This window comes from Pantoea sp. BAV 3049 (genome assembly GCF_009765445.1).
GTDB lineage: Bacteria > Pseudomonadota > Gammaproteobacteria > Enterobacterales > Enterobacteriaceae > Erwinia.
In genome coordinates this window covers 4895672-4953342 of record NZ_WHOY01000031.1, presented here as the reverse complement: position 1 = coordinate 4953342, position 57671 = coordinate 4895672, and the positions used below count along the sequence as shown (strand labels likewise).

The 57671-nt window shown below is 53.2% G+C and carries 52 protein-coding genes, 1 tRNA gene, 2 pseudogenes and 1 other annotated feature (2 of these 56 running past the window's edge); of the genes and pseudogenes, 23 read left to right on the top strand and 32 right to left on the bottom strand.

Going from position 1 to position 57671, the window contains the following annotated elements:
- The 3 genes from lapB to pgpB all read right to left on the bottom strand — a co-directional run.
- A protein-coding gene (gene lapB / locus GSQ70_RS24565; protein WP_158784963.1) for a lipopolysaccharide assembly protein LapB crosses the window boundary here: on the bottom strand, window positions 1–102 show its 5' portion. Its footprint begins 1068 nt before the window's first position; 102 of the gene's 1170 nt are visible here — the first part of the coding sequence; the start codon lies at window positions 100–102; its stop codon lies off the left edge, out of view.
- Between the two features lie 6 nt (window positions 103–108).
- On the bottom strand, window positions 109–417 hold the full coding sequence (locus GSQ70_RS24560) for a LapA family protein (RefSeq protein WP_158784962.1): 309 nt from the start codon (window positions 415–417) through the stop codon (window positions 109–111).
- Window positions 418–560: 143 nt separating this feature from the next.
- Complete coding sequence (pgpB, locus tag GSQ70_RS24555) at window positions 561–1322, bottom strand: phosphatidylglycerophosphatase B (protein WP_158784961.1); 762 nt, start codon at window positions 1320–1322, stop codon at window positions 561–563.
- 236 nt (window positions 1323–1558) lie between these two features.
- Between pgpB and ribA the strand changes: the two genes are divergently transcribed.
- On the top strand, window positions 1559–2152 hold the full coding sequence (ribA, locus tag GSQ70_RS24550; protein ID WP_158784960.1) for a GTP cyclohydrolase II: 594 nt from the start codon (window positions 1559–1561) through the stop codon (window positions 2150–2152).
- A gap of 120 nt (window positions 2153–2272) precedes the next feature.
- Here the strand turns inward: ribA and acnA are convergent, their stop codons facing one another.
- The 5 genes from acnA to topA form a co-directional block, all read right to left on the bottom strand.
- A complete protein-coding gene (gene acnA, locus GSQ70_RS24545; protein WP_158784959.1) occupies window positions 2273–4954 on the bottom strand; it encodes an aconitate hydratase AcnA in 2682 nt (893 codons plus the stop codon).
- Between the two features lie 487 nt (window positions 4955–5441).
- Window positions 5442–5684, bottom strand: a complete 243-nt coding sequence (locus tag GSQ70_RS25850; RefSeq protein ID WP_199257359.1) for a hypothetical protein — start codon at window positions 5682–5684, stop codon at window positions 5442–5444.
- Entirely contained in the window at window positions 5609–5767 is a 159-nt protein-coding gene (locus GSQ70_RS24535; RefSeq protein WP_158784957.1) for a YmiA family putative membrane protein, read from the bottom strand. The genes GSQ70_RS25850 and GSQ70_RS24535 overlap by 76 nt, the downstream gene beginning before the upstream one ends.
- A 504-nt stretch (window positions 5768–6271) precedes the next feature.
- The gene (gene cysB / locus GSQ70_RS24530; protein WP_158784956.1) at window positions 6272–7246 is read right to left on the bottom strand and encodes an HTH-type transcriptional regulator CysB; all 975 of its coding nucleotides are present in this window, start codon (window positions 7244–7246) and stop codon (window positions 6272–6274) included.
- 206 nt (window positions 7247–7452) lie between these two features.
- Complete coding sequence (topA, locus tag GSQ70_RS24525) at window positions 7453–10065, bottom strand: type I DNA topoisomerase (RefSeq protein ID WP_158784955.1); 2613 nt, start codon at window positions 10063–10065, stop codon at window positions 7453–7455.
- A 407-nt stretch (window positions 10066–10472) separates the two neighbouring features.
- Between topA and GSQ70_RS24520 the strand changes: the two genes are divergently transcribed.
- On the top strand, window positions 10473–10721 hold the full coding sequence (locus GSQ70_RS24520; RefSeq protein WP_158784954.1) for a DUF2498 family protein: 249 nt from the start codon (window positions 10473–10475) through the stop codon (window positions 10719–10721).
- A 42-nt stretch (window positions 10722–10763) separates the two neighbouring features.
- Here the strand turns inward: GSQ70_RS24520 and sohB are convergent, their stop codons facing one another.
- On the bottom strand, window positions 10764–11813 hold the full coding sequence (gene sohB, locus GSQ70_RS24515) for a protease SohB (RefSeq protein ID WP_158784953.1): 1050 nt from the start codon (window positions 11811–11813) through the stop codon (window positions 10764–10766).
- Between the two features lie 221 nt (window positions 11814–12034).
- On the opposite strand from sohB, the gene GSQ70_RS24510 reads away from it, so the two are divergent.
- Both GSQ70_RS24510 and cobO read left to right on the top strand, forming a co-directional pair.
- Window positions 12035–12796 carry a YciK family oxidoreductase gene (locus tag GSQ70_RS24510; protein ID WP_158784952.1) on the top strand — a complete coding sequence of 254 codons (762 nt, stop codon included), beginning with the start codon at window positions 12035–12037 and terminating at the stop codon, window positions 12794–12796.
- Window positions 12796–13386 (top strand): cob(I)yrinic acid a,c-diamide adenosyltransferase, encoded by a 591-nt coding sequence (cobO, locus tag GSQ70_RS24505; protein WP_158784951.1) that lies wholly within the window; start codon window positions 12796–12798, stop codon window positions 13384–13386. The genes GSQ70_RS24510 and cobO overlap by 1 nt, the downstream gene beginning before the upstream one ends.
- Window positions 13387–13448: 62 nt before the next feature.
- Here cobO and rluB read toward each other — a convergent pair whose 3' ends face one another.
- The 3 genes from rluB to GSQ70_RS24490 form a co-directional block, all read right to left on the bottom strand.
- Window positions 13449–14315, bottom strand: coding sequence for a 23S rRNA pseudouridine(2605) synthase RluB (rluB, locus tag GSQ70_RS24500; RefSeq protein WP_158784950.1), 867 nt, complete (start codon window positions 14313–14315; stop codon window positions 13449–13451).
- A gap of 435 nt (window positions 14316–14750) precedes the next feature.
- Window positions 14751–15371 (bottom strand): L-threonylcarbamoyladenylate synthase, encoded by a 621-nt coding sequence (locus GSQ70_RS24495; RefSeq protein ID WP_158784949.1) that lies wholly within the window; start codon window positions 15369–15371, stop codon window positions 14751–14753.
- 33 nt (window positions 15372–15404) lie between these two features.
- Window positions 15405–16316, bottom strand: coding sequence for a PHP domain-containing protein (locus GSQ70_RS24490; RefSeq protein ID WP_158784948.1), 912 nt, complete (start codon window positions 16314–16316; stop codon window positions 15405–15407).
- Between the two features lie 121 nt (window positions 16317–16437).
- Window positions 16438–16537, top strand: a sequence feature (Trp leader region).
- A 25-nt stretch (window positions 16538–16562) separates the two neighbouring features.
- Between GSQ70_RS24490 and GSQ70_RS24485 the strand changes: the two genes are divergently transcribed.
- The 6 genes and pseudogenes from GSQ70_RS24485 to GSQ70_RS24455 all read left to right on the top strand — a co-directional run bounded on the left by GSQ70_RS24485 (window position 16563) and on the right by GSQ70_RS24455 (window position 23596).
- A complete protein-coding gene (locus GSQ70_RS24485; protein WP_158784947.1) occupies window positions 16563–18125 on the top strand; it encodes an anthranilate synthase component 1 in 1563 nt (520 codons plus the stop codon).
- Window positions 18125–19715 (top strand): annotated as a pseudogene (gene trpD / locus GSQ70_RS26205) (bifunctional anthranilate synthase glutamate amidotransferase component TrpG/anthranilate phosphoribosyltransferase TrpD). The gene GSQ70_RS24485 and the pseudogene trpD overlap by 1 nt, the downstream one beginning before the upstream one ends.
- A 2-nt stretch (window positions 19716–19717) precedes the next feature.
- Window positions 19718–21079, top strand: coding sequence for a bifunctional indole-3-glycerol-phosphate synthase TrpC/phosphoribosylanthranilate isomerase TrpF (gene trpCF / locus GSQ70_RS24470; RefSeq protein ID WP_158784944.1), 1362 nt, complete (start codon window positions 19718–19720; stop codon window positions 21077–21079).
- Between the two features lie 46 nt (window positions 21080–21125).
- Window positions 21126–22316 carry a tryptophan synthase subunit beta gene (trpB, locus tag GSQ70_RS24465; protein WP_158784943.1) on the top strand — a complete coding sequence of 397 codons (1191 nt, stop codon included), beginning with the start codon at window positions 21126–21128 and terminating at the stop codon, window positions 22314–22316.
- Complete coding sequence (trpA, locus tag GSQ70_RS24460) at window positions 22316–23122, top strand: tryptophan synthase subunit alpha (RefSeq protein WP_158784942.1); 807 nt, start codon at window positions 22316–22318, stop codon at window positions 23120–23122. Before trpB ends, trpA begins: the two co-directional genes overlap by 1 nt.
- Before the next feature lie 159 nt (window positions 23123–23281).
- Window positions 23282–23596, top strand: a complete 315-nt coding sequence (locus tag GSQ70_RS24455) for a BON domain-containing protein (protein ID WP_158784941.1) — start codon at window positions 23282–23284, stop codon at window positions 23594–23596.
- Window positions 23597–23656: 60 nt separating this feature from the next.
- Here the strand turns inward: GSQ70_RS24455 and ompW are convergent, their stop codons facing one another.
- The gene (gene ompW / locus GSQ70_RS24450; RefSeq protein ID WP_158784940.1) at window positions 23657–24289 is read right to left on the bottom strand and encodes an outer membrane protein OmpW; all 633 of its coding nucleotides are present in this window, start codon (window positions 24287–24289) and stop codon (window positions 23657–23659) included.
- Window positions 24290–24624: 335 nt separating this feature from the next.
- Between ompW and GSQ70_RS24445 the strand changes: the two genes are divergently transcribed.
- From GSQ70_RS24445 to yciA, 3 genes are all read left to right on the top strand, one after another.
- Window positions 24625–25362 (top strand): YciC family protein, encoded by a 738-nt coding sequence (locus GSQ70_RS24445; RefSeq protein WP_158784939.1) that lies wholly within the window; start codon window positions 24625–24627, stop codon window positions 25360–25362.
- A 74-nt stretch (window positions 25363–25436) separates the two neighbouring features.
- On the top strand, window positions 25437–25973 hold the full coding sequence (locus GSQ70_RS24440; protein ID WP_158784938.1) for a septation protein A: 537 nt from the start codon (window positions 25437–25439) through the stop codon (window positions 25971–25973).
- Between the two features lie 53 nt (window positions 25974–26026).
- Window positions 26027–26458, top strand: a complete 432-nt coding sequence (gene yciA, locus GSQ70_RS24435) for an acyl-CoA thioester hydrolase YciA (RefSeq protein WP_158784937.1) — start codon at window positions 26027–26029, stop codon at window positions 26456–26458.
- 29 nt (window positions 26459–26487) lie between these two features.
- On the opposite strand, the gene tonB is transcribed toward yciA, so the two are convergent.
- Entirely contained in the window at window positions 26488–27222 is a 735-nt protein-coding gene (gene tonB / locus GSQ70_RS24430) for a TonB system transport protein TonB (protein WP_158784936.1), read from the bottom strand.
- Between the two features lie 206 nt (window positions 27223–27428).
- On the opposite strand from tonB, the gene GSQ70_RS24425 reads away from it, so the two are divergent.
- Window positions 27429–27725 (top strand): YciI family protein, encoded by a 297-nt coding sequence (locus tag GSQ70_RS24425; RefSeq protein WP_158784935.1) that lies wholly within the window; start codon window positions 27429–27431, stop codon window positions 27723–27725.
- Between the two features lie 59 nt (window positions 27726–27784).
- Here GSQ70_RS24425 and GSQ70_RS24420 read toward each other — a convergent pair whose 3' ends face one another.
- Complete coding sequence (locus GSQ70_RS24420) at window positions 27785–27958, bottom strand: YciY family protein (RefSeq protein ID WP_158784934.1); 174 nt, start codon at window positions 27956–27958, stop codon at window positions 27785–27787.
- 150 nt (window positions 27959–28108) lie between these two features.
- On the opposite strand from GSQ70_RS24420, the gene cls reads away from it, so the two are divergent.
- Entirely contained in the window at window positions 28109–29569 is a 1461-nt protein-coding gene (gene cls, locus GSQ70_RS24415) for a cardiolipin synthase (protein ID WP_158784933.1), read from the top strand.
- 46 nt (window positions 29570–29615) lie between these two features.
- The gene (locus GSQ70_RS24410; RefSeq protein ID WP_158784932.1) at window positions 29616–29939 is read left to right on the top strand and encodes an HI1450 family dsDNA-mimic protein; all 324 of its coding nucleotides are present in this window, start codon (window positions 29616–29618) and stop codon (window positions 29937–29939) included.
- A 152-nt stretch (window positions 29940–30091) separates the two neighbouring features.
- Here the strand turns inward: GSQ70_RS24410 and oppF are convergent, their stop codons facing one another.
- The 7 genes from oppF to GSQ70_RS24375 form a co-directional block, all read right to left on the bottom strand.
- Entirely contained in the window at window positions 30092–31093 is a 1002-nt protein-coding gene (oppF, locus tag GSQ70_RS24405; protein ID WP_158784931.1) for a murein tripeptide/oligopeptide ABC transporter ATP binding protein OppF, read from the bottom strand.
- Window positions 31090–32103, bottom strand: a complete 1014-nt coding sequence (locus GSQ70_RS24400) for an ABC transporter ATP-binding protein (RefSeq protein WP_158784930.1) — start codon at window positions 32101–32103, stop codon at window positions 31090–31092. The genes oppF and GSQ70_RS24400 overlap by 4 nt, the downstream gene beginning before the upstream one ends.
- An 11-nt stretch (window positions 32104–32114) precedes the next feature.
- On the bottom strand, window positions 32115–33023 hold the full coding sequence (oppC, locus tag GSQ70_RS24395) for an oligopeptide ABC transporter permease OppC (RefSeq protein ID WP_158784929.1): 909 nt from the start codon (window positions 33021–33023) through the stop codon (window positions 32115–32117).
- A 13-nt stretch (window positions 33024–33036) separates the two neighbouring features.
- Complete coding sequence (gene oppB / locus GSQ70_RS24390; RefSeq protein WP_158784928.1) at window positions 33037–33957, bottom strand: oligopeptide ABC transporter permease OppB; 921 nt, start codon at window positions 33955–33957, stop codon at window positions 33037–33039.
- 82 nt (window positions 33958–34039) lie between these two features.
- The gene (gene oppA / locus GSQ70_RS24385) at window positions 34040–35671 is read right to left on the bottom strand and encodes an oligopeptide ABC transporter substrate-binding protein OppA (RefSeq protein ID WP_158784927.1); all 1632 of its coding nucleotides are present in this window, start codon (window positions 35669–35671) and stop codon (window positions 34040–34042) included.
- A 164-nt stretch (window positions 35672–35835) separates the two neighbouring features.
- Complete coding sequence (locus tag GSQ70_RS24380) at window positions 35836–37473, bottom strand: ABC transporter substrate-binding protein (protein ID WP_158784926.1); 1638 nt, start codon at window positions 37471–37473, stop codon at window positions 35836–35838.
- 613 nt (window positions 37474–38086) lie between these two features.
- The gene (locus GSQ70_RS24375; protein WP_158784925.1) at window positions 38087–38734 is read right to left on the bottom strand and encodes a YchE family NAAT transporter; all 648 of its coding nucleotides are present in this window, start codon (window positions 38732–38734) and stop codon (window positions 38087–38089) included.
- A 489-nt stretch (window positions 38735–39223) separates the two neighbouring features.
- Between GSQ70_RS24375 and adhE the strand changes: the two genes are divergently transcribed.
- Window positions 39224–41899, top strand: a complete 2676-nt coding sequence (gene adhE, locus GSQ70_RS24370; protein ID WP_158784924.1) for a bifunctional acetaldehyde-CoA/alcohol dehydrogenase — start codon at window positions 39224–39226, stop codon at window positions 41897–41899.
- 136 nt (window positions 41900–42035) lie between these two features.
- Here adhE and tdk read toward each other — a convergent pair whose 3' ends face one another.
- Window positions 42036–42653, bottom strand: coding sequence for a thymidine kinase (gene tdk / locus GSQ70_RS24365; RefSeq protein WP_158784923.1), 618 nt, complete (start codon window positions 42651–42653; stop codon window positions 42036–42038).
- 439 nt (window positions 42654–43092) lie between these two features.
- Here tdk and hns point away from each other — a divergent pair, with 439 nt between their 5' ends.
- On the top strand, window positions 43093–43500 hold the full coding sequence (gene hns / locus GSQ70_RS24360; protein ID WP_158784922.1) for a histone-like nucleoid-structuring protein H-NS: 408 nt from the start codon (window positions 43093–43095) through the stop codon (window positions 43498–43500).
- A 139-nt stretch (window positions 43501–43639) separates the two neighbouring features.
- Here hns and GSQ70_RS24355 read toward each other — a convergent pair whose 3' ends face one another.
- The 5 genes and pseudogenes from GSQ70_RS24355 to rssA form a co-directional block, all read right to left on the bottom strand.
- Window positions 43640–44647 (bottom strand): NAD-dependent epimerase, encoded by a 1008-nt coding sequence (locus tag GSQ70_RS24355; RefSeq protein WP_158784921.1) that lies wholly within the window; start codon window positions 44645–44647, stop codon window positions 43640–43642.
- Between the two features lie 14 nt (window positions 44648–44661).
- Window positions 44662–46002, bottom strand: a complete 1341-nt coding sequence (locus GSQ70_RS24350; protein WP_158784920.1) for a UDP-glucose/GDP-mannose dehydrogenase family protein — start codon at window positions 46000–46002, stop codon at window positions 44662–44664.
- A gap of 26 nt (window positions 46003–46028) precedes the next feature.
- Window positions 46029–46937: a UTP--glucose-1-phosphate uridylyltransferase GalU gene (gene galU / locus GSQ70_RS24345; RefSeq protein WP_158784919.1), complete on the bottom strand. Its 909-nt coding sequence runs from the start codon at window positions 46935–46937 to the stop codon at window positions 46029–46031.
- A 196-nt stretch (window positions 46938–47133) separates the two neighbouring features.
- Entirely contained in the window at window positions 47134–48147 is a 1014-nt protein-coding gene (rssB, locus tag GSQ70_RS24340) for a two-component system response regulator RssB (RefSeq protein ID WP_158784918.1), read from the bottom strand.
- A 79-nt stretch (window positions 48148–48226) separates the two neighbouring features.
- A pseudogene (gene rssA / locus GSQ70_RS24335) lies at window positions 48227–49150 on the bottom strand (patatin-like phospholipase RssA).
- Window positions 49151–49248: 98 nt separating this feature from the next.
- Here rssA and GSQ70_RS24330 point away from each other — a divergent pair.
- The 4 genes from GSQ70_RS24330 to xthA all read left to right on the top strand — a co-directional run bounded on the left by GSQ70_RS24330 (window position 49249) and on the right by xthA (window position 51985).
- Window positions 49249–49704, top strand: coding sequence for a YchJ family protein (locus tag GSQ70_RS24330; RefSeq protein WP_158784917.1), 456 nt, complete (start codon window positions 49249–49251; stop codon window positions 49702–49704).
- A 51-nt stretch (window positions 49705–49755) separates the two neighbouring features.
- A complete protein-coding gene (purU, locus tag GSQ70_RS24325) occupies window positions 49756–50604 on the top strand; it encodes a formyltetrahydrofolate deformylase (RefSeq protein ID WP_158784916.1) in 849 nt (282 codons plus the stop codon).
- Window positions 50605–50780: 176 nt separating this feature from the next.
- Window positions 50781–50865: transfer RNA gene (locus GSQ70_RS24320), tRNA-Tyr, on the top strand.
- 313 nt (window positions 50866–51178) lie between these two features.
- Window positions 51179–51985 (top strand): exodeoxyribonuclease III, encoded by an 807-nt coding sequence (gene xthA, locus GSQ70_RS24315; protein WP_158784915.1) that lies wholly within the window; start codon window positions 51179–51181, stop codon window positions 51983–51985.
- Window positions 51986–52026: 41 nt separating this feature from the next.
- Here the strand turns inward: xthA and GSQ70_RS24310 are convergent, their stop codons facing one another.
- From GSQ70_RS24310 to GSQ70_RS24295, 4 genes are all read right to left on the bottom strand, one after another.
- Window positions 52027–52383 carry a DUF1496 domain-containing protein gene (locus GSQ70_RS24310; protein WP_158785457.1) on the bottom strand — a complete coding sequence of 119 codons (357 nt, stop codon included), beginning with the start codon at window positions 52381–52383 and terminating at the stop codon, window positions 52027–52029.
- Window positions 52383–54302: a DNA topoisomerase III gene (locus tag GSQ70_RS24305; RefSeq protein ID WP_158784914.1), complete on the bottom strand. Its 1920-nt coding sequence runs from the start codon at window positions 54300–54302 to the stop codon at window positions 52383–52385. Before GSQ70_RS24305 ends, GSQ70_RS24310 begins: the two co-directional genes overlap by 1 nt.
- A gap of 16 nt (window positions 54303–54318) precedes the next feature.
- Window positions 54319–55365, bottom strand: coding sequence for a selenide, water dikinase SelD (gene selD, locus GSQ70_RS24300; RefSeq protein ID WP_158784913.1), 1047 nt, complete (start codon window positions 55363–55365; stop codon window positions 54319–54321).
- 140 nt (window positions 55366–55505) lie between these two features.
- Window positions 55506–56057: an NAD(P)H nitroreductase gene (locus GSQ70_RS24295; protein WP_158784912.1), complete on the bottom strand. Its 552-nt coding sequence runs from the start codon at window positions 56055–56057 to the stop codon at window positions 55506–55508.
- A gap of 193 nt (window positions 56058–56250) precedes the next feature.
- Here GSQ70_RS24295 and sppA point away from each other — a divergent pair, with 193 nt between their 5' ends.
- Window positions 56251–57671, top strand: partial view of a signal peptide peptidase SppA gene (sppA, locus tag GSQ70_RS24290; RefSeq protein ID WP_158784911.1) — the 5' portion only. 436 nt of this gene lie beyond the right edge of the window; only the first 1421 of its 1857 coding nucleotides appear in the window; its start codon is at window positions 56251–56253; the stop codon falls past the right edge of the window.

Genomic DNA, 57671 nt, shown 5'->3' with positions numbered 1-57671 from the left:
CCGGCTGGCTTCCTGTTGCTTATCCTGTTGCGCACTTCTGCGCCCCATATACCAGCCATAGGCTGCGGCAACGGGTAATAACAGAAACAGCAGTTCCAACATATAAAATTATTCCTTAACGACCGGAACGGGTGACGTTGTCACTGGTTCTTCAACCTGCCCCATCTGTTGCTGCAGGCGTTTAAGTTTGCGTTGCGAGTTAGCCAGGGAAACACGAAGGCGCAGCCAGAAAAGGCCGCAAATTGCCCAACCAAGTACAAACCCAGCGGCAAACAGTGTTGCCACCAGCGTGGAAACCCGATACTGCCCCTGTGCAAGCAGGTAGTTAAAACTGACAACCTGATCGTTATGTGCCCCAAGGGTAATGGAGATAATGAAGATCACTAAAACCAGTAAAAAAATCAGCAAATATTTCACAGTCCGTCCCATAGTCTGGTGATAACCAGATGAATTATGCCAAAAAAATCGCTCTGTTGCTTGTCTGATGCGTCAACAAAAGCCGGGACCGTAAAATTTCCTTGTCCACGATTAAATTATGGGGGCAAAAGCCAGAATAACAATCACTGCTCTTCTCGTTGATGAATCTCCTGCTGCTCAGCAGGCGGCACGGTCAGCGGCCCGCAGTAGCGCTGCACCAGCCAGGTGGCGAGCGTCACCAGCACCCAACTGATTAGCGTGGATGTGACCAGATCGCGCGGCCAGTGCATACCCAGTAACAGGCGGCTACCCATCACCCCGACCGCCCAGGCAAATATCACGATTAACGTGACGATCCTGCGCCGGGGCCACAGCAATCCTATCGCCAGCAGCGCCCAACTGGCAGCAAACATGGTATGGCCTGACGGGAAGGCATAACCGGTTTCAAACTCCCAATGAGATTTCAGCCAGTCTGGCATCCGGCTGTCGCTGGCTATCGCTTCGCGGACCAGTGCGCTGCGGTGTTTGCGTTTTTGTTCATAAAATGTCTTCTCATTCAGACCGTGATTTTGTTCCAGCCAGAGCACGTAAGGCCGGGGTTCCTGCACCTGGTCTTTAATAAAGGTTTTGGTTTGTTGCCCGATGAGGATCGCCATGATCATAATCACCAGCAACAATACCGCAGGCTTCAGGCGATAGCGCAGGCACCACAGAAACCAGGCGCATAAAATGGCGCTGCTCAGCGTTCCCCACGGACTGGTCACCGTTTCAGTCAGCCAGAACAGCATCTGGTGACCCAACCCCATCGCCACTGGATGCCACTGCCAGCCAGATACCCAGACGCTGAGCGGCATAATCAGCAGCAGCAAGGCTCCCAGCGTGGTGCGTTTAACGATGTCGAGCATAATTCTCCCTGTCCTGTTCGGGCCTTAAGGCCATATTTAGCTGACAATATGAGAAAAAATAATAACATACTGGCTGAGATGGTGATAATTGTGCGTTATCACAACAATCGCTCTAAGACGTTAACCGCCCTGATGCTGATTGTGGCAAAATAAGCGCAACTGAGTGTCAGCTAGCTGACCACGCACTGCCATGAGGGCAGAGCAATCTTGAGTATCTTGAGTATCTGGAGAGTCACATGCAGCTTAAACGGGTAGCAGAAGCCAAACTGCCCACACCATGGGGAGATTTCCTGATGGTTGGTTTTGAAGAACTGGCAACCGGTCACGACCATGTGGCCCTGGTTTATGGCGATATCAGCAACAGCGAGCCGGTTCTGGCCCGTGTGCATTCTGAATGTCTGACGGGCGATGCCCTGTTCAGCCTGCGCTGTGACTGTGGTTTTCAGCTGGAAGCAGCGCTGAATCATATCGCTGAAGAGGGTCGCGGTGTGCTGCTTTATCATCGTCAGGAAGGTCGTAACATCGGCCTGCTGAATAAAATTCGCGCTTATGCTCTGCAGGACAAAGGCTATGACACGGTAGAAGCGAACCATCAGTTGGGCTTCGCCGCCGACGAGCGGGATTTCACCCTGTGTGCCGATATGTTTAAACTGCTGGGAGTGAATGAAGTTCGCCTGCTGACAAATAACCCGCGTAAAGTCGAAATCCTCAGCGAAGCGGGAATTAACATTGTTGAGCGCGTTCCGCTGATAGTTGGGCGCAATCCTGAAAACGCTCATTATCTGGATACCAAGGCGGCCAAAATGGGCCACCTGCTGTCGAAAGAGTGAGTCACTGTTGATCAAAACCACACAGGTCAAATTCAGACTGCCAATACCGCCTTCCCTGGCGTGAGGCACAACATTTACGGCCTGTGTTCCTCTCCTGTCAGTGTCTTAGCCTGAGCAGAACTAATTCAGCATATTGCGAATTACGTAGTGCAGAATGCCATCGTTCTGATAATAGGTCAGTTCATTGCCGGTATCGATGCGGCAGCGGGTTTCCAGCGTCTCTTTATCGCCATTCACTCTGGTCAGCGTCACCGTCACCGTCCCACCGGGTTTAAGTTGTGACAGTTTTTCCACATCAATCTGTTCATCACCGGTCAGCTTCAGTGTTTTCCTGGTAACGCCCTGTGGGAACTCCAGCGGCAGAATCCCCATGCCAATCAGATTTGAACGGTGAATACGCTCAAAGGATTCAGCGATAACTACCCTGACGCCTAACAGACGCGGCCCTTTCGCTGCCCAGTCACGACTTGAACCCGAGCCATACTCCTTACCGGCGATCACCGCCAGTGGCGTCGACTGCTGCTGATACTTCATGGCGGCATCGTAAATAGCCAGCTGTTCATTGCCGGGAATAAATCGGGTGATGCCCCCCTCTACACCGGGAACCATTTCATTTTTGATACGGATATTGGCGAATGTGCCGCGCATCATCACTTCATGGTTCCCCCTGCGCGAACCGTAAGAGTTAAAATCAACCCGTTCAACGCCATGATCCAGCAGATAACGCCCTGCCGGACTGTCGGCTTTGATGCTACCGGCTGGCGAGATATGGTCGGTGGTGACGGAATCACCCAGCATTGCAAGGATCCTGGCCCCCTGGATATCTTCCACCGGCTCGGGCTCTTTGCCCATCTCATCAAAGAACGGCGACAAACGAATGTAGGTTGAGCCTTCATCCCAGTCGTAAGTTGCCGCCTCGCTGACTTTTATCTGCTGCCACTCAGGCGTGCCTTCAAAGACTTCGGCATACTCCTTATGGAACATATCGGTGGAGACCATCTGCACGGCTTCAGCAATCTCTTCCGGCGAAGGCCAGATATCTTTCAGGTAAACCGGCTTGCCCGTTTTATCCTCACCGAGCGGATCTTTCTGCAGGTTAATATTCATATTCCCGGCCAGCGCGTAAGCCACCACCAGCGGTGGCGATGCCAGCCAGTTCGTTTTGACATAAGGATGGATACGGCCTTCGAAGTTACGGTTACCCGAAAGCACCGCGCCAACAGTCAGATCGCCCGCTTTGATAGCGGACTCAATCTCAGCCGGCAACGGCCCGGAATTGCCGATACAGGTTGTGCAGCCATACCCAACCAGATTAAAGCCCAGCTTATCCAGATAAGGCGTCAGTCTGGCCGTAGCCAGATAGTCGGAAACCACTTTCGACCCGGGAGCCAGAGAAGCCTTCACCCATGGCTGACGTTTCAGACCCAGCGTCACGGCTTTTTTCGCCAGCAGTCCGGCAGCCATCAGTACGCTCGGGTTGGAAGTATTGGTACAGGAAGTAATCGCAGAAATGACCACCGCACCGTCTTGCAGTGTATGCTGCAGCCCGGTGGTGCTATCGGTATAGCTGACAGCCTTATGCTGTTTCTCAGCCTGGTTGACCTCAAGCTCGTTGCTGGCCTGGAAAGCCTTCGGCACATCGCCAAGAGAAACCCGGTCCTGAGGACGTTTCGGACCTGCAAGACTGGCTTCGACCTCTTTCATATCCAGCGCCAGTGAGCTGGTGAAGATCGGTTCGTCACCCGGATTACGCCACATGCCCTGCTCTTTAGCATAAGCTTCTACCAGCGCAACCTGTCCGGCAGGTCTGCCAGTCAGCGTCATGTAACCCAATGTGACATCATCAACCGGGAAAAAGCCGCAGGTGGCACCGTACTCAGGTGACATGTTCGCAATGGTTGCACGGTCGGCCAGCGGCAGATCGTCCAGCCCGTCGCCGTAGAACTCAACGAATTTCCCGACCACGCCATGCTTACGCAGCATCTGGGTAACGGTCAGAACCAGGTCGGTTGCGGTGATCCCCGGCTTTAATTTTCCGGTGAGCTTGAATCCCACCACGTCAGGTATCAACATGGAAACGGGTTGGCCCAGCATGGCAGCTTCCGCCTCAATTCCGCCCACGCCCCAACCCAGCACGCCAAGCGCATTGATCATAGTTGTGTGGGAGTCGGTACCGACCAGCGTGTCCGGATAGGCAAACGCCTCTCCGTCCTGCTTTTCATGCCAGACCGCCTTTCCCAGATACTCAAGGTTAACCTGGTGACAGATACCGGTTCCCGGCGGCACCACGCTGAATTTGTTAAAGGCCTTTTGCCCCCAACGCAGAAATACGTAGCGCTCGTGGTTACGCTCCATTTCCAGCCGGACGTTCTCTTCGAAAGCATCATCATCGCCGAAGTGGTCAACGGTAACAGAGTGGTCGATAACCAAATCGACTGGCGAGAGCGGATTAACTTTTGCCACGTCGCCACCGAGTCGCTTAACGGCTTCTCGCATTGCGGCGAGATCGACCACGGCAGGTACGCCGGTAAAGTCCTGCATCAGTACACGGGCAGGTCGATAAGCAATCTCACGGTCGGCATGAGCCTGCTTCAGCCAGCCGGCCAGTGCATAAATATCTTTTTCTGTTACGGAATCTTCATCCTGCCAGCGCAGGAGATTTTCAAGCAAAACTTTCAGGGATTTGGGCAGGCGGGAAAGGTCACCAAGGTGTGCTTCAGCTTTAGGCAGACTGTAATAATTATAGTGCTGGCCTTGCACATTCAGTCTGGCCCTGACCGTTTGATGTAGGGTGGATGACATTGCTCCTCCTTTATTTGTCTTATCATAACCTGAGTAATTGCATGGTCTGATGTAAAGATAGTACAAACAGGAGGTAACGTTTTGATAACAACACGAAATGATACCTGGAGCAACATCCGGAAAAACAAAAACGCCCCGCTGTATCAGACAGCGAGGCGTTATTATGAGAATTCTTTTTAATTTATATATGCATTATTAATGCATCGTCATTCCCAGCCAAAGCAGGCTTGTCCAGAATAAGGCAGAAAAAGTCCAGGTGCTGAACCAGGTCATTTGAGTTAAATTCATTTAATGCCCTCACTCAGGTCGAAATGACCATAAATGTACTGCTTCGAAACCGTTGCTATTGCAAACCAGCTTCACCGTTTATTGATGGTTTTTCCATCAGCAGACAACAACGTGCCTTGACCAATAACAGGGTCAATAAGTTAATTCTACGTTTTTGAATTTTTAATGTCCGACCAGAAGCCGGTAAGGCACTGCTTAATTACTTACTTTTTTTATCGATCATCGAATCGATAAAGCTGCGCTGCAGTTCACTCAGGCCCCAGGAGTCAGGAACAATCACTTCGTCCGTTTTTTTGCCTTTGCAATAACGCTCTTTAATTTTGCTTTGCTGCTGTGGCTTAGGATTCAAAGTCTCCAGGTGCATCATTATCCCCAAATGCGCCAAATCATTAAGGCGGCAGCGATCCAGAATACAGCTGAACCAGCGAAAACGGCCATCCACGCTTTGCGTTTCAGGTTTGCATTACGCTGAACCGGTACGATCTTGTGCCCGAAGTCGGGTTGTACAGATAATCTTGTAGTCATAGTTTTTGATAATCACTCTCATTAGGAACGATTGTTTGAACCAATCAGAAATTAGGATGAATCCTAAACATTTTACGGAGCGAGATCCAGTCATTTTTATTGAACTAAACGATTAACGGTATTCATCAAAGCAGAAAACCTAAATTGATTGTCCTTAAGCAAACTTAAGTCAATTAATGACTTCTTAAGTCAAATAACTCCGCAGACATCCCCTGTCAGATCCATTAATTACTCAAGTCACCTTTACTTACCCTTACGAAGCGCCTGTTCGAGCGACTCTTTAACTGGAGTATGGGAATGTTCTTAGAGGAGTGCAAAGCCGCACGGTAAAAAGTGTGTACCATTTCTCATTTAATGAATAACAAAGAAAAAACATGTGATACATGTTTCATTTACGTAAAAAGAATAAAAAGCTTTCATTGATGGGAGTAATAGAAAGGGACAATCAAACGATTCAGGGCCAAAGATTGGCCCTGATAATAACACTAATATTCACGAGGGAAATTATCTGGCAGGCAACTTGATATCTTTAAACATGGCTTCAATATCTTCATTCGAACGCAAACCTACAGCAGTATCAACAACATCGCGGGTCAGATGAGGAGCAAAACGCTGTATAAAGTCGTACATATAGCTTCTGAGGAAGGTGCTGCGGCGGAAGCCAATCTTGGTTGTACTGTAGGTAAAGACATCCGTGGCTTCAATTCTCACCAGGTCGGGATCGGAGACAGGATCAACTGCCATGCTGGCAATGACGCCAACACCCAGTCCAAGACGTACATACGTTTTGATAACATCTGCATCTGTCGCAGTGAAGACAATCCTTGGTGTCAGCCCCGCGCGATTAAAGGCCGTGTCCAGTTCTGATCGACCCGTGAAACCGAAGGTGTAGGTGACTAGCGGGTAGTCCGCAAGTTCCTCGATCGACACTTTTTCTTTACCCGCCAGTGGATGGTCAGGGGTAACGACGATGGCGCGGTTCCAGTGATAGCAAGGCAGCATGATTAAGTCGTCATACAGATGCAGGGCTTCGGTGGCGATGGCAAAGTCGGCATTACCCTTAGAAACGGCTTCGGCGATTTGCGTTGGTGATCCCTGATGCATATGCAGAGAAACCCGTGGATAGCGTTCGATAAAGCCTTTAATCACATTTGGCAGCGCATAGCGAGCCTGCGTATGCGTGGTAGCAACGTAGAGCGAGCCTTTATCCGGCCAGGTGTGCTCCCCCGCCACGGATTTGATCGCATCCACTTTGGAGAGAACTTCACGGGCAATGCGGATAATTTCCTGACCGGCTGGCGTAACCTGAGTCAGGTGCTTGCCGCTGCGGGCGAATATCTGGATACCCAGCTCATCCTCCAGCATGCGCACCTGCTTACTGATACCAGGTTGGGAGGTATAAAGCCCTTCAGCCGTTGAAGAGACATTCAGGTTATGGTTAACCACTTCAACGATATAACGCAGCTGCTGCAATTTCATGTTCATTCCATCCAGGGTTGAAGCCACGCGCCGGTTACCCGCGCTAACAGTTGCGGATGATCCACTGCACTGGGGAAATCCGGTCTAATGCGATTTGATAATAAGGAAAGGTATATCTATAACAACTATACCAAAAAAGCCTGGAATGTATAGCACAGTAAAGAGAGGGAGAAAAGGAAGGGCCGACAACTGCCGGCCCCTGAGGACTATTTTTTACCTGCTGCCTTGCTGGCCGCTTCCCACTTACCGTCGACGTAAAATGCCGACCAGCCAGTTGCCTTCCCGTCTTTCTCAGTGCTGACATACTGCTGTTTGGTTTTGCGGCTGAAGCGCACTACCGATTTGTTGCCAACATCGTCCGCTGCCGGAGCATCCGCCAGGTAGCGGAGCTTCTCAGGCAAACGGTCGCGGAAGCGCTGCAGCTCTTCCACCAGCGGGGCACGTGTTTCCCTGGATTTAGGGAAAGTGTTAGCCGCCAGGAAGACACCTGCTGCTCCGTCGCGCAGGACGAAGTAAGCATCCGATTTCTCGCAGGTAAGTTCTGGCAGCGGAACCGGATCTTCTTTTGGTGGCGCAACGTCACCATTACGCAGGATCTTACGGGTGTTTTTGCACTCGTCGTTGGTACAGGCCATATACTTACCGAAACGACCCATCTTCAGGTGCATTTCAGAGCCGCACTTCTCACACTCAACGACAGGGCCGTCATAGCCTTTGATCCGGAACTCGCCCTGCTCAATTTCGTAACCATCACAACCCGGATTGTTACCACAGACGTGCAGCTTACGCTGGTTATCGATCAGGTAGCTGTCCATTGCCGTGCCACACTTGTTGCAGCGGCGGCGGGCGCGCAGCGCGTTGGTTTCCGCATCATCCCCTTCGAGAATATTCAGCACTTCATTCTCTGGGATCAGGTTAATAGTCTGTTTGCAGCGCTCTTTTGGCGGCAGCGCATAACCTGAGCAGCCCAGGAATACTCCGGTACTGGCAGTACGGATGCCCATTTTACGGCCGCAGGTCGGACAATCGATAGAGGTCAGGATCATCTGGTTCGGCTGCATGCCGCCCTCTTCCGGATCCTTATCCGCCTTCTCCAGCTGCTGGCTGAAATCGGTAAAGAACTTATCCAGCACGCCTTTCCACTGCGCTTCGTTATTGGCAACTTTGTCCAGATTGTCTTCCATGTGCGCGGTGAAATCGTAATTCATCAGCTCACGGAAATTCTCTTCCAGACGGTCGGTGACAATTTCGCCCATTTTTTCGGCGTAGAAACGGCGGCTTTCAACCCGCACATAGCCACGATCCTGAATGGTCGAAATGATGGAAGCATAGGTGGAAGGACGGCCAATGCCACGTTTTTCCAGCTCGCGAACCAGTGAGGCTTCGCTGAAACGTGCAGGCGGCTTGGTGAAGTGCTGACTTGGCTTCAGCTGCAGCAGCTTAAGCTCTTCGCCCACGTCCACCGCCGGCAGGGTGCGATCTTCATCACCTTTACGCAGCGCAGGCATCACTCTGGTCCAGCCGTCAAAGCGCAGGGTACGGCCCTTCGCTTTAAGTTTGAAGTCGCCGGCCGCTACGGTCAGCGTGGTGGAGTCGTACTGGGCCGGCATCATCTGGCAGGCTACAAACTGGCGCCAGATCAGCTGATAGAGCTTTTGTGCATCGGCTTCCATGTCCTTCAACTGCTCGGACTGCACGCCAACGTCGGAAGGACGAATCGCTTCATGCGCTTCCTGAGAATTGTCTTTACTGGCGTAGACGTTTGGCGCTTTTGGCAGATATTTCCCACCGAATTCGCTTTCAATGTAACCACGCGCCATGCTCACCGCATCCTGACTGAGGTTAGTCGAGTCAGTACGCATATAGGTAATGTGGCCAGCTTCATACAGACGCTGCGCCATCATCATGGTTTTCTTCACGCCGTAGCCCAGACGGGTACTTGCCGCCTGCTGAAGCGTGGAAGTGATAAAGGGTGCACCCGGCTTGCTGCTGGTTGGCTTGTCTTCACGATCGGCCACCACATAACGGGCTTTTTCCAGCAGGCTGACTGCCGCCTGAGTCTGCTCACCGTTAACCGGCCGGAACGGCTTGTCATGCTGATGGGTCACTTCCATCGGCAGATCGCTGCCTTTCGGCGTGTTCAGATCGGCGTGCAGCTCCCAGTACTCTTCGGGGACGAACGCTTTGATTTCGCGCTCACGCTCGACCACCAGACGCACAGCAACGGACTGTACGCGGCCTGCAGAAAGGCCTCGGGCAATTTTCTTCCACAGCAGCGGGGAGACCATATACCCCACCACGCGGTCCATAAACCGGCGTGCCTGTTGCGCATTCACCCGGTCAATGTTCAGCTCGCCCGGCTTTTCAAAAGCCTGACGGATTGCATTCTTGGTAATTTCGTTAAACACCACGCGACTGAAGCGTGAATCATCGCCACCGATCACTTCCCGCAGGTGCCAGGCAATGGCTTCCCCTTCGCGGTCAAGGTCCGTTGCGAGATAGATGTGGTCAGCGTTCTGCGCCAGCGATTGCAGTTCGGAAACCACTTTTTCTTTACCGGGCAGGATCTGGTAGTTCGCTTCCCAGCCGTGATAAGGATCAACGCCCATGCGGTTAACCAGCGCCGCTTTTTCGTCCTTTTTCACCTTTTTGGTGGTTTTACTGGTTGTAGAGTCAGCGCTCTTTTTAACTGTTGATCCACTGGTCGGCAAATCACGAATATGACCGACGCTGGACTTCACCACGTAGTCATTTCCAAGATATTTATTGATCGTTTTGGCTTTTGCCGGGGACTCAACTATTACGAGAGCTTTTCCCATATTTACCTTTACCTGATTAAAACATCCGAGAGTAAATTGTGCCGTCTGCCCTGGGCAAACCTGCCGCGTCAAAGATATGGCTGCCGGATTTCAGTTTTTCAACCCGGTGACTTTTTACCAGATTGAAGCTGCCTGCTCAGGAAGCCAACCTGCTGATTAACGACACCTTTTACAACCTGTAGAGCGAACTGCTCACAAAGCGTGAAGCCTGTTTTACGCCCGGAACCCGAAACGCCCACACTCTACCTGATAAAATCTGATACGCAACTTAATTAGCATCTGCCCGGCGTTTCCGCCAGAAACTGGGGTAAAAAGAGTTACATGGCCCATGCTGCTACAAACATTGCGGTTTTGTTTATCGCGGACGTAATATATTGAGCATAGAATCCACTATAAAGGAGAGAACGGTGAATCAAACTGAGGCTGTTGACAAGGCCACCTTGTTGCTTAAAGCAAACGAGATGATTGCGCAGCATGAGCACTATTTCGAGGGATTAACGGCCACGGACGTGGAGCAGAAAGGCGATGTACTGGTATTCCGCGGTGAGTATTTCCTCGATGAACAGGGGCTGCCCGGAGAGAAAAGTACCGTGGTGTTTAACGTGTTTAAATTTCTGGCGGTCGAGCTTTCGCCCCGTTATCACCTGATAAAATAACGCCCGCATCGCGGGCGTCAGGATTACGCTGGATTTTACCGGTTACAACAGCGGCTTCTCACCACGCTGCCAGAGCCGTAACAGCAGACGTTCCGCGCTACTGGCTGCGCTCTGGGTAAAACGGTCCATCATTTTCTTGCGGCGGGTAAAGCGTACCGAGATCACTTCACGACCATTCATCTGATCAATGATCAAATCGTCGCTGGTGCCGATGGCGTCAACCAGCCCCTTTTCCAGCGCCTGAGTACCAAACCAGTGTTCACCGGTAGCGACATTGTCGATATCAAGCGAAGGACGCATCTGGTGAACAAACTGTTTGAACAGCAGATGAGTTTCATTGAGGTCTTCACGGAATTTTTCACGTCCCTGCTCAGTGTTTTCACCAAACAGCGTGAGCGTGCGTTTGTATTCCCCGGCGGTATGCAGCTCAACGTCAATTTCGTTGCGTTTCAACAGGCGGTTGAAGTTCGGAATTTGTGCCACAACGCCAATTGAACCGATAATGGAGAATGGCGCTGCCACGATGCGGTCGGCAACGCAGGCCATCATATAACCGCCACTCGCAGCAACTTTATCCACCGCTACGGTCAGACGAATACCTTTCTCACGCAGGCGCTGCAGTTGGGAAGAAGCCAGACCGTATCCGTGCACCACTCCACCCGGGCTTTCCAGACGCACCAGCACTTCATCTTCCGGTTTCGCTACGGCCATCACCGCAGAGATCTCTTCACGCAGTGAGGAGACTTCATGGGCATCCATGCTGCCTTTAAAATCAATTACGAACAGCGTGGGCTTGCCGCTATCTGATTTCAGCCCCTGCTTTGCACGCTGTTTGGCGGTCTTGGCCTCAAGCTTCTCTTTCTTCTTCTGCTCTTTGTGCCACTGTTTCTGATCCTGGTGCTTCATCTTCGCCAGCATCATCTCATCTTTCATTTCCTGGTAGCGTTCGCCCAGATGCGTCAGCTTCAGCTGGCCGCCCTGTGCCCGCTTGCGCATGGCCAGGTTAGTTGTCAGGATAGCAATCACGGCAATCGCCACCACTACCGTGACCGTTTTGGCCAGAAATAACCCATAATAAGAGAGTAGTTCCACTCATTCCGCCTTATTTAACATCGTATTGTACAGTCGCCAGTGTAGCCGAGTCGCTGGCTGGCGTCGCCCGAATCCAGTCGCCTGTGGGAGGTTTTACCGTGGGATGACATTGAACTGATAATCATTTTCAGGCATAAAGCACATTATTCATTGCGGGCAAGGGGTTAACGGCGGTGCTGTGCCGGCCCTGCATCTCATTATTACCGCCAGAGGACTTCTTCGTGCACTATCAACCGAAAAGCAATTTGCTGACCGATCGTATCATCCTTGTCACCGGAGCCAGCGACGGGATTGGCCGGGAAGCCGCGCTGACCTATGCACGCTATGGCGCTAAGGTTCTGCTGCTCGGGCGTAATCCGCAAAAACTGCAGACTGTGGCGGATGAGATTGTCGCCGGGGGGAACACTCCTCCGCACTGGTTTATTCTCGATCTGGAGACGGCCACGCCGGAACGCTGCCATCAGTTGGCCAGCGAAGTAGCAGAGAAAGTCTCGCGCCTGGACGGTGTTCTGCACAATGCCGGTTTACTGGGCGAAATCGTGCCGATGGATCAGCAGGATCCGGTGGTCTGGCAGCAGGTCATGCGGGTGAACATTGACGCCACTTTCTTCCTGACCCAGGCTCTGCTGCCGCTGCTGCTGAAATCCGCCTCGGGTTCGCTGGTGTTCACCACCTCCAGCGTCGGACGTCAGGGGCGTGCGGGTTGGGGAGCCTATTCCGTTTCCAAATTTGCCACCGAAGGCATGATGCAGGTGCTGGCCGAAGAGTATGGCCCGCATAACCTGCGGGTAAACTGCATCAATCCTGGCGGCACCCGTACCAAAATGCGGGCCAGCGCGTTCCCGCAGGAAGACGCCAGTAAATTAAAAACTCCGGCTGAAATTATGCCGCTCTATCTCTATCTGATGGGCGACGACAGTAAAAGGAAGACCGGGATCAGCTTTGATGCCCAGCCGGGCCGTAAACCCGGAGCAGCAGAATAATGGCCGACGATCGTCACCAGCAACGTCAGCAGCGGCTGAAGGAAAAGGTGGATGCCCGTATTGCGGCTGCTACCGATTCGCGCGGTATTCTGATGGTGTTCACCGGCAATGGAAAAGGCAAAACTACCGCAGCCTTCGGAACCGCGACGCGGGCTGTCGGCCACCAGAAACGGGTGGGTGTGATTCAGTTTATCAAAGGTGAATGGCCAAATGGCGAACGCAATCTGCTGGAACCGCACGGCGTGGAGTTTCAGGTGATGTCTACCGGTTTCACCTGGGATACCCAGAATCGCGAATTGGATACCGCTGCCTGCCTGGCAGTCTGGCAGCACGCCAAACGCATGTTAACGGACGAGACGCTGGATCTGGTGGTACTGGATGAGCTGACTTATATGGTCAGTTTTGACTATCTGCCGCTGGAAGACGTGCTGGAAGCACTGGCGGGTCGTCCGTTGCTGCAGAGTGTGATCGTCACCGGCCGCGGCTGTCATCGCGATCTGCTGGAAATGGCCGATACCGTCACGGAAATGCGCCCGGTACGCCATGCTTTTGATGCAGGCATTCAGGCTCAACAGGGCATTGACTGGTAATAGCTCATCCTGCAGGCGAAAAAAAGGGTGAATACTTCACCCTTTTCACGTTTATCGTGCTGTTAACGCTTGCTGGCCGGACGGCGGCTGCCGGTTGACTGTGCGTGGCGCTTAACGGCGCGGCGAATCTGATTCGCTTTGGTACGGCGACGATCTTTCTCGACCGGCACTTTACTGGTGGTTTCTGGTGGCAGACCAACCAGTTCACGCAGGTAATTAGTCGGAGCCAGATCCAGCTCGGTATAGCCACCGCGCGGTAAGCCTTTAGGCAGATCGATATCACCGTAGCGGGTTCGGATCAGTCGGCTGACCTGCACACCCACGGACTCCCAAAGCCGACGCACTTCGCGGTTACGGCCTTCAGTCAGTGTCACGCTGTACCACTGGTTGATACCTTCACCGCCGCTGAACTTCAGCGTTTTGAACGCGGCCGGCCCATCTTCCAGCTGCACGCCACGGCTCAGTTGCTTCAGCTTATCGTCATCAACCTGGCCGAAGACGCGAACCGCATATTCTCTTTCCACTTCACGGCTTGGGTGCATCAGGCGATTTGCCAGCTCACCGTCAGTGGTGAACAGCAGCAGGCCGCAGGTGTTCACATCCAGACGCCCTACGGCAATCCAGCGTGCGCCACGCAGCTTTGGCAGGCGGTCAAAGACGGTTGGGCGACCTTCCGGATCGTTACGGGTACATAACTCGCCTTCCGGCTTGTAATAAGCCAGCACGCGGCAGACTTCTTCTGTGGATTCCGCAACGGAGACCAGGTGGCCATCAATACGGATTTTCAGAGCTTTGCTCGGCTCAACACGGTCACCCAGTGTGGCCAGCTTGCCGTCCACACTCACCCGTCCGGCAGAAATCATGGTTTCAATCTCACGGCGGGAACCGTGCCCGGCGCGCGCCAGGACTTTCTGTAATTTTTCGCTCATGGAGCTACCTCTGTGTCGCCTTCCCAGGCGTCATGCTGTACGTCAACACGGCCGGCCAGAAAAGAGTCGGGCCTGGCGTATTGTAGAAATTTCCTGGGTCAGCTCTGTCTGAACAGGCAGCTGTTCCCTCTTAATCGTGGCCGCACATACTACACGATTTTTCAGATAATGGATGCTGATTAATAAGATCTCCGCGAACAAGCTTTGGCGATACGTGCGCCATGCCGGTGAAATCTTCCGGCGTAAAGCTTGCCATTACTGGTATTCGTGATGAATGGAATAAGCGCCCGTGCGTGGCAATGGCTTCAAATACTGGAGCGGTAAAAGGAATGTCAGGCGGTGCGATTTAAAATCATGATGACACCATGGGATTTATATGCCTCTTATATTTATTTAGCGGCCGCCAGAATAATGTTCTCTGGCGGGCGTTTTTATTTACAGGAAAGGTTGCACATCCCCCATCCCTTCCCTGACCACCACCGGGCTATTTTCAGTCAGGTCGATTACCGTTGTGGGGTGCTGCCCCAGATAGCCACCGTGGATGATCAAATCCACCAGCTTACCAATGGTGTCCTGGATAGCCTCCGGATCGGATTCCGTAAAATCATTGCCCGGCAACATCAGCGATGTCGACATCAGTGGCTCATTCAGCGCTTCAAGCAGCGCCAGCGCAATCGGATTCGACGGCACGCGCAAGCCTATGGTTTTCCTCTTTTCGCTCATCAGACGGCGTGGCACTTCCTTGGTGGCTTTCAGGATGAAGGTATAGTTGCCCGGCGTGTTATTTTTAATCAGCCGGAAAGCCGTATTGTCCACATAAGCATAAGTAGACAGCTCCGACAGATCCCGACACATCAGAGTAAAGTTGTGATTGCCATCCAGCTGCCTGATGCGACAGATGCGCTCCATAGCATTCTTGTCTTCCAGCTTGCAGCCCAGCGCGTAGCCAGAATCCGTTGGGTAGACAATAACACTGCCTTTATGCAGCAACTCTACCGCCTGCTTGATCAGGCGTGGCTGCGGGTTTTCCGGGTGAATATAAAAAAATTGACTCATAACAAACCTCTTGTTTGCCGCGCAGCGGGCGGATCAAACTTGTGCAATTTCCGGGAAGCGTAGCCAGACGGCCTCAACGCCACCCGGCAGCCATAATTTTTTTCCCAACTCGATCCACGGACAGGGCTGATGGAAGTCAGAACCCTGCGACGCAGCCAGCTGGTAGTCCTGCGCATAGCGCGCCAGCTGGGTACGCTCATTGGGCGCCTGCTGACACTGTGCGACTTCCATTGCGTCGCCGCCTTCCTCACTGAAGTGGGCGATCAGACGCTTCAGCCATTTTGCCGACAGGCCGTAACGGCCCGGATGGGCCAGTACTGCACGTCCACCAGAATGATGAATGGCATCAATGGCTTGTTTAATTGTACACCACTGTGGCGGGGCATAACCGGTTTTGCCTCTGGCGAGGTAGTTTTTAAACACCTGCGCCATGTTGTCAGCTTTGCCCTGAGCGATCAGGAAGCGGGCGAAATGCCCCCGGGTAATCGCCCCGCCCTCAGCCAGCGCCATCGCGCCTGCCAGGCTGCCTGGAATATGGGCTTTTTCCAGCCGTTCTGCGATTAACTCTGCGCGCGCCTGTCGCCGGTCAGTCTGTTCCTTCAAAAAAGCGGTCAGCTCCGGATGCTCAGTGGCCACACCCAGACCAACAATGTGAATCTCATGATTTTCCCACAGAGAAGAGATTTCTACCCCGGCGATCAGCTGCAAAGGGAGCTGGTGCCTGGCAATCGCTTCACGCGCGGACGGAATGCCATCTACGGTATCGTGATCGGTAATAGCCAGCACGCCCACGCGATGCCCGACCGCACGCAGCACCAATTCTTCCGGGGTAAGTAAGCCATCAGAGGCGCGGGTGTGACTGTGGAGATCGTATACGGGCCAGGGATTTAGCGGGGTTGGATCTGTCAAAACTGCTCCGGCATCGGCGGATAAATGTCGCAGCATGATACCGGGATTTCGCTCCGGGGGAAAAAGAGTATTGACTTTTTGGCGACGAACCAGTTAACTAGTACGCAAGTTCACATGCAAGGGTATCTGAATCATGACTATGACACATTTAATGATGACTGGTTGGTGGCGCACTTCTCCCTGAACGGGCGAAGGAGTCATGCACGCAACCAGACGTTGTGCAGATACCCAGGCCCGCCTAACGCGGGCTTTTTTTTTAGCAAATTTCAGAGAACTGACCTCATGCAAAATGCCAAACCTACAGTGAAGTTGATTACGGGCAACGCACCCTACCGCGAGGATCCGGCCGCCGTTTTTCATCAGCTGTGTGGTGCCCGCCCGGCCACGCTGTTGCTCGAATCCGCTGACATTGACAGCAAGCGTAATCTGAAAAGCCTGCTGATTGTCGACAGTGCTCTGCGCATTAAAGCACTGGGCAATACCGTTACCGTGCAGGCGCTGTCAGAGAATGGCCGCGCGATCCTGCCCCTGCTGGATGCCGCATTGCCTTCGGGCGTGATCAGCACCGTCCGCCCCGATGGTCGTGAGCTGACTTTTCCGGCCAACACAGAAGTGCAGGATGAAGATTCTCGGCTGAAGTCGATCTCCGTTTTTGATGCGCTGCGTCTGATCCCGCATCTGGTTAACAGCCCGGAAGAAGAGCGCGAAGCGATGCTGCTCGGCGGCCTGTTTGCTTATGACCTGGTGGCCGGGTTTGAGAACCTGCCAGAGCTGAACAACGACCAACGCTGCCCGGACTACTGTTTCTATCTGGCTGAAACGCTACTGGTTATTGACCACCAGAGCCAGACAGCCCGCCTGCAGGCCAGCCTGTTTACCCCCACGCCGGGCGAATTTTTACGCCTGCAGAGCCGTATAGAACAGCTCCATACGCAGATGCTGCAACCCGCTCATCCACTCCCGGTTCAGCCGGTTGAAAAAATGACGCTGAGCTGCAACCAGAGCGACGAAGAGTACTGCAACGTGGTTCGTGAGCTGCAGGAAGCCATCCGTGTCGGCGAAATTTTCCAGGTGGTGCCGTCACGCCGTTTCTCACTGCCTTGCCCTTCTCCGCTGGCAGCTTATGACACGCTGAAAAACAGCAACCCAAGCCCGTATATGTTCTTTATGCAGGATCAGGACTTCAGCCTGTTCGGCGCCTCACCGGAAAGCTCACTGAAGTATGATGCCGCCAGCCGCCAGATTGAGATCTACCCGATTGCCGGTACCCGTCCGCGCGGACGCCACGCCGACGGTTCACTGGACCGCGACCTGGACAGCCGCATTGAACTGGAAATGCGTACCGACCATAAAGAACTGGCCGAGCACCTGATGCTGGTTGACCTGGCACGTAACGATCTGGCACGCATCTGCACATCGGGCAGCCGCTACGTTGCTGACCTGACCAAAGTTGACCGCTACTCCTTTGTGATGCACCTGGTATCCCGCGTGGTCGGCCAGCTGCGTGGAGATCTGGACGTGCTGCACGCTTACAGCGCCTGCATGAACATGGGCACGCTGAGCGGTGCACCAAAAGTACGCGCCATGCAGCTGATTGCCGGAGCCGAAGGCACTCGTCGTGGCAGCTACGGCGGCGCGGTGGGCTACTTCACGGCCAGCGGCGATCTGGATACCTGTATCGTTATTCGTTCAGCTTACGTTGAAGACGGTGTCGCTACCGTTCAGGCCGGGGCTGGTGTGGTGCTGGATTCTGTTCCGCAAGCGGAAGCGGATGAGAGCCGTAATAAAGCCCGCGCCGTTCTTCGCGCTATCGCCACGGCCCATCACTGCAAGGAGATTTTCTGATGGCTGATATCCTGCTGCTCGACAACATTGACTCCTTTACCTATAACCTGGTCGACCAGTTACGTGCCTTTGGCCATAACGTGGTGATTTACCGTAACAATGTACCGGCAGAAACGTTAATCGACCGCCTGCAGAGCATGGAAAATCCGGTGCTGATGCTGTCACCAGGTCCGGGAGCGCCTTCTGAAGCAGGCTGCATGCCGGAACTGCTGCAGCGCCTGCGCGGCCGTCTGCCGATTATCGGTATCTGTCTGGGCCATCAGGCGATTGTGGAAGCCTACGGCGGCCACGTGGGGCAGGCTGGTGAAATCCTGCACGGTAAAGCCTCTGCCATTACCCATGATGATCTGGGCATGTTTGCCGGGCTGAGCAACCCGCTGCCGGTGGCGCGTTATCACTCTCTGGTGGGCAGCAATGTCCCGGCAGAACTGATCGTCAACGCGACTTTTAACGGCATGGTAATGGCTGTCCGTCACGATGCCGATCGCGTCTGCGGATTTCAGTTCCATCCGGAATCCATTCTGACCACCCAGGGCGCACGCCTTCTGGAACAAACACTCGCCTGGGCGCTGGCGTAATAAGGAGACCCCGATGAACGAGATTCTGGAAAAACTATATCAGGCTCAGACCCTGACCCAGGCCGAAAGCCATCAGCTGTTCTCGGCAATCATTACCGGGCAGCTGGAACCAACCCAGCTTGCTGCCGCGCTGATTGCGATGAAAGTTCGCGGTGAGCGCCCGGAAGAGATTGCCGGTGCCGCCACGGCGCTGCTCGAAGATGCCAAACCCTTCCCGCGTCCTGACTACGCCTTCGCGGATATTGTCGGGACCGGCGGTGACGGCAGCAACAGCATTAATATCTCCACCGCCAGCGCCTTTGTGGCGTCTGCCTGCGGTCTGAAAGTGGCCAAGCACGGCAACCGCAGCGTTTCCAGCAAATCCGGTTCTTCCGATCTGCTGGCGGCGTTTGGCATCAGTCTGGATCTGCCAGCAGAAAAGGCTCGCCAGGCACTGGACGATCTCAACGTCTGCTTCCTGTTCGCGCCCCAGTATCACACCGGCTTTCGTCATGCCATGCCGGTACGCCAGCAGCTGAAGACCCGCACACTGTTTAACGTGCTCGGCCCGCTGATCAACCCGGCGCGCCCTCCTCTGGCAGTGATTGGCGTTTACAGTCCTGAACTGGTACTCCCGGTGGCCAAAACGCTGAAAATGCTGGGCTACCAGCGTGCGGCGGTAGTCCACGGCGGCGGGATGGATGAGGTTGCCCTGCACGCTAAAACCCACGTGGCAGAACTGCGTGAAGGCGAGATCACCAGCTACCAGCTGACGCCGGAAGACTTCGGCCTGAGTTTCCACCCGCAGGAGGCGCTGGCGGGCGGCACACCTGAAGAAAACCGTGACATTCTGACACGATTACTCCAGGGTAAAGGCGAGCGCGCGCACGAGGAGGCCGTTGCGGCTAACGTGGCGCTGCTGCTGAAGATTTTCGGCAATGAAGATTTACGGGAAAATGCCCGGACGGCGCTGAGCGTCATCCGCAGTGGTCAGGCTTACGAGCAAGTTGTCGCACTGGCAGCAAGAGGATAATCATGCAGGAAACCGTACTTAACAAAATTGTTCAGGACAAAGCCATCTGGCTGACAGAGCGCCAGCAGCAACAGCCGCTGTCGACTTTCCAGAACGAGATCGCACCGTCCACCCGCAGCTTTTATCACGCGCTGCAGGGTGCCAGGACCGTGTTTATTCTTGAATGTAAGAAAGCTTCGCCTTCAAAGGGGCTGATTCGGGAAGATTTTGATCCGGCGACTATCGCTGGTGTTTACCGGCACTACGCTTCGGCAGTTTCTGTGCTGACCGACGAGAAATATTTCCAGGGAAGCTTTGATTTTCTTCCCATAGTGAGCGCAGCGATTACTCAGCCAGTGTTGTGCAAAGATTTTATCATTGATCCTTATCAGATCTACCTGGCGCGTTTCTACCAGGCCGATGCGATCCTGCTGATGCTTTCCGTGCTGAATGATGAGCAGTATCGCCAGCTGTCCGCCGTGGCGCACAGCCTGAATATGGGCGTGCTGACTGAAGTGATCAGCGATGAAGAGCTGGAGCGTGCCACCGCACTGGGCGCAAAAGTGATTGGGATTAATAACCGCGATCTGCGCGATCTGTCTATCGATCTGGACCGCACCCGCCGCCTGGCCCCGAAAGTGTCCCATGGGGTAACGGTGATCAGCGAATCCGGCATTAACAGTTATGCGCAGGTGCGTGAGCTGAGCCACTTTGCCAACGGCTTCCTGATTGGCTCCGCGCTGATGTCAGAAGATGACCTCGCAGCCGCGGTGCGTCGTGTGATTATCGGCGATAATAAGGTCTGTGGCCTTTTCCGTCCGGAAGATGCGCGCAGCGCACTTGAAGCCGGTGCCATTTACGGCGGCCTTATCTTTGCCGAAGGCTCTCCACGCAAAGTGAGCATTGAACAAGCCAGAACGATCCAGGCTGCTGCAGCGCTGAAATATGTTGGTGTATTCCGCAATAATGCCATTAGTGACATTGTCACTACTGCTCAGGCGCTCAATCTGCTGGTCGTTCAACTGCATGGTGACGAAGATCAGGCTTTTGTGGCAGAACTGCGCAGCCTGCTGCCCGCAGAGGTGAAAATCTGGAAAGCCTTCAGCATTAAAGGTGCCCTGCCAGCCCGCGACTGGCCGCACGTTGACCGCTATGTATTTGATAACGGTAACGGCGGCAGCGGCAAACGTTTTGACTGGAGCCTGCTCAGCGGTCAGCAGCTGGACAACGTCCTGCTGGCTGGCGGACTGGGAGCGGATAACTGTGTTGAAGCCGCTCAACTGGGCTGTGCCGGTTTAGATTTCAATTCCGGCGTGGAAAGCGCGCCCGGAATCAAAGATGCCTCGAAGATTGCCTCAGTCTTTCAAACGCTGAAGGCGTACTGACCGTCCGGAGCCGCCTGCGGTTCCGTTTAGCGAAAAGAGAAGCGATATGACCTTACTGACCCCCTATTTCGGCGAATTTGGCGGCATGTATGTGCCACAAATCCTCATGCCAGCCCTGCGCCAGCTGGAAGAAGCCTTTGTCAGCGCTCAGCGCGACCCGAAGTTTCAGGCCGAGTTTACTGACCTGCTGAAAAACTATGCCGGTCGCCCGACGGCCCTGACTTTGTGTAAGAACCTGACCAAAGGCACTAAAACCCGTCTCTACCTGAAGCGTGAAGATCTGCTGCACGGTGGTGCGCACAAAACAAACCAGGTATTGGGTCAGGCCCTGCTGGCTAAGCGTATGGGCAAAACCGAAATCATTGCCGAAACCGGCGCCGGGCAGCACGGTGTGGCCTCCGCTCTGGCCAGCGCATTGCTGGGACTGAAGTGCCGCATCTATATGGGCGCGAAAGACATTGAGCGCCAGTCGCCTAACGTCTTCCGAATGAAGCTGATGGGCGCGGAAGTGATCCCGGTGCACAGTGGCTCATCCACGCTGAAAGATGCCTGTAACGAAGCGCTGCGTGACTGGTCTGGCAGCTATGATAACGCCCATTACATGCTGGGTACTGCAGCCGGCCCACACCCTTTCCCGACCATCGTACGTGAATTCCAGCGGATGATTGGCGAAGAGACTAAAGTGCAGATTCAGGAACGCGAAGGCCGCCTGCCGGATGCGGTCATTGCCTGTGTCGGCGGTGGCTCCAATGCTATCGGCATGTTCGCCGACTTTATTGATGAAACGTCTGTTGGCCTGATTGGCGTTGAACCTGCCGGTCACGGCATTGAAAGTGGGGAACACGGCGCGCCACTGAAGCACGGGCGCGTGGGGATCTACTTTGGCATGAAAGCGCCAATGATGCAGACCGAAGACGGGCAGATCGAAGAGTCCTACTCTATCTCGGCCGGTCTGGACTTCCCGTCCGTGGGACCGCAGCACGCTTATCTGAACAGTACCGGTCGTGCTGATTATGTGTCGATTACCGATGATGAAGCCCTTGATGCCTTCAAGATGCTGTGCCGCAGCGAAGGGATTATCCCGGCGCTGGAATCGTCGCACGCACTGGCTCATGCGCTGAAAATGATGCGCGAAGCACCGGAAAAAGAGCAGCTTCTGGTGGTTAACCTTTCCGGCCGCGGCGATAAAGACATATTCACCGTTCACGACATTCTGACCGCTAAGGGAGAAATCTGATGGAACGTTACGATCAGCTTTTTACAAGCCTGAAAGCACGCAAAGAAGGCGCATTCGTGCCATTCGTCACGCTGGGCGATCCCACACCAGAGCTGTCGCTGCAGATTATTGATGCGCTGGTTGAAGGCGGTGCCGACGCGCTGGAGCTGGGTATTCCCTTCTCTGATCCGCTGGCCGACGGCCCGACCATCCAGAATGCCACCCTGCGTGCATTCGCGGCAGGCGTGACACCGTCACAGTGTTTTGAAATGCTGGCCGCCATTCGCCAGAAATACCCGGAGATCCCGATTGGCCTGCTGATGTACGCCAACCTGGTCTTCTCCAATGGCATTGATAACTTCTATGCCCGCTGCCAGCAGGCCGGTGTGGATTCCGTGCTGGTTGCGGATGTGCCGGTTGAAGAGTCAGCGCCGTTTCGTCAGTCAGCGATGCGTCACAACATCGCGCCTATCTTCATCTGCCCGCCGAATGCTGATGATGATCTGCTGCGTGAGATCGCTTCACATGGTCGCGGTTATACCTACCTGCTCTCGCGGGCTGGCGTCACCGGCTCCGAAACCCGTGGTGAAAGCCTGTCGTTACAGCACCTGGTGACTAAACTGACCGAATATAATGCCGCGCCGTCGGTACAGGGCTTTGGCATTTCTGAGCCAGGCCAGGTGAAAGAAGCGCTGGCGGCCGGCGCTGCCGGTGCCATATCCGGTTCTGCCATCGTGAAAATCATCGGGAAAAATCACGCCAATCCGCCGGTTATGCTGGCTGAACTGAAGGCTTTCGTCTCCGGTCTGAAAGCCGCCACGCGCTAATCCCCCTGCTCAGTGCCTTACCTCTCACGGTAAGGCATTATTTTCCCACTCTTTATGGCCTTATCCGATTGCGAATTTTCCGCTCAGGACTAAGCTTCTTTTACAGAGCGATTCTGTAATCACGGCGAAGGCCAATCGAGAATGACAGGGAGAATGACAATGAAGTTGATGAAAATCCTGACCGGCATGGTTATTGCGGCAGTAGTGGCTGTTTCGGTCAGCGCCTGTGCGCCGACAGCAACCAAAGAAGGCACCGGCGGCTATCTTGATGACACGGTGATCACCACTAAAGTCAAAGGCGAGCTGTTGAAAGATGATTCGCTGAAATCGACTGAAATCAACGTGGAAACCTTCAAAGGCCGCGTACAGCTGAGTGGGTTTGTCAGCTCACCGCAAATGGCTAACCGTGCCGTCACCATTACCCGCAGTGTGAAAGGCGTCACCTCGGTGACTAATAACATGCAGATAAAGTAAGTTGCTGTACCATGTAAAAAGCCGCCATGAGGCGGCTTTTTTTACGCCCGCTGAAGGCTGTCAGAAGCGATAACCTGCCCCGAAGAAGAACACAAACGGGTTGATATCCGTGTCGATACTCTGATGACCCGCCGGAGAGTCAAAGCCGACTTTGGTTTTGATATTCATGTACCACAGGGAGGCATTGAGCATCCAGTCCGGCGTCAGCTGATAGTCCAGACCGAGCTGACCTGCCACACCCCAGGAATTTTTTACACTCAGATTGCTTAACCCGGCATCACGCCCGGTCTGATTGAAATCGTTGTCATAGAACATGGTGTAGTTAACACCGATACCGGCGTAAGGCTGCCATTTGCTGGTATTACCCATAAAGTACCACTGAGCCATCAGTGTCGGTGGCAGCTGGTGCACGGTCGCCAGTGTCCCGGTCGCCTCCAGACCCACTTTATGGCGGAATGGCGTGGCTCCCAGCAGCTCAATACCGATGTTATCGGTCGCCATATAGGTAAATGTCAGGCCCAGTTGAGTATTATTGTCGACGTTGAACTCACCCAGCCCCAGCACATTGTCAGAGCCACCGGTTGGACGAACGGTTGCAGTTCCTGCACGCATGAAAAAATCGCCAGCCTGATGGGCTGAAGCGACCGCTGGCAGCAGAGTCACTACCGCCAGAGCCAATGCTGTTAATTTCATAACCACTCCTTTGCATGTCATTAAGTGTTTTTACGCAATTGCTTACTCTTTATCTGCGCCATCTTTACCTTTATTTGCAGAAAGGTCATGCAAATCATTTCTTTCATTATCCTTAAAAAACAATGATTTGATTTGGATCAATTTCTACAAACATCCTGGTGAAGACGTTTTGCTTAATGGAGTCTCTAACCTGCCAGAGCGCGCCAGGGTCTGCCGCCACGGTTTGAGCCGATAATGCCTTCTTTAATTGAAAGTTATGTAAGTCAGGGTGCCAGGTTGCCGCCAGACCATGTACAATCGCCGGATCGCTAATACCGGCTTTTCAAGGAGTGTACATGTCTTTCACGGCAGGTTCGTTATACCGTGACACGGGGAACTTTTTTCGCCATCAGCTGATTACCATCGTGCTGATTTCGCTACTGACCTCTTTTATCACCGTCCTGATCGGCCACGCGCTGACGCCAGGCACCGATCAGCTCTCCCTTCTGACGGAAGGCAACAGCGGCTCGGGCATGAGCCTGCTGGAGATGGTGCAGAATATGTCACCTGACCAGCAGCGTATCCTGTTACGTGCTTCTGCAGCCGGAACCTTCGCTTCTCTGGTGGGGAATACCCTGCTGCTGGGTGCCATGCTGAGCCTGATCCCGATGGTCTCTGCCGGACAACGCATCAGCGCGCTTCGGGCGATTGGGGCGTCTGCGCCGATGCTGCCTCGCCTGCTGCTGTTGGTGTTTATCATGACTCTGGTGGTGCAACTGGGCTTTATGGTGCTGGTTGTGCCTGGCGTGATCCTCGCTATCGTGCTGGCGCTGGCACCGATAATCCTCGCAACCGAAAAGATCGGCATCTTCGCGGCCATGCGCAGCAGCATGCGTCTGGTGTGGAGCCAGATGAAGATCGTTGCCCCTGGCGTGGCCGTCTGGCTGCTGGCAAAAATTGCCGTATTGCTGCTGGCATCCTCGCTGACCGTGCTGCCAGCCAACGTCGCGTCAGTGGTGCTGAACGCCCTGAGTAACCTTATTTCGGCCATACTGATTATCTATCTTTATCGCCTGTATATGCTGTTACGTTAATGGTGATTGCGTGCCCTGCGGGGCACGCAATGATAACGTGATGTTTTGCCCCAGTCTGGTATTTGGAAGCCTTTATGAAGCAGTTACTTGATTTCCTCCCGCTCGTGGTCTTTTTCATCTTTTACAAGCTGTACGACATCTTCGTCGCCTCTGGTGCGCTGATTGTCGCCACAGCTCTGGCGCTGGTTGCCAGCTGGATAATGTTCCGCAAAGTAGAAAAGATGACCATCTTCACCTTCGTGCTGGTCGCGGTGTTCGGCACCCTGACGCTGGTGTTCCATAACGATGAGTTCATCAAATGGAAAGTCACGGTGATCTACTCCCTGTTCGGGCTGGCGCTGCTGTTCAGCCAGTTCTGGATGAAGCAGCCGCTGATCCAGACCATGCTGGGGAAAGAGCTGAAGCTGCCGGAATTTGCCTGGCGTAAGCTGAATGTGGCCTGGGCGCTGTTTTTCTTCGCCTGCGGGATAGCAAATATTTACGTCGCTTTTTGGTTATCTCAGGAATTTTGGGTTAATTTTAAAGTGTTCGGCCTGACCGGTCTGACCCTGCTCTTTACCCTCATCAGCGGCCTGTATATCTACCGCCTGATGCCACAAGAAGAAAAATAAACCTCAGAGCCCGGCCTCAGCCGGGCCACCCTCCCATTATCTGGAAGCAAGCAATGAACGACGATAAAAACAGACTCCCGCAGGGCGAAATGGTGCTGCGGACGCTGGCCATGCCTGCGGATACCAACGCCAACGGGGATATTTTTGGCGGCTGGCTGATGTCACAGATGGATATGGGCGGAGCAATTCTGGCCAAGGAGATTGCCGGAGGACGTGTGGTCACCGTGCGTGCGGACGGCATGACCTTCCTCAAACCGGTCGCGGTGGGAGATGTGGTGAGCTGTCATGCCCGCTGCATTCGTACCGGGAAAAGTTCGATCACTATTAATATCGAAGTGTGGATCAAGAAAGTCTCTTCCGAGCCAATCGGTCAACGCTATTGCACCACCGAAGCGGTGTTTATCTATGTCGCGGTGGATAATGAAGGCAAATCCCGTGAGCTGCCCGCCGATAAGATGCATTTCCAGCCGGATGTGCAGAACTGAAAAAAAAGCCGGATTTTCCGGCTTTTTCTTTATTCGATGCTGGTGCCACCGTCAATTTTGAAGACGATGTTCATGGTCAGGCCTTTGCCCGGCTTACCGGCTTCATATCGCCACTTCTTCATAGCCAGTTTTACTTCACGCTCAAACATATTCCGCGGCTCGGCAGAGAGAATGCGGATGTTGTCGACCTGACCTGAACTATCCACGTCAAACTGAACCCGCACCCGCCCTTCCATCCGCAGTGCAAAGGCACGGGCCGGATAACCCGGTTTGCCCACGCTGATAGCTTTCGGCCCCGTTGAGGCCACAGCAGAAGGCGCTGGTGAGGTTTTGGGCGCAGTAGACGGCTTAGGCGCGGTCGCCATCTTGTCTTCATTAAACGGCGATGCCTGACGCGGTTCCGTGTGGGGTTTCACCTCTTTCTTCGGCTTCACCACTTCTTTTTTTACCGGCTTTGGCCTGGGTTTCGGCACGGGTTTTGGAATGGGCACTGGCTCAGGTTTGGGCGGCTCCGGCTCCGGAACGGGTTCAGGCTCTGGCTCTGCAACAGGTTCTGGAGCAGGCTGAGGAGCGCGCTGAGGCTCTGGCTGCACTTCAGGCGCAACCATCGAGACGCTGATGGGCTGAGACGCTTTCGGCACTTCGACTACCTGGTGAAAAGAAGCATAAAGTATTCCCCCAATCACTACCGCGTGCAGTCCCACAGAGAACAACATCGGCAGCGATATACGGCGGGGTAAAGAATTTTCTGTCAGCGTCGTCATAATCTTTCTGCTGTAAGTATTGAAACGTAAGTTTAAATGCAAATAGCAATCAGTTTCAATAACCCAGCCGCGCTGGCAGCGTGATTTCGTCAGAAAAGTGCCCGAAACTGACCGTAATCAGGCCGCGACTATCTTTCGTTTGCAGAAAGGTTAACGATGACTTAACGTAATCGCCGAATCTTACTGACCCGACAGGAGTTGTAAACGTGCTCTACGTAATTTACGCAGAAGATAATGCTGATTCACTGGAAAAGCGTACCGCCGTGCGCCCTGCCCATCTTGCACGTCTGCAGCTGTTGCAGGACGAAGGCCGGTTGATTGTGGCCGGACCGATGCCCGCCGTGGACAGCAATGACCCGGGCGTGGCTGGTTTCAGCGGCTCAACGGTGATTGCCGAGTTCGCGTCGCTGGAAGAGGCGCAGTCATGGGCGCAGGATGACCCTTATATTGCCGCCGGAGTTTATAAGCAGGTCGCAGTCAAGCCCTTCAAACGGGTGTTTTAACCGCCAGTTTGCTTTCCCTGTGCGGTGAATGCACAGGGAAAAGTGCCCACTCAGGCGGATCAGAACAGCGGATTAATAAACAGAACAGAACGTCGCTGCTGCTGGTTTACCTGATGACGGATGGCGTGCATACGACCATAACGTCTTGACTGCCCCTCCAGCCAGCGTGCCCGACGACGCTGGATCTGACGCGACATACGCCAGCGTGCGACTTCATTTCTGCTCCGTCTCATTTTACCCTCTGAGGTCAAAAAACTCGCGCAGCAGTATAAACCTTTCTCTTCTCATGCCAGGTCCGATGACTTTAAACCGGAAAAGGTTTCGCATGCTGTCATCTGCACGTAAACTCCCTGTATTCAAGCGCGAACGGGATTTCCACTGACATGTCGACTTTTTATACTGTACTCAGCTGGCTGCTGATTTTTGGCTACTGGCTGCTGATCGCCGGTGTGACGCTGCGTATTTTAATGAAACGCCGTGCCGTCCCTTCCGCCATGGCCTGGCTGCTGATTATCTATATCCTGCCGCTTGTCGGGATCATCGCCTATCTCTCCTTTGGGGAACTGCATCTGGGGAAGCGGCGGGCGGAGCGCGCGCGCACCATGTGGCCCTCCACGGCTAAATGGCTGAACGATTTAAAATCCTGTCACCAGATTTTTGCCGAGGACAACAGCGACGTTGCCCGCTCTCTGTTTCAGCTGTGCGAGAACCGTCAGGGCGTGGCGGGTGTGAAAGGCAATCAGTTACAGCTGCTGACCTCCACTGAAGACACTATGCAGGCGTTAATCCGCGATATTCAGCTGGCGCGTCATAATATTGAGATGGTGTTCTATATCTGGCAGCCGGGCGGACTGGCGGATGAGGTGGCGGAATCGTTGATGGCCGCAGCAAGGCGCGGCGTGCATTGCCGCTTAATGCTGGATTCAGCCGGAAGCGTACAGTTTTTCCGCAGCCCGTGGGCCGCGATGATGCGCAATGCCGGGATCGACGTGGTAGAGTCACTTAAAGTCAGCCTGCTGCGCGTGTTTCTGCGTCGCATGGACCTGCGCCAGCACCGCAAAGTGGTTTTGATCGATAACTATATTGCTTACACCGGCAGTATGAACCTTGTTGACCCACGCTATTTTAAACAGGATGCAGGCGTCGGCCAGTGGGTGGATTTGATGGCGCGTATGGAAGGCCCGGTTGCCACCACCATGGGGATTATCTACTCCTGCGACTGGGAGATTGAAACCGGCAAGCGCATTCTGCCGCCGCCGCCGGATGGCAACGTGATGCCTTTCGAGCAGGAAAGCGGCCATACCATTCAGGTGATTGCTTCCGGCCCAGGCTTCCCGGAAGACCTGATCCATCAGGCTCTGCTGACCGCAGTCTATTCCGCGCGCGAACAGCTGATCATGACCACGCCCTACTTTGTCCCCAGCGATGACCTGCTGCACGCCATCTGCACCGCTGCACTGCGTGGTGTCGACGTCAGTATCATTGTGCCGCGCCGCAATGATTCCATGCTGGTTGGCTGGGCAAGCCGTGCGTTTTTCGCTGAACTGCTGGAAGCCGGGGTTAAAATTTACCAGTTTGAAGACGGTCTGCTGCATACCAAAAGCGTGCTGGTCGATGGTCAGCTGAGCCTGGTCGGCACGGTGAACCTGGATATGCGCAGTCTGTGGCTGAATTTTGAGATCACGCTGGTGATTGATGATGACGGTTTCGGCGGCGACCTGGCCCGCGTTCAGGACGATTATATCGCCCGCTCGCGGCTGGTAGATGGCAAACGCTGGTCCCGACGTGCTTACTGGCAGCGGATTGTCGAACGACTGTTTTACTTCTTCAGTCCGTTGCTGTAAAACGAGCGGAATTGCACAGCGCCCGACGGGCATTATGGGAAATGTTATGGATTTAAATAACCGCCTTACCGAAGATGAAACCCTGGAACAGGCTTACGATATTTTTCTGGAGCTGGCAGGTGACAACCTCGACCCGGCCGATATCATTCTGTTCAATCTTCAGTTTGAAGAACGCGGTGGCGCAGAGCTGTTTGATCCTTCAGAAGACTGGGCTGAGCATGTTGATTTTGACCTGAACCCGGACTTCTTCTCCGAAGTGGTGATTGGGCTGGGTGAAGTGGATGGCGATCCGATTACGGACGTGTTTGCCCGCGTACTGCTGTGCCGTGAGAAAGACCACAAGCTGTGCCATATTTTGTGGCGCGAGTAACGGTTGAGTAAATCAGCGCCTGCGTGATGAATGCAGGCCGCTCATAAACAGGCAAACAACACCATTTATGGCAGCCCGACTCGCGCCGTCCATGGCACGAGACGCTTTCCCGACCGGTGTTCCCCACGCCTCAGACTTCAGCGAAAATTACCTTACAGCGGGTCCACTTTCAGGCAGGAGACGGCATGACGGAAGCTGCCTTCCAGCAGCGGACGTGTTTTGGCACACTCCGGCCCGGCAATCGGACAGCGGGTGCGGAACACGCAGCCTGACGGCGGATTAATTGGCGAAGGCAGTTCCCCTTCCAGCAGCTGGATAACCTTATTCTTCTCCAGATCCGGATCGGGAATGGGCACCGCTGACATCAGCGCGCGCGTATAAGGATGCTGCGGATTCTGATAAACCTCATTGTAGGTTCCCAGCTCCACCGCATGGCCCAGATACATCACCAGCACGCGATCGGAGATGTGCTTCACCACCGCCAGGTCGTGGGCGATGAAGATCAGTGACAGCCCCATCTCTCGCTGCAGCTTCTGCAGCAAATTCACCACCTGCGCCTGAATTGACACATCCAGCGCTGAAACTGGCTCATCACAGATAATTAACTTTGGTTCAAGGATCAGCGCGCGGGCGATACCAATACGCTGGCACTGGCCACCGGAGAACTCGTGAGGATAACGGTTAATCAGGTTAGGCAATAACCCCACCTTCATCATCATCGTTTTCACCCGCTCCTTCACTTCCTGCCGCGCCATCTCAGGATGATAGGTGCGCAGCGGCTCGGCGATGATGTCCCCGATGGTCATGCGTGGGTTAAGCGAAGCCAGTGGATCCTGAAAAATCATCTGGATATCGCTACGCGCCTTGCGCCACTCTTCCTCACTCTGACCCAGCAGATCGCGTCCCAGCCAGGCCACACGCCCTTCGGTCGCCTTCACCAGGCCGATAATGGCGCGGGCCAGCGTGGATTTGCCACAACCGGACTCACCCACCACGCCAAGCGTTTCCCCTTCATAAAGACGCAGACTGACGCCATCTACCGCTTTCAGGGTCTTTGGCGGCTGCCAGAACCACTGACGGCCATCTTTAATGTCGAAATGCACCTTCAGGTCGGCAATTTCTAACAGGACTTTCTTTTCAGCTACCGCACTCATACCAGTTCCTCCGCGGGTTTGAAGCAGGCACGCAGACGACCTTCACCAAACGGCGTCAGCGGTGGTGCAGTGGAACAGATTTCCATCGCGTGCGGACAGCGTGGCTGGAACGGGCAGCCTTGCGGCAGGCGCAGCAGGTTTGGCGGATTGCCCGGAATGGTGGTCAGGGATTCCCCTTCTGCATCCAGACGCGGCACCGCGTTAAGCAGGCCAATCGAATACGGATGAGTCGGCTGATAAAACACATCACGCGCCTTGCCGTATTCCATGGTTCTTCCGGCATACATCACCAGCACCTGGTCACAAATTCCGGCTACGACGCCTAAATCGTGGGTGATCATGATGATCGCGGTGTTGAACTCTCTTTTCAGGTCGTTCAGCAACGTCATGATTTGTGCCTGGACCGTAACGTCCAGCGCGGTGGTTGGCTCATCGGCAATCAGCAACTTTGGCCGGCACAGCAGCGCCATAGCAATCATCACGCGCTGACGCATCCCTCCGGAAAACTCGTGCGGGTACATTTTCATGCGCTTGCGGGCTTCCGGCATTTTTACCGCGTCCAGCATCCGCACCGACTCTTCAAAAGCCTGGGCACTGCTCATGCCTTTGTGCAACTTCAGCACTTCCATCAGCTGCTCGCCAACGCGCATATACGGATTCAGCGAAGTCATTGGATCCTGGAAAATCATTGCAATCTGCTCGGCACGCAGGCTGTTGAGCTGCTTCTCCGGCAGGTTGAGGATCTCTTTACCGTTAAACAGTGCAGAGCCGCCAATGCGGCCATTGCTGGCCAGCAGGCCCATCAGGGCAAATGCCGTCTGCGACTTACCGGAACCTGACTCACCCACAATGCCCAGGGTTTCACCGGCACGCAGGCTGAAGTTCAGATCGTTTACCGCCGTGACATCACCATCCGGCGTGCCAAAGGTTACCCGCAGATCCTTCACGTCCAGCAGACGTTCGCTTCCCGCTTGTTTAGCCATTGCTGGCTGCAGTTCAGTTACGCTCATCGGGAAACTCCTTAACGATCTTTCGGGTCGAGGGCATCACGCAGGCCATCGCCGATAAAGTTGAAACAGAACAGCGTAACCACCAGGAATCCCGCCGGGAACAGCAGCAGCCACGGCGACACTTCCATTGAGTTAGCACCATCGCTGAGCAAAGCACCCCAGCTGCTCAGCGGCTCCTGCGTACCCAGCCCAAGGAAGCTGAGGAAGGATTCGAACAGGATCATACTTGGCACCAGCAGCGAGGCATACACTACCACCACGCCGAGGACGTTCGGTACGATATGCCGCAGCACAATACTGGCGGTGGAAACGCCACCAACATGGGCCGCTTCAATAAACTCTTTGCGCTTGAGGCTCAGTGTCTGACCACGGACGATACGCGCCATATCCAGCCAGGAAACCAGCCCGATAGCGACGAAGATCAGCAAAATATTACGGCCAAAGAAGGTCACCAGCAGGATCACAAAGAACATAAACGGGAAGGAGTTGAGGATCTCCAGCAAACGCATCATCACCGAGTCGGTTTTACCGCCCAGGTAACCGGCCAGCGAGCCATACAGCGTGCCCACCAGCACCGCCACCAGCGCAGAAGCAATCCCCACCATCAGCGAGATACGGCCACCAATCGCCACGCGCACCAGCAGGTCACGACCTGATGAATCGGTACCGAAGTAGTGTTTTGAAGCCATGTCCGGAGCGGCAGACATCATACCCCAGTCAGTATCGTCATAGGTAAACGAGGAGAGCATCGGGGCGAAGATCACAAACAGGGCAATCACCACCAGCACAATCAGGCTGCCCAGCGCGGCGCGGTTATGGATAAAGCGACGACGGGCGTCCTGCCACAAACTGCGGCCTTCGACCTCCAGCTTTTCACTGAAGGCATCGAGAGCTTCGCTATTTTTTTTACTCAACATCATGGCGAGCTCCGGATCAGTAACGAATTTTCGGATCGATAACCGCATACAGCACGTCAACGATCGCATTGAAAAGAATGGTCAGCACGCCCACCAGAATGGTCAGGCTCAGCACCAGCGAGTAGTCGCGATTCAGCGCGCCGTTAACGAACAGCTGGCCGATACCCGGTAATCCGTAGATGGTTTCAATCACCATCGAGCCGGTGATAATGCCGACGAAGGCCGGACCAAGATAAGACATCACTGGCAGCATCGCAGGCTTCAGCGCATGGCGCAGAACAATGCGGTGCATTGGCAACCCTTTCGCCCGCGCGGTGCGGATAAAGTTGGAGTGCAGCACTTCAATCATCGAGCCACGGGTTATACGCGCGATACTGGCGATATAGGCCAGCGACAGCGCCACCATTGGCAGGATCATATATTTCACCTCACCGCCGTTCCAGCCGCCACCCGGCAGCCATTTCAGGGCAATCGCGAAGATCAGCACCAGCAGCGGTGCGACCACGAAGCTGGGGATCACCACCCCGGTCATCGCCACACCCATCACCACGAAATCCCATTTGCTGTTCTGTTTAAGGGCCGCAATCACCCCTGCCGACACCCCAAGGATGATCGCCAGAATAAAGGCGGCCAGGCCGAGTTTGGCAGAAACCGGGAAAGCATGGCCGACCAGATAGTTAACCGAATAGTCTTTGTATTTGAACGACGGTCCGAAATCACCGTGGGCCAGCTGCACCAGATAGTCGGTGTACTGTTTCCAGATCGGATCGTTCAGATGATATTTGGCTTCGATATTCGCCATCACTTCTGGCGACAGCGTACGCTCACCGGTAAAAGGACTCCCTGGTGCAAGACGCATCATAAAGAAGGAGATAGTAATCAGAATGAGTAACGTCGGAATCGCTTCCAGAAAACGACGTAAAATAAACTTTAACATTGCCCGTACCTGCTGGCTTGTGCCTCAGCACTGCTTAAAATAGACACGCTGAGGGAAGGTCGCCCTTCCCCCATTTTTGCCATTAATGTTTGATGATATACAGATTTTTGTCATACACGTTGTCGAGGGCGTCTTTACCGGTGTAGCCACCAACGTAGGTTTTCACCAGGCGGGCGTTCACGTAGTAATAGACCGGCACGATAACCGAGTCTTTATCCAGAACCTGCTCAGCTTTTGCGTACAGCTGGCTACGGGCTTTCTCATCGCTGGCCTGAGCCGCATCCGCCATTACCTTATCGAACTCTGCCGATTTATAGTGAGAGGTATTGTTGCTGCTGTTAGAGAGCATGGTATTCAGGAACGAGGTTGGTTCGTTATAGTCCGCACACCAGGCTGCGCGGGAAACATCGAAGTTACCCTGATGACGGGTATCCAGGAAAGTTTTCCACTCCTGATTGTTCAGCTTGATGTTCACGCCGAGGTTTTTCTTCCAGATTGAAGAGGCCGCAATCGCAAGCTTTTTATGCAGGTCGGAAGTGTTGTACAGCAGTTCGAAGGTCAGCGGTTTGTCCGCCGTGTAGCCTGCTTCTGCCAGCAGTTTTTTCGCTTCTTCGTTACGTTTGTCCTGTGACCAGCTGAACCACTCAGGTTTGATCAGCTCGGCACCGTCGGTAGCTGGCGGTGTGTAGCTGTAGGCAGGCAACTGCCCCTGAGCCAGCACTTTGTTGACCATGATGTCACGGTCCAGGCCCAGCTTCAGCGCGGCACGGACGCGAGGATCGGTGAATGGCGCTTTCTGGTTGTTGATTTCGTAGTAATAAGTACACAGGTACGGGTCAACATGCAGCTCTTTCGGGTTATCGCGCTGCAGCTTTTTAAACAGCTCGATTGGCATGTTGTTGTAAGTCATGTCGCTGCCGTCGTTACTGAAGTAGCGGTTAACGTCGCTCACTTCAGAAGAAATGGGCAGGAAGGTCACTTTATCCAGCTTGGTATTGGCGTTGTCCCAGTAATCCGGGTTACGCACCAGCACGATACGCTCGTTGATCACGTGGGTCTGCAGTTTAAAGGCCCCGTTGCCCACCCAGTTTTCCGGCTGGGTCCACTTCTCGCCAAATTTATCGATTGCTGGCTTGTAAACCGGAGACATGGACGGGTGGATCAGCAGTTTGTAGAAGTAAGGCACGGATTCACTCAGAGTCACCTGCAAAGTGTGGGCATCCAGTGCTTTTACGCCGAGTGTATCAGCGGGTTTTTTACCGGCGATGATGTCGTCAATATTTTCCAGATGACCATATTGCAGGTAGCTGGCGTAAGGTGAGGCCGTTTTCGGGTCAGCCAGACGCTGCCAGCTGTACACGAAGTCCTGAGCAGTGACAGGCTCGCCGTTGGACCATTTAGCCGTGTTACGCAGGTGGAAGGTCCAGACTTTGCCGTCTTTGTTTTCCCAGCTTTCAGCCACGCCCGGGACCGGGTGGCCCTGAGTATCACTGATCACCAGTCCTTCCAGCAGATCACGATTGACGTTGGATTCCGGCACGCCTTCAATTTTGTGCGGGTCAAGTGACTGAACTTCGTCGCCGTTGCCTTTAACCAGTTCCTGTTTAGGTGCCAGCTCAACGCCAGCCGGAACCGTTGCCGCCACGGCCATATTGCCTGCAAGTGCAGTCAGAACGCCCAGTGCAATCAGGCTTTTTTTCGTGATGTTGGTCATAGTGATCCTACTCCAGTTTTTATCATTGCCAATGTGCTCAAAACCATTAGCGACCCCCGTTAACCGGGTAATCTTCCCGGAGCGCCGGAACGACGACGCTCAGAGTCGTTTTTGCTTTACCCTTTACTATCAACTCTATACGGGCGGCAAAATCCCACCCGCTCTTAATGCTTGATGATGTAGTAATACCGGAGGTTGGTCAGATCCTGCGGATCTTTGCCGGTGAATCCGCCAACCGACGGCTTGATCAGACGTGCGCTGACCCGGTAATACACCGGGACAATCGCCGAATCATTATCCAATTGCTGCTCTGCCTGCTGATAGAGTTCTGCCCGCTGCTGGTCGTCGGCAACCGTGAGCGTTTTTGCCATCAGCGCATCAAATGCTTTGCTGCTGTAAAAAGCGGTATTGCTGGAAGAGTTGCTCACCATGATGTTGAGGAAAGTGGAAGGCTCGTTATAGTCAGAGCACCATGTCGCACGCGCCACGTCAAAATTGCCCTGATGACGGGTATCCAGCATGGTTTTCCACTCCTGGTTGTTTAACGCCACGTTGGCACCCAGGTTCTTTTTCCACATCGAGGCGGCGGCAATTGCCTGCTTCTGATTCACGTCGGAAGTGTTGTACAGCAGGCTGAAGCTCAGCGGCTTCTCTGCGCTGTATCCGGCTTCGGCCAGCAATTTCTTCGCCTGCTCGTTACGTTGTTGCTGCGTCAGCTTCATCCACTCAGGCTGCTGCAGCTTTGCACCATTGATAAATGGTGGCGTGAAGGTCCCCGCCGGGATCTGCCCCTGGGCCATAATTTTTTCGGCAATTATGTTGCGGTCGAGCGTTAATTTCACAGCCGTACGCACCCGCGGATCGTTAAACGGCGGGCGTTTGTTATTCAGCTCATAATAGAAAGTACAAAGCAGCGGGCTGACGTGAACCTGAGTTCCCAATGTTTTTTTCAGCGTCGGGAACTGTTCAGGCGGCAGCGTGCTACCGGAGATGTCTATTTCACCGCTGCGATAACGATTCACGTCGGTAGAAGCAGAGGTAATCGGCAGGAAGGTGCCGGTATCAATTTTGGTGTTGCCGTTATCCCAGTAAAGCGGATTGCGCTTAACCACGATCTTCTCGTTAATCACCCAGTCACTGAGCGTATACGCACCGTTGCCAACGTAATGGCCCGGCAGCGTCCATTTTTCCCCCCACTTCTCCAGCACATTGCGGTTAACAGGCATCAGTGAGGTATGGGCTGCCAGCGCGAGAAAATAAGGCACCGGCTGGCTCAGCGTGACCTGCAGATGATGGTCGTCCAGAGCTTTAACGCCCAGCGTATCCGGAGATTTTTTGCCCGCCAGAACATCGTCAATGTTGGTGAGATGCGCATACTGCAGGTAACTGGCATAAGGAGAAGCCGTTTTGGGATCGGCCAGTCGCTGCCAGCTGTAAACGAAATCACTGGCGGTTACCGGATCACCATTGCTCCACTTCGCCTCTTTTCTGAGTGTGAACGTCCAGACTTTGCCCTGTTCGTTGCTCCAGCTTTCCGCCACGCCCGGCACAACCTGCCCGTTATTGTCTGTAGTAACCAGCCCTTCCAGCAAATTGAGGATAATATCGCTCTCAGGCACCCCTTCAATCTTCTGAGGATCGAGAGAAGAGACTTCGCCGCTGTTATTAATCACTATGAACTGTTTCGGAGCCAATGTGATACCCGCAGGTACCGTCGCGGCGTAAGAGGCGCTGGCATAAATCGCCAGGTTAACAACAATGGCCAGGCTGAGGCGCTGGCGGGCAAACGGAATACATTTCATTAAGGGCGAGTAACCTGTGTTTTTGAACCTGTCCCGGTCCGGAAAAAGCCAAACGTAGTTGCACATCCGATGCCAATTTTTACAAACGCTACCGAAAACTAACAGAACGCCGTTTTCCAGGCCAAAGCAAAATGACGGAAATGTTAACTAATTCTCTTTTATCATGAGAATTTTCGCAGGAGAAGTGTTATTTAATATAGAGAAATAAGAATTAAACCTATGAAAAACATCAACTAAATTCAAATAAGATGCTTCTTTATTCAGGACAAACAGGAATTTTGTTCAGAAATTGAACGAGTTACTGCCGTTAAACAGCATTTCGGACTGATATCCCGCATGAGATGCATTTGTCAGCAAAACAACCTGCATGCAGGGTATCTGACAGGCATTAAAGACTGTGATGAAATTAACATTCAAGGAAAAATTTCTGCGGCAGCAGGGATTTGCAGTAATTACATTAATGACAGCGAGACGTTGTTAAGCAGCACGAATAATTGCACCATTATCGATCGCAAAACCCGCATATCGCACTATTATGGTGCCTCATTTTGCAGCAAACAGAAAAAAAGCGCAGATTATGCGCTTTAATATCGACTTTCCAGTGACTGATATTTCAGTTAACCAGCCCCGGGAAAAGGGCTTTCACGCCGGTGACCACAAATTCAATTCCCAGCGCCATCAGCAGCAAGCCCATGATACGGGTGATCACGTTAATCCCGGTCTGGCCTAACACCCTTACCATCAGGGGGGCCGCACGGAATAACAGCCAGCAGCAGAAGGCAAAAAGCGCAATCGCCAGGCTGAAGCCGATCAGGTTCTGCCAGCTGTGGTAGCGGGTACTCCAGACAATCGTCGAGCTGATTGCACCCGGACCCGCCATCAGTGGCAACGCAAGTGGCACCACACCAACGCTCTCTCTGATCGCCGTTTCTGACTTTTCCTGTTTGTTCTGCTTATCTTCCCCCAGCTTGCCGCTGATCATCGACATGGCAATGGTCACCACGAGAATCCCCCCGGCGATGCGAAATGAATCAATCGAGATCCCAAAGAATTGCAGAATGATGTCGCCCAGAAACAGCGAGGTCCACAGGATTATGGCTACCGACAGGTTGGCGGTCATGTTGGTTTTATTTCGCGCAGCGGGCACCTGGTAGCTGGTCATACTGATAAAAACCGGAATGATGCCGAACGGGTTGACCAGGGCAAAGAGCCCGACGAAAAATTTGATATAAACCGATAAGTCGAAAAGTGCCGGGTTCACGCTGAGCTCCTGCAAGGGCTAATTTACGTGGCTAATTTAATGTAAAATCATCTCGCTTACCATGGCAAAACAAGATATTTTCGCCTGTTTTATCGCCACTTACCCGGTCATAAAAACTGCATTTAAGGATTTTATTAGCACTACACCCCTTCAGTATTACTGGTAGAATAATTTCATTCACCTACCAGGCTGTGAAGTGGCGCACAACCTGAAGCTGAAAGGAGTCAGCTTGGAACAAACATGATTCAGATCAAAATTAATCTACTCCATTGTGAGTAAGATTTATTCCAACACACGGACCTGTTGAGTACTGCACATCTCCCCGGACAGGGAGTAATGCGAAGACTCTTTCAGTAAACCTGTAGAACTTATTCCAGATAATTCAAGTAAAGTCACACTGCCTTAACAGCACATTAACCGCCCGTGGCTATACTCGTTAGTTCTGACTTGTTTACTAATAGAGTTTAAACTTCCATCAGGAGATGCATTATGGCCGTTACTAATGTTGCTGAACTTAACGCACTGGTTGAACGTGTTAAAAAAGCACAGCGCGAATATGCCAATTTCACTCAAGAACAAGTAGATAAGATCTTCCGCGCCGCCGCTCTGGCAGCCGCTGATGCCCGCATCCCGCTGGCAAAAATGGCGGTGGCAGAATCCGGAATGGGGATAGTTGAAGATAAAGTCATCAAAAACCATTTCGCATCCGAATACATCTACAACGCCTACAAAGACGAAAAAACCTGCGGTATCCTCAGCACTGATGAGACTTTCGGTACCATCACCATTGCCGAGCCTACCGGCCTGATCTGCGGTATCGTTCCTACCACCAACCCAACCTCTACGGCTATTTTTAAAGCGCTGATCAGTCTGAAAACCCGTAACGGGATTATTTTCTCTCCACATCCACGTGCCAAAGACGCGACCAACAAAGCGGCAGATATCGTGCTGCAGGCCGCGATTGCGGCAGGCGCACCGAAAGACATTATTGGCTGGATTGATGTGCCCTCCGTTGAACTGTCTAATCAGCTGATGCACCACCCTGATATCAACCTGATCCTCGCTACTGGCGGCCCGGGCATGGTGAAAGCCGCATACAGCTCTGGTAAACCAGCCATTGGTGTGGGCGCGGGTAATACCCCGGTTGTGATTGATGAAACCGCCGATATCAAACGTGCGGTGGCTTCGATCCTGATGTCAAAAACCTTCGATAACGGCGTTATCTGTGCTTCAGAGCAGTCAGTTATCGTGGTGGATTCCGTGTATGAAGCAGTCCGTGAGCGCTTCGCCAGCCACGGTGGCTACCTGCTGCAGGGCAAAGACCTGAAAGCAGTTCAGGATGTGATCCTGAAAAATGGCGCGCTGAATGCGGCCATCGTAGGTCAGCCAGCGGTGAAAATTGCTGAGATCGCCGGTATCACCGTGCCAGCCAGCACCAAAATTCTGATTGGTGAAGTGAAACTGGTCGACGAAACTGAACCTTTCGCTCACGAAAAACTCTCCCCTACTCTGGCGATGTACCGCGCGAAAGATTTCGAAGACGCCGTCAGCAAAGCCGAAAAACTGGTTGCGATGGGCGGTATCGGTCACACCTCCTGCCTGTACACCGACCAGGATAATGAGCGCGAACGTGTGAACTTCTTTGGCGACAAAATGAAGACTGCTCGTATCCTGATCAACACCCCGGCTTCTCAGGGGGGTATCGGCGATCTGTATAACTTTAAACTGGCACCGTCACTGACGCTGGGCTGTGGTTCCTGGGGTGGTAACTCCATTTCTGAAAACGTCGGACCTAAACATCTGATCAACAAGAAAACCGTGGCTAAGCGAGCAGAGAATATGTTGTGGCACAAACTTCCTAAGTCCATCTACTTCCGCCGTGGTTCATTGCCAATCGCCATGGAAGAAGTGGCTACCGATGGTGCCAAACGCGCCTTCATCGTTACCGACCGTTTCCTGTTCAATAACGGTTATGCTGACCAGATTGTTGCCGTACTGAAATCACACGGTATCGAAACTGAAGTGTTCTTCGAAGTGGAAGCTGACCCAACGCTGAGCATCGTGCGGAAAGGCGCTGAACAGATGAACTCCTTCAAGCCCGATGTGATTATCGCGCTGGGCGGTGGTTCCCCAATGGATGCAGCTAAAATCATGTGGGTGATGTACGAACATCCGGAAACCGCATTCGAAGAGCTGGCACTGCGCTTTATGGACATCCGTAAACGTATCTACAAGTTCCCGAAAATGGGCGTGAAGGCTAAAATGATCGCCATCACCACGACTTCCGGGACCGGTTCTGAAGTTACGCCATTTGCGGTAGTGACCGATGATGCCACCGGCCAGAAATACCCACTGGCTGACTATGCTCTGACTCCGGATATGGCCATCGTCGATGCCAACCTGGTGATGAACATGCCTAAGTCGCTGTGTGCCTTTGCTGGTCTGGATGCGGTGACCCATGCGCTGGAAGCTTACGTCTCCGTGCTGGCGAATGAATACTCTGACGGTCAGGCGCTGCAGGCTCTGAAACTGCTGCAGGAAAATCTGCCAGCCAGCTATAACGAAGGGGCGAAAAACCCGGTTGCCCGTGAGCGTGTGCACAATGCCGCCACCATCGCTGGTATCGCCTTCGCTAACGCCTTCCTGGGTGTCTGTCACTCCATGGCCCACAAACTGGGTTCAGAGTTCCATATCCCACACGGTCTGGCGAATGCCCTGCTGATCAGTAACGTCATCCGCTACAACGCCAATGACAACCCGACCAAGCAGACAGCATTCAGCCAGTACGACCGCCCACAGGCACGTCGCCGCTACGCTGAGATTGCAGATCACCTCCGCCTGAGCGCACCTGGTGACCGTACCGCGCAGAAAATTGAGAAACTGTTGCTGTGGCTGGAAGGAATGAAAGCCGAGCTGGGTATTCCTAAATCAATCCGGGAAGCTGGCGTGCAGGAAGCTGACTTCCTGGCGAAGGTTGATAAGCTGGCTGAAGATGCCTTCGATGACCAGTGTACCGGTGCTAACCCGCGTTACCCACTGATTGCCGAACTGAAACAAATCATGCTCGATACCTTCTACGGCCGCGAATATGCCGAACCGTTCGCCAACATTGCGGAAGCGGCAGTTGCGCAACCGGTTGATGCTAAGAAAAAAGTTAAAAAATAAAAGTAGCTTAAAAAAAACCCGCCATCCGGCGGGTTTTTTATTTGTCTGACCCGTAAGAAAAACTAATCAACCACTGAAATAAAACCCGGTTTACAATACCGGGCGACTGAATAATTCAGAGCGACTATTTTATTGCTTATTTAATGCCGTGTTCGCCATGTACTGCCCTCAGGCATCCCTGCTCGATAGCCGCTTTGTAATGCTTACGGCACACCGAGACATAACGCTCATTACCGCCAATAACAACCTGCTCACCCTCTTTGAAAGGGGCACCGTTTTCATCCAGTCTTAATACCATCCCGGCTTTTCTGCCGCAGTGGCAAACTGTTTTTAATTCAACAAGCTTATCTGACCAGGCAAGCAAATACTGGCTTCCGCCAAATAATTCCCCGCGAAAGTCTGTACGCAACCCATAACACAGTACTGGTATATCGAGATTATCCACCACGTCTGATAATGCTTTTACCTGGTCTCGGGTCAGAAACTGGCATTCATCAACCAGCACGCAGTGAACCGGTTCCATCTGATTCTCGGCATTAATTTCAGCAAAAAGTGCTGTCTCGTTATTATACAGTTTTGCCGGAGATGAAAGGCCAATACGTGAACTAACCTTACCGGAACCAAAGCGGTTATCGATCTCCGCAGTGTAGACCAGTGTACGCATGCCGCGCTCCTGGTAGTTATACGAAGACTGCAGTAAAGCGGTAGATTTTCCCGCGTTCATCGCGGAATAATAGAAATAAAGCTGAGCCATCAGGCCTCACTCCGGGTAAAAAAAGGGTAACAGGATGGCATGAATTGTACCACAGCCCTGCGCCAGCGGGAGACCTTAATGAAGCCCGCAAAAGGCATTTAACGATTAAAAAAAAACAGAAATAACCCTGCTAATATTCGCAGAATTTTCTTAAGGTTAGCAAGGCACACCCTGTAAAATGCTTTATTTCTGCCCATTAATTATTTTGCTGAACAAATGAGTCACCGACAGATTTTATCTGCAGCCGGACAGGGGAATGAACCACGTTGTTATTCAGAGAATGTTAATTTCCCGTCATGTTAATAGTCATTCTGCTAAATCAAATGGTTTTGTTATTCTGAATTACTTACAAAATTAACTATTGCAGTTCGTATTGCCGCACTCTATTATTATCAGGCAGAACATTCCCCCACCCATTATAATTTTTGAGATCAGGAACATGAGCGAAGCACTTAAAATTTTGAACAACATCCGGACCCTGCGCGCGCAGGCACGAGAATGTTCTCTGGAAACTCTGGAAGAGATGCTGGAGAAACTGGAAGTTGTGGTTAACGAGCGCCGCGACGAAGAGAGCCACGCTCAGGCTGAAATCGAAGAGCGTACCCGCAAGCTGCAGCAGTATCGTGATATGCTGATTGCTGACGGTATCGATCCAAATGAATTGCTGTCCACTCTGGCAGCGGCTAAAGCACCGGGTAAAGCAAAACGCGCTGCCCGTCCTGCCAAATATAGCTACGTTGATGAAAATGGCGAAAGCCGCACCTGGACAGGCCAGGGACGTACTCCTGCCGTGATTAAAAAAGCAATTGAAGAACAAGGCAAGAAGCTGGAAGATTTCATGCTGTAATGCTGGCAACCGATGCTGTCAGAAGACCCCATCCCTGAGATGGGGTTTTTTATTTGCTCCCCCACCAATTTCCTGGCCCTTTTTTAAAGCAAAAAAAGGAAGCCGCAGCTTCCTGTTTTTTTATTTTTACCGCACGGTTTTAAACCTGATAGAAAGAACGATACCAGTTAACGAACAGCTGGATCCCTTCTTCCACACCCGTCTGGGGTTTAAATCCAATAGCGTTATATAAAGCAGTCGTATCCGCACTGGTTTCCAGCACATCGCCTGGCTGCATCGGCATCATATTTTTGTTAGCAGAAAGGCCTAATGCCTTCTCAAGCGCTTCGATATAAGCCATCAGCGTAACCGGATTACTGTTACCGATATTATAAACTCGGTACGGAGCAGAACTGCTGGCAGGACTGCCCTCTTCTACTGTCCACTCAGCATCCGGCGACGGAATGACATCCTGTAGTCTGACTATGGCTTCCGCTATATCGTCGATATAGGTGAAGTCACGTCGCATCTGGCCATTGTTATAAACATCAATCTGTTCACCCGCCAACATCGCACGGGTGAATTTAAACAAAGCCATGTCCGGCCTTCCCCATGGCCCGTACACGGTGAAAAAGCGCAGTCCGGTTGTCGGGATACCATAGAGGTGTGAATACGTATGAGACATCAGCTCATTGGCTTTTTTGGTCGCGGCATACAGCGAGACCGGATGATCAACAGTATCATCAGTAGAGAAAGGTAATTTGCGGTTAAGACCGTAAACGGAACTTGAAGACGCATAGAGCAGATGGCCCACTTTATTGTGGCGGCACCCTTCAAGTACGTTCAGATGACCAATCAGGTTAGCATCAGCATAGGCTAACGGATTATCCAGCGAATAGCGGACACCAGCCTGAGCACCCAGATGAATAACACGGTCAAAGCCCTGCTCACCAAAGAGTGAGGCCATGCCTTCTCTGTCAGCAAGATCGAGCTGGATAAAGGAAAATGCAGAATGAGGCTTGAGTAATTCAAGACGGGCAAGCTTCAGCTTTACGTCGTAGTAATCGTTCAGGTTGTCGATTCCGACAACCTGGTGACCGGCGCTGAGCAGGCGTTCCGCAACGTGGAAACCTATAAATCCTGCCGCACCGGTAACCAGATATTTCATACTGCCCTCATTAATTATGCAACTTGAATAGAAGCACCGCGGCCGATTGCATAATAAACAAAACCGCGTTTGCTGACTCTTTCTGGATCATACAGGTTACGACCATCAAAAATCACGGGTTCTTTCAGCGCATTTTTAATGACTTCGAAATCCGGCGCGCGGAAATTCTGCCATTCGGTACAGATAACCAGGCCATCAGCACCCTGCAGAGCGGCTTCTTTGGTTCCCATCAGCTTCAGATCGCTGCGATGTCCATAGATGCGCTGAGCTTCGTCCATCGCTTCCGGATCGAAAGCCTGCACGCTGGCACCAGCCTGCCACAGTGACTCCATCAGCACGCGGCTGGAAGCTTCACGCATATCATCGGTGTTTGGCTTGAATGACAGGCCCCACAGCGCAAAGGTTTTGCCCTGCAGATCGTCGCCAAAGTGACGTTTGATAAAGGCGGGCAGCTTGGTCTTCTGAGAGTCGTTAACGTCCTCAACAGCCTGCAACAGGCGTGGCTTATAGCCAATCTGCTCGGCCGTGCGGATCAACGCCTGCACGTCTTTCGGGAAGCAAGAACCACCGTATCCGCAGCCAGGGTAGATGAACGAGTAACCGATACGGGAATCAGAACCGATACCCTGACGAACTTTCTCGACATCCGCTCCCAGACGTTCAGCCAGGTTGGAAATCTCATTCATAAAGCTGATTTTAGTTGCCAGCATGCAGTTAGCGGCATATTTGGTCAGCTCAGCACTGCGGATATCCATCAGGATCATACGATCGTGATTACGGTTAAACGGCTCGTAAAGTTCACGCAGCAGTTCAACAACCTCATCATTGTCGGTACCCACAACAATACGCTCAGGACGCATGCAGTCAGCAACGGCTGCACCTTCCTTGAGGAATTCCGGGTTTGAGACCACGTCAAAGGCAATCTCAACACCACGTGCTTTCAGCGTTTCAGTCATTACGGCGCGAACGCGGTCCGCAGTGCCGACAGGAACGGTCGATTTGTCGATAACGACTTTATGATCGTTCATGTGCTGTGCAATCGTGCGGGCCACTGCAGTAACGTATTTCAGGTCAGCAGACCCGTCTTCGTCCGGTGGCGTACCCACAGCGATAAACTGCATGATACCGTGATTCACACCCTCTTCCGCGTTGGTGGAAAACTTGAGGCGACCCGCCTCATAGTTTTGCATCACCAGAGGCGTCAGACCCGGTTCAAAAATAGGAATGATCCCTTTCTTCAGATTCTCGACTTTCTTTTCGTCGACATCGATGCAAAGAACGTCATGTCCGACTTCGGCCAGAACCGCAGCCTGAACCAGACCAACATAGCCGATACCAAATACGGTGACTTTCATTGAATTGTCCCGGTTAGAAATTAAATTTACTTTTTATTACCAACAGTGCTTTCCAGCCACTCTTTAAAGTCGCTGCCCAGCGTATTGTGACGCACGCCATACTCGACGAAAGCCTGCATATAACCCAGTTTGTTACCGCAGTCGTGACTCACGCCTTTCAGGTGGTAAGCTTCAACGGTTTCTTTGTCCATCAGCATCGCGATGGAGTCTGTCAGCTGGATCTCATCACCTGCGCCCGGAGGAGTCTTGGCCAGCAGTGGCCAGATGTCTGCAGACAGAACGTAGCGACCCACAACCGCAAGGTTGGATGGTGCTTTGTCTGCTTTAGGTTTCTCTACCACGCCCACCATCGGCGCGCTCTGACCTGCGGCCAGTTCAGCGCCCTGGCAGTCAACCACGCCGTAAGCGGTTACATCAGCAACGGGTTCAACCATAATCTGGCTGTGACCGGTTTCATCAAAGCGACGCATCATGTCAGCAAGGTTATCTTTCGCCAGGTTTGATTCGTACTCATCAATGATTACGTCTGGCAGAATGACCGCAACTGGCTCATTACCCACAACCGGGTAAGCACACATCACCGCATGGCCCAGACCTTTTGCCAGCCCCTGACGAACCTGCATAATGGTGACGTGAGGTGGACAGATAGACTGGATCTCTTCCAGCAGCTGACGCTTAACACGTTTTTCCAGCATCGCTTCCAGCTCAAAACTGGTGTCGAAGTGGTTTTCAATCGAGTTTTTAGATGAGTGCGTGACCAGCACAATCTCAGTGATCCCTGCTGCGATGCACTCGTTAACGACATACTGAATTAACGGCTTATCAACCAGCGGCAACATCTCTTTTGGAATCGCTTTGGTTGCAGGCAACATACGCGTTCCCAAACCTGCTACCGGGATAACCGCTTTTTTTACTTTGGACTTATAGGCAGACATCTAAGTACCTCTCTTTATAGGCCGTTCAAGTTATTACTTGATATGTCGAGTTAAAAAACGAATTGAGTATACCAGTGGAACCCTGACGGATTTATCCTGGATAAACCATTTCAGCGCAAATTAAGACTATTACCTAAGTGTAAAGCTTATCTCTGGCCCTGTCTGCGGGGCTCAGCGATAAAATAATGCAGGTTGGTCAATCTGTGGACAACATCAGGCGCAGCCTGCCGCCAGCGCCCCATACCTGACACTGCCAGGCGTCACATCTCTGACTTATTTGGTTGAGATGTGTATTGCCTAAAGTACCAAGGGGCACGCCATTGCTGAGTTGTATTTGGTTTGTATTAATATTGAGCGTGGCATTCAGCCCTGCAGAAACGAGGATCAGATTTTTTAACCCCTGGTGATAGTAACCCACCAATAAAGGGAACTGTCCTTTCAGATTTGCCTGACGTAAAAGCAGGTTAACCTGTTTTAACAATCCATTTAATTCCGGCAGGCGTTGCGCCTGACCCGACAATTGATCCTGTAACAGCCCGTTAAATAATGCGCGTAATAACAAGGCTGCCAGGACGCCATTATCTCCTGCCCTTGTGACATCCAGACAATAAAACGCCAGATCTTTTTCCGACAGGGCAGCCACATCGAGAACCAGCCCTGGCTGTTCAGCCATGGTTAACTGGCGATAATTAATCCTGCAATTGGCAATGGTCTGCTGCACAGGAGGCTGAAGTTGTTTGAGCAATTTGGCCGCCGCCTGCGGGTCACGCACCAGCGCATCCCAGTCCTGAAACAGCTGTTCATCTTCTTCCACTTTAGAGGTAAACATGGAGGGATAAAGACATTCGTAAACCGCTTCGCGCAGCCGTCCAAGATCTTTCAGCGGTTTAAGCAGCACATCCTGTACGCCAAGGCGCAGCACGTGAGCGATATCAGACATGTTTTCCGTGGCGGAGATCACCAGCACGGGGACGGGATTACCATTACTGCGCAAATGCTCAACCAGCTTGAGACCATCCATACGCGGCATCGCCAGGTCACAGATAACCAAATCATGTGCCTGATGCTTCATTTTTTCGAGGGCGTTAAGTCCGTCATCTGCCAGCGTAATGACAGCACCGAGTGCAGACAGATAATTATCCAGCAGAGAGCGGAAAACGACTTCGTCTTCAACGATCAGGATCTGTTTTCCACTTAATGGCTTCTCCATTATCCCCCCTTGTTCACCGGATTAGACAATAGTGGCTCATAATCCACAATCGCGCCTCCCTGATTTGCCAGAAGTACGATCATTTCTCACCCGGCAGTTCATGTTGACGGACCAACGGCAGCAGCTCATCCATTTTCTTCTCCACGGCGAGTTTTCCTGCCTCTATCGCTTCTTCCGCACGGTGGAAATCAAGTGTAGAAATCTGCGGGCAGAAAGGTTGGATCAGCACATCCGGAGGATCGCCCGCCATACGGTTGCGCTTGACGCGGTTCTCAAGTACCTGAATAGAAGTGGACATGATTTCCATCGCGGCCGGCGTCTGGTTAACTTTGCGCTGGGCGACTCTGGCCAGGCTTTGGCGCAATCTGCCGCCCCAGCTGGTTGCAGTTGCGGTGGTTTGGTCTTCCACCGACTGTGGCGTGATGGATAATAAGTCCTGCTGCATTAAGTGTGCATCATGCTGAAGATCCACCGCGATGACAATGTCAGCGCCGAGCGCGCGGGTTAACGAGATAGGCACAGGGTTGACTACTGCGCCGTCCACCAGCCAGTAGCCATTCCAGGCGACCGGAGCCAGCAGACCCGGCATACTGCACGACGCTCGCACAGCCTGATGCAGATCGCCTTCGGTCAGCCAGAGTTCACGGCCGGTACTCAGGTTGGTGGTGACCGCGCCGAACGGCATGGCACACTGCTCAATATGATCGTTTTTCACCAGGCGGCGCACATGATTGAAAACACGTTCACCTCGCAGCAGGCCACCGCGACGCCAGGAGAAGTCCATCAGGCGGATGACGTCCCAGTAGCTGAAGGAGCGAACCCAGGTTTCCAGTCGCGGCAGGCGGTCGCTGGCATAGGCAGCGCCGACTTATGCTCCAACGGAACATCCGGCCACCACATCTACCTTAATCCCGGCCCTTTCCAGCGCGTTGATCACGCCTATATGGGCCCATCCTTTGGCCGCTCCGGAACCCAATGCCAGCCCTATTTTAACCTGTCTCATTCACCCTCTGGTACCCGCTTGACTTACAAATGGCATCATTAACGCCGCTCAGTTAACATGATGCCCAAACCCGCATTAATACCCTTTCTGGAGTTAACGTGTCAGACCCTTGCCCCTGCTGTAGCGGATCGGAGTATAGCTTATGTTGCCAACCCTGGCTGGACGGTGTGGCTTTCCCCCCTTCACCGGAGGCGCTGATGCGCTCCCGCTATACCGCATACGCCCGTCAGGATGCCGGTTACCTGATTGACACCTGGCATCCCTCCTGCGATGCAGAACGTTTTCGTACCAGCCTTGAGCAAAGCTTTGCCGTTACGAAGTGGCTTAGTTTACATATAATTATCACAGAAGTACCGGGAGATAACTCTGAAGGTTTTGTGACCTTCTGTGCTCGTTTCTCTGAAAATCAGCAGGAAAGTTTTATTCATGAACGTTCCCGCTTTCTTCGACTGGAGCAACGCTGGTACTATATCGACGGAACATACCCTGAGACAGGGCGAAATGACCGGTGCCCGTGCGGTTCCGGCAAAAAATTCAAAAAATGTTGCGGGTAGCCAACTGCCCCTCATCTGACCCCAAGTTGCTTCGACAGGATTACCATCGCAATGCAAGCGCAAACACTGCAACGAAAAGTTTTACGGACCATTTGCCCGGACGCAAAAGGCCTGATCGCCAAGATCACCAATATTTGCTACAAGCACGAGCTGAACATTGTGCAGAACAATGAGTTTGTCGATCACCGCACGGGTCGCTTCTTTATGCGTACCGAACTGGAAGGGATCTTCAACGATGGCACGCTGCTGGCCGATCTTGACAGCGCGCTGCCAGCCGGGTCTTTCCGCGAGCTTAACCCGGCCGGACGCCGCCGTGTTGTGATCCTGGTGACCAAAGAAGCGCACTGCCTGGGCGATTTGCTGATGAAGAGCACCTATGGCGGGTTGGACGTAGAGATCGCGGCTGTTATTGGTAACCATGAAACGCTGCGCACGCTGGTAGAACGCTTTGATATTCCGTTTATTCTGGTCAGCCATGAAGGCTTAACCCGCGAAGAGCACGATAACAATATGGCTGCGGAAATCGACCGTTACCAGCCTGATTATGTGGTTCTGGCCAAGTATATGCGCGTGTTAACACCTGCTTTCGTGCAGCGTTATCCTAACCAGATCATCAATATCCACCACTCATTCCTGCCAGCCTTTATCGGTGCGCGCCCTTATCACCAGGCATATGAGCGCGGAGTGAAGATCATCGGCGCAACCGCTCACTACGTGAATGATAATCTGGATGAAGGTCCAATCATCATGCAGGACGTGATCCATGTGGATCATACCTACACGGCTGAAGATATGATGCGCGCCGGTCGTGACGTCGAGAAAAACGCGCTGAGCCGTGCCCTGTATCAGGTGCTGGCACAGCGCGTATTTGTTTACGGCAACCGCACCATCATCCTTTAACCTGGTGAAAGACTGCTGTTTTGTCTGACAAAACAGCAGTCCGGGCAAAAAAACGGCAAACGAAACAATTTCTTTGCTGACGGGCTTTACAGCCACATTTCATCTGATATGATGCGCCCCACTTAAGCAACCGGCAGCAAGGCCAGCAGGTTGTGTACAGCAAATGTTTTACCCCTGGTGGGGTTCCCGAGCGGCCAAAGGGAGCAGACTGTAAATCTGCCGTCATCGACTTCGAAGGTTCGAATCCTTCCCCCACCACCATCTCAGACGTCCCCATACCAAAATCCTTTGCACGTTCCATCATGTTCCCCACGGGGGAGGATGAGAAGCTTCGACCTCGAAGGTTTGACCCGAAGGGCACGGAACGCAGTGACGTGAATCCTTCCCTCACAGAAATACAACCTGACGCACCATCTCAGACGTCCCCATACCAAAATCCTTTGCACGTTCCATCATGTTCCCTCACAAAAACACAGCCAGCCACCACCATTAAACACCCGCTTCCCTCACTTTCAGTTCATCCCCACATCTGCTACCATTCCACTCACTTTTTCCTCCCGATACGGCCGCCAAAATGAAATTTGTTTCTTTTAATATCAATGGGCTGCGTGCCCGTCCTCATCAGCTGGAAGCCATCATCGATCAGCATCAGCCAGACGTCATTGGCCTGCAGGAAACCAAAGTTCACGATGACATGTTCCCGCTGGCAGACGTGGCTAAACTGGGTTACCACGTGTTTTATCATGGCCAGAAAGGCCATTACGGTGTGGCGCTGCTGACTAAAGAACAACCGATAATGGTCCGCCGTGGCTTCCCCGGTGATGAAGAGGGCGCACAGCGTCGCCTGATCATGGCTGATATCCCCAGCCCGATGGGCAACATCACGGTGATCAATGGCTACTTTCCCCAGGGCGAAAGCCGTGACCATGCCACAAAATTCCCGGCTAAAGAGAAATTCTATCGCGACCTGCAAAACTATCTTGAGCAGGAGCAGAAAGCGGAAAACCCGGTGTTGATCATGGGTGATATGAATATCAGCTCGACCGATCTGGATATCGGCATTGGCGAAGAGAACCGTAAGCGCTGGCTGCGTACCGGCAAATGTTCATTCCTTCCAGAAGAGCGTGAGTGGATGGATCGCCTGATGAACTGGGGTCTGGTGGATACCTGGCGCGCAGAGAACGCTGAAGTGAATGACCGTTTCTCGTGGTTCGATTACCGTTCAAAAGGCTTTGATGATAACCGCGGGCTGCGTATTGACCTGGTGCTGGCCAGCAAGCCACTGGCAGAGCGCTGTGTGGCAACCGGCATCGATTATGATATTCGCAGCATGGAAAAGCCATCTGACCACGCGCCAATCTGGGCGCAGTTCAGCTTCTGACCATGAAGAATTCCCCCCGGTGCAAAGCCGGGGGGCTTGAGTTACTTGATGGTTTTCCAGATCAGATTATTCGTGCCGAAAGATTTTTCGTCACGCGCACACTGCAGCAGCACCCCTTCCATTTTTACTACAGAACCTTCCGTGTAGCTCCGGTTCTCATAAGTGCAGCAGGTCTGGCAAGGTGGCTGGTTGTTATTCTGCCCCTGCGTCCAGACTTCAGGCGGCATATCCACCATGACATCCGCATCAGGGCCGCTGTTGGTAGTGGTGTTACCGCGATAGCTCGTACCGCTCTCATAGCTGCTACCGTGACCGGTACTCAGCCTCTGTTCAGCCGCCAGCAGAGGCTGACTGCAAAGCAGCAGACCCGCCAGCAGCATCACGCCCGTTCTTTTCATCATTCAGTTTCCTTTGCTTTTGCCGTTTTACGCCTGGGCTTTTTGTTCTCCACCTCAGGGGCTGGCAACCCACGAAACGCATGGGCAGCAGGCTGCTGTCGTGCCTGAAAAATCAGATTGTGCAGCGTCTCCACCAGCGGCTGCATAAACCCCTGATAGCTGCACTGCTTCTCACTGATTTTGGTCAGCGTGGACTCCCAGTGGGCGGTCATATCCGGTCGCGCGGCCATTTCAGGCAACGAGTGGATCAGCGCCCGCCCGGCGGGACTGGAATGAATATAGCGCCCTTTCTTAAATAAGAATGAACGTTTGAACAGCAATTCAATGATCCCGGCGCGCGTGGCCTCTGTTCCTAAACCATCGGTCGCACGCAGCACTTTCTTTAGATCTTTATCCTGCACAAAGCGGGCAATCCCGGTCATTGCTGACAGCAGGGTGGCATCGGTAAACGGACGCGGGGGCTGCGTTTGCTTCTCCACCACTTCTCCCCGCTCGCACAGCAGCTCATCCCCTTTCGCCACCACCGGCAGCGGCGTGCCGTCATTTTCCTCATCACGTTCTTTGCTGCCCAGCAGTGCGCGCCAGCCAGCTTCGGCGAGAAAACGGGCTTTAGCAACGAATTTACCGCCCGCGATATCCAGCTCGATAACGCATTTACGATAAACCGCATCCGGGCAGAACTGCATCAGATACTGAGTCGCCACCAGCCGGTAAATGTTATTTTCATTTTCGGTCAGTCTGATTTGATTGCTGCGCGCTGTCGGGATGATCGCATGGTGAGCATCGACCTTTTTATCATCCCAGCAGCGGTTTTTCCGGTCGGCATCAAAATCCGCTGGCGGCGTAATATCAGGTTGATGGGCATTGATGGCGTTTAAAACAGCATGGCGCCCGGCAAAATGTTCGTCCGGCAGATAGCGGCTGTCCGAACGTGGATAGGTAATCAGCTTATGGGTTTCATAGAGTTTCTGACAGGTATCAAGCACCGTCTGCGCGCTGAGGCCAAAACGTTTAGCCGCTTCGATTTGCAGGCTCGACAGCGAGAACGGCAGCGGCGCGGTGTCATTTTCCCGCTTATCGTTATAGCTGGTGACGAAGGCAGGCTGCCCGCCAATACGGGCCACCACATGGTCCGCCAGCGGGCGATGCAACAAGCGCCCTTCTTCATCCTGGTAAGGCTCACAGGAATCACTGGGCTGCCAGAGGGCAACAAAACGCTCCTCTTTCGGTGTGACAATATGCGCCTTCACTTCAAAAAAGTCTTTCGGGATGAAATTCTCAATCTCTTCATCACGACGGACCACCAGCCCGAGCACCGGCGTCTGCACTCTTCCAACCGAAAGCAAGCCATCATAGCCAGCGTTACGACCAAGCAGCGTGTATGCGCGGGTCATGTTGATGCCGTAGAGCCAGTCAGCACGAGCCCTGGCCAGCGCAGAGACACACAAAGGAATAAACTCGCGATTCTCACGCAGTCGCTCCACCGCACGCTCAACGGCGGAAGGGTTGAGGTCGTTAATCAGGCAGCGTTGCACCTTTTCGCGCTTCTCCGGCGGCAACGCCAGATAATCCAGCACTTCATCCACCAGCAGTTGCCCCTCCCGATCCGGGTCACCGGCGTGGATCACTTCGCTGGCCTGCTCCAGCAGCCCTTTAATCACGTTGAGCTGCTTTGCCACTGACGGGCGCGGTTGCAGTTGCCACTTATCCGGGACTATCGGCAGATCGGCCAGAGACCAGCGGGCAAAACGGCTGTTATAGCTGTCCGGCTGGGCCTGCTCAAGCAGGTGTCCCACACACCAGGTCACCATATGATCGCTGCCGCAGGCGATAAAGCCATCGCCCCGGCGATGAGGTTTCGGTAAAACATCCGCAATAGCGCGGGCGAGGCTTGGTTTTTCGGCAATGAACAAACGCATCCGGCAGTGACTTCCTTCAGGAAACTATTTCAATTAAAGCATGCCCTTCGCGGGCTGGCAGCAGTTCCCCAATCGCGTTCAGGGTGATCCCCATTGCGCTGGCACTGTCGGTGAGCGTGGCTTCAGCCTCAGGGGTCACGGCCAGCAGCAGACCGCCTGAGGTTTGTGGATCGCACAGCAGCTTACGCTGTTCATCACTCATTGCGCCAATTAAATGACCATAGCTGGCAAAATTGCGCTCCGTGCCGCCCGGAACACAGCCCTGAGCGATGTATTCATCCACACCTGCCAGTCGCGGAACCTGGCTGAACCAGACATCAGCCTGCACGCCAGAGCCCTGGCAAATTTCGCTCAGGTGGCCCAGCAGGCCAAAGCCGGTTACATCGGTCATCGCCGTCACACCGGCGATCTCAGAGAAAGCAGCACCGGCGCTATTCAGCTGGCACATTACCGTGGTCGCCAGCCCCTGATGTTCTGGTTTCAGCCTGCATTTTTTCTCTGCGGTGGTCAGCACGCCAATCCCCAGAGGTTTGGTCAGGAAGAGTTTGCAACCGACCTGTGCCGAACTGTTCTTTTTCACTTTCTGCGGATCGATAACGCCGGTAACCGCCAGCCCGAAAATCGGTTCTGGCGCATCAATAGAATGGCCGCCAGCGAGTGAAATCCCGGCAGCGCGGCACACGCTGCGCCCGCCCTCGATTACCTTACGCGCAACTTCAGGCGCCAGTTTATCAACAGGCCAGCCCAGAATAGCAATCGCCATGATCGGTTTCCCGCCCATGGCATAGATATCACTGATAGCATTCGTGGCCGCGATTCGGCCAAAATCAAAGGGATCGTCGACTATCGGCATAAAGAAGTCGGTTGTACTGACAATCGCGGTGCCATTGCCCAGATCGTAGACTGCGGCGTCATCACGTGTTTCATTTCCGACCAGCAGCTTTGGGTCGTGCAGCAGCGCATGATCGCTGTGCAGGATTTTTTCCAGCACGCCGGGGGAAATTTTACAGCCGCAACCGGCTCCGTGACTGTACTGTGTCAGGCGAATAGCATCATTATTCATGGGCAACATCCCTCAAAGTTTACCGGCGTTATGGTAACGTTTTCGACAGTCAGAGGTAAGGCTCTACCTGTCGTTCGCTCAATATCCCGACAAATTGCAGGGCCGCTCACAACCCTGCCTGTAATGAGGGCGTTTGTCTTTCAGAAATAACTGACAAACGGTGCCGTGTCCGGAGGGATAACGGTGGTGGAAGATTTCAGCTGCGGGGTTCCCAGATAGAGGAAACCAACGATGGCATCCTGCTCGCGACAGTTAAAAGCTTTACGCATCGCTTCATGCCCGGTCCATGCGCCGCTGCGCCAGATACCGTTGAAGCCCTGAGCGACTGCCGCCATCTGCATCGCCATTACCGCACAGCCAGCAGAAACGACCTGCTCCCAGCGCGGAACTTTGTGATGCTCTTCGCAATGCGCCACCACGGTAATGATCATCGGCGCGCGAAAAGGCGACTGTTTTGCTTTGTCGATGGCCTTCTCATCCATGCTGTCATTTCGTGCTGCGGTTTCCAGCAGATCGCTGAAACGCTCGCGGCCCTGATTTTCGATAATAATAAACCGCCATGGCTGCAGCGTTCCGTGGTCCGGTGCACGCATGCCAGCGCGAAGAATGTTTTCCAACGCCTCGCCTGCCGGTGCTGGTTCACTTAACCGTGATGCTGAACGACGGTTAACCACTAAATCAAGTGCATCCATAACTGACTCCTGATAATGATTTTTATTTAGCTGAAACTAGCACAGGATGATGATTTGTTACAGCATCGCGCTTTTTCCTGCTGACAATTTCGCCCCTGCTATTTAGGATGTGACCAACACCACCCTGTTTGCGCCGTTTTACTTTTCAACTGGCGGACGCAGCGGGCTTTTTTACCGCTATTATGGAGATCATATGCGCATCTTGTGGCGAGCGATCGCTGGTTTTTTCAAATGGACATGGCGACTGCTGAATTTCGTCCGCGAGTTTATCCTCAACCTGTTTCTGGTGTTGTTGATCCTGGTTTGTGTCGGTATTTACTTTCAGTTCAGTAAATCCAGTACGCCAGTCGAACCTCAGAAAGGGGCACTGGTTGTCGATCTCAGCGGCACGGTGGTGGATAAACCTTCAGTCAGTAACAAACTCAGCAAAATTGGCCGTCAGTTACTCGGCACCAGCAGCGACCGCCTGAAGGAGAACTCCCTCTTTGACGTGGTGGATGCTATTCGTCAGGCCAAAGACGATGCCAATATCACCGGCATGGTGCTTGACCTGCGCGACTTCGCCGGAGCAGATCAACCATCCCTGCAGTACATCGGCAAGGCTCTGCGTGAATTCCGCGATAGCGGTAAGCAAATCTATGCCACCGGTGACAGCTACAGCCAGGCGCAATATTACCTGGCCAGCTTCGCCAACAAAATTTATCTCTCCCCTCAGGGAACGGTGGATCTGCATGGCTTCGCCACCAACGGTCTTTACTACAAGACCCTGCTGGATAAACTGAAAATCAGTTCACACGTCTTCCGTGTCGGCACTTATAAGTCGGCGGTAGAACCGTTCCTGCGCGATGATATGTCACCGGCAGCACGTGATGCGGACAGCCGCTGGATTGGCGAACTGTGGCAGAACTACCTCAACACCATCGCCGCTAACCGACAGATTACGCCTGAACAGGTGTTCCCGGGCGCTCAGGGCGTGCTGGACGGCCTGCAGAAAGTCGGTGGAGATACGGCTCAGTATGCCAAAGATAACAAGCTGGTTGATGAGCTGGCTTCCCGCGCGGCGGTAGATCAGCAGATGAGTAAAATCTTCGGCTGGGATAAAGCGGCCAGTGATTTTAAAGGCACCAGCATCTACGACTATCAGGTCAAGGATAACAGCACGACTGACGGCAACATTGCCGTGGTGATGGCGAACGGCGCAATTATGGACGGCGATGAAACACCGGGCAGCGTCGGCGGCGATACCACCGCGATGGAAATTCGTCAGGCGCGCCTGGATCCGAAAATCAAGGCAATCGTGTTCCGCGTTAACAGCCCTGGCGGCAGCGTGACGGCTTCCGAGACCATTCGTGAAGAACTGGCTGCGGCGAAGGAAGCGGGTAAACCGGTGGTGGTTTCCATGGGCGGTATGGCTGCCTCCGGTGGTTACTGGATCTCAACGCCGGCTAACTACATCATCGCCAGCCCAAGTACGCTTACCGGATCCATCGGCATTTTCGGGGTGATTAACACCGTTGAAAACACGCTGGACTCAATTGGTGTGCATACCGATGGCGTCTCCACTTCGCCACTGGCTGATGTGGCAACCACCAAGGCGCTACCGCCTGAGGTTGC

Bases quoted from the DNA above. Each gene is read 5' to 3' on its own strand.
- pgpB (WP_158784961.1), bottom strand. From the start codon at position 1,322: ATGCTCGACATCGTTAAACGCACCACGCTGGGAGCCTTGCTGCTGCTG.
- ribA (WP_158784960.1), top strand. From the start codon at position 1,559: ATGCAGCTTAAACGGGTAGCAGAAGCCAAACTGCCCACACCATGGGGA.
- acnA (WP_158784959.1), bottom strand. From the start codon at position 4,954: ATGTCATCCACCCTACATCAAACGGTCAGGGCCAGACTGAATGTGCAA.
- GSQ70_RS24535 (WP_158784957.1), bottom strand. From the start codon at position 5,767: ATGACTACAAGATTATCTGTACAACCCGACTTCGGGCACAAGATCGTA.
- cysB (WP_158784956.1), bottom strand. From the start codon at position 7,246: ATGAAATTGCAGCAGCTGCGTTATATCGTTGAAGTGGTTAACCATAAC.
- topA (WP_158784955.1), bottom strand. From the start codon at position 10,065: ATGGGAAAAGCTCTCGTAATAGTTGAGTCCCCGGCAAAAGCCAAAACG.
- cobO (WP_158784951.1), top strand. From the start codon at position 12,796: ATGGCCGACGATCGTCACCAGCAACGTCAGCAGCGGCTGAAGGAAAAG.
- rluB (WP_158784950.1), bottom strand. From the start codon at position 14,315: ATGAGCGAAAAATTACAGAAAGTCCTGGCGCGCGCCGGGCACGGTTCC.
- GSQ70_RS24495 (WP_158784949.1), bottom strand. From the start codon at position 15,371: ATGAGTCAATTTTTTTATATTCACCCGGAAAACCCGCAGCCACGCCTG.
- GSQ70_RS24490 (WP_158784948.1), bottom strand. From the start codon at position 16,316: ATGCTGCGACATTTATCCGCCGATGCCGGAGCAGTTTTGACAGATCCA.
- GSQ70_RS24485 (WP_158784947.1), top strand. From the start codon at position 16,563: ATGCAAAATGCCAAACCTACAGTGAAGTTGATTACGGGCAACGCACCC.
- trpCF (WP_158784944.1), top strand. From the start codon at position 19,718: ATGCAGGAAACCGTACTTAACAAAATTGTTCAGGACAAAGCCATCTGG.
- trpB (WP_158784943.1), top strand. From the start codon at position 21,126: ATGACCTTACTGACCCCCTATTTCGGCGAATTTGGCGGCATGTATGTG.
- trpA (WP_158784942.1), top strand. From the start codon at position 22,316: ATGGAACGTTACGATCAGCTTTTTACAAGCCTGAAAGCACGCAAAGAA.
- GSQ70_RS24455 (WP_158784941.1), top strand. From the start codon at position 23,282: ATGAAGTTGATGAAAATCCTGACCGGCATGGTTATTGCGGCAGTAGTG.
- ompW (WP_158784940.1), bottom strand. From the start codon at position 24,289: ATGAAATTAACAGCATTGGCTCTGGCGGTAGTGACTCTGCTGCCAGCG.
- GSQ70_RS24445 (WP_158784939.1), top strand. From the start codon at position 24,625: ATGTCTTTCACGGCAGGTTCGTTATACCGTGACACGGGGAACTTTTTT.
- GSQ70_RS24440 (WP_158784938.1), top strand. From the start codon at position 25,437: ATGAAGCAGTTACTTGATTTCCTCCCGCTCGTGGTCTTTTTCATCTTT.
- yciA (WP_158784937.1), top strand. From the start codon at position 26,027: ATGAACGACGATAAAAACAGACTCCCGCAGGGCGAAATGGTGCTGCGG.
- tonB (WP_158784936.1), bottom strand. From the start codon at position 27,222: ATGACGACGCTGACAGAAAATTCTTTACCCCGCCGTATATCGCTGCCG.
- GSQ70_RS24420 (WP_158784934.1), bottom strand. From the start codon at position 27,958: ATGAGACGGAGCAGAAATGAAGTCGCACGCTGGCGTATGTCGCGTCAG.
- cls (WP_158784933.1), top strand. From the start codon at position 28,109: ATGTCGACTTTTTATACTGTACTCAGCTGGCTGCTGATTTTTGGCTAC.
- GSQ70_RS24410 (WP_158784932.1), top strand. From the start codon at position 29,616: ATGGATTTAAATAACCGCCTTACCGAAGATGAAACCCTGGAACAGGCT.
- oppF (WP_158784931.1), bottom strand. From the start codon at position 31,093: ATGAGTGCGGTAGCTGAAAAGAAAGTCCTGTTAGAAATTGCCGACCTG.
- GSQ70_RS24400 (WP_158784930.1), bottom strand. From the start codon at position 32,103: ATGAGCGTAACTGAACTGCAGCCAGCAATGGCTAAACAAGCGGGAAGC.
- oppC (WP_158784929.1), bottom strand. From the start codon at position 33,023: ATGATGTTGAGTAAAAAAAATAGCGAAGCTCTCGATGCCTTCAGTGAA.
- oppB (WP_158784928.1), bottom strand. From the start codon at position 33,957: ATGTTAAAGTTTATTTTACGTCGTTTTCTGGAAGCGATTCCGACGTTA.
- oppA (WP_158784927.1), bottom strand. From the start codon at position 35,671: ATGACCAACATCACGAAAAAAAGCCTGATTGCACTGGGCGTTCTGACT.
- GSQ70_RS24380 (WP_158784926.1), bottom strand. From the start codon at position 37,473: ATGAAATGTATTCCGTTTGCCCGCCAGCGCCTCAGCCTGGCCATTGTT.
- adhE (WP_158784924.1), top strand. From the start codon at position 39,224: ATGGCCGTTACTAATGTTGCTGAACTTAACGCACTGGTTGAACGTGTT.
- tdk (WP_158784923.1), bottom strand. From the start codon at position 42,653: ATGGCTCAGCTTTATTTCTATTATTCCGCGATGAACGCGGGAAAATCT.
- hns (WP_158784922.1), top strand. From the start codon at position 43,093: ATGAGCGAAGCACTTAAAATTTTGAACAACATCCGGACCCTGCGCGCG.
- GSQ70_RS24355 (WP_158784921.1), bottom strand. From the start codon at position 44,647: ATGAAATATCTGGTTACCGGTGCGGCAGGATTTATAGGTTTCCACGTT.
- GSQ70_RS24350 (WP_158784920.1), bottom strand. From the start codon at position 46,002: ATGAAAGTCACCGTATTTGGTATCGGCTATGTTGGTCTGGTTCAGGCT.
- galU (WP_158784919.1), bottom strand. From the start codon at position 46,937: ATGTCTGCCTATAAGTCCAAAGTAAAAAAAGCGGTTATCCCGGTAGCA.
- rssB (WP_158784918.1), bottom strand. From the start codon at position 48,147: ATGGAGAAGCCATTAAGTGGAAAACAGATCCTGATCGTTGAAGACGAA.
- purU (WP_158784916.1), top strand. From the start codon at position 49,756: ATGCAAGCGCAAACACTGCAACGAAAAGTTTTACGGACCATTTGCCCG.
- xthA (WP_158784915.1), top strand. From the start codon at position 51,179: ATGAAATTTGTTTCTTTTAATATCAATGGGCTGCGTGCCCGTCCTCAT.
- GSQ70_RS24310 (WP_158785457.1), bottom strand. From the start codon at position 52,383: ATGAAAAGAACGGGCGTGATGCTGCTGGCGGGTCTGCTGCTTTGCAGT.
- GSQ70_RS24305 (WP_158784914.1), bottom strand. From the start codon at position 54,302: ATGCGTTTGTTCATTGCCGAAAAACCAAGCCTCGCCCGCGCTATTGCG.
- selD (WP_158784913.1), bottom strand. From the start codon at position 55,365: ATGAATAATGATGCTATTCGCCTGACACAGTACAGTCACGGAGCCGGT.
- GSQ70_RS24295 (WP_158784912.1), bottom strand. From the start codon at position 56,057: ATGGATGCACTTGATTTAGTGGTTAACCGTCGTTCAGCATCACGGTTA.